Origin of the sequence: Ochrobactrum sp. Marseille-Q0166 (assembly GCF_014397025.1) — a bacterium.
GTDB lineage: Bacteria > Pseudomonadota > Alphaproteobacteria > Rhizobiales > Rhizobiaceae > Brucella.
The window spans coordinates 2,226,046-2,283,716 of record NZ_JACJUO010000001.1; the positions used below are offsets into that span (position 1 = coordinate 2,226,046).

Below are 57,671 nucleotides of genomic sequence, written 5' to 3' on the forward strand. Positions count from 1 at the left end.
GCCTGTCAAAACGGAAGTTATCGACGCTGTCGACAGCCGCACACTGTCGGATGAAACGGTCAAAGGCGTTTACCGCCGCAAACTTCATGCCCCACGCTATCCATTTGCATTGAGCAAAAATGAGATCGCTTGTTTTTTATCGCATCGCAAGGCCTGGCAAGCGATTGTTGACCAAGGTCTTGATGCCGGTTTTGTCATTGAAGACGATATCGCGTTGACGGATGTTTTCCATGCTGCGTTTCATGCCGTCACCAGTCATTTTGAACCGGGCAGCTTTGTGCGTTTCACGTTCCGCGACCGGGAACAAGGCCGCGAGGTTTTCCGCAATGATCAGCTGCGCATCATCATACCCAACCCGATCGGACTGGGCATGGTGGCCCAGCTTGTAAGTTTTGACGCCGCAAAGAAACTGCTCGCAGCGACGGAACAATTCGACCGGCCTGTCGATACGACTATACAAATGCGCTGGGTGACTGGATTACAACCGCTCGCTGTTATCCCGGGTGGTGTCAAAGAAATTTCTTCAGCGCTTGGTGGCACAACAATTCAGCACAAAAAATACTTCAAAGACAAACTCGCACGCGAGATCCTGCGTCCAATTTACCGGATGCGTGTGCGTAGCTTCTCTGCAAAATCGAAGTGAGTCTCATGGCTGTCCCTGTTCTTCTTTATCATCAGATTGCCCCGCTGCCGCACAAGAAGATCCCGTTTCGTGGACTTTGGGTGCATCCTGACAAATTCCGCAGCCAGATGGCCTGGTTAAAAAGGCTCGGTTATCGAGGACTGTCGCTTCGTGATGCCATGCCTTACATCAAGGGTGAGAAGACCGGAAAGGTTGCGGTCATCACCTTCGATGACGGGTTTCTTAATAATTACGAGAATGCTCTTCCTGTGCTTTCTGAATTTGGCTTCACTGCCACCAATTATTTTGTCGCCAACCAAATTGGCGGCAGCAATGTATGGGACAATGCAGTCGGCGTACCACTCTCGCCCTGCATGTCGGTAGCTCAGATGCGTGAATGGGCAGCATTGGGTCACGAGGTCGGTGCACATACACTTGATCATGTTAATCTCGAAAAGACATCCGATGACGAAGCCCGCCGTCAAATCGTGGAATGCAAGCTCAAGCTTGAAGATATGCTCGGATCAGAAGTGCGCAATCTCGCCTATCCCTATGGGGCCAACTTTCCCATCCATCGCGAGATGTGCCGTGAAGCGGGTTATGAAACAGCGACCACAACCGTCCACGCGCGCGCAAGGGCAAGCGATGATCCATTCGGGATGCCACGGGTCTATGTCCGTCGCCGGGATTCCGCACCAAAATTCATTTACCGCCTTATGACCCGCTAAAAAATCCAACGATTTGTTTGATTTTGATCAATGCAGTTTCACGAAAGCGTGGCAAATTGCCCGTCATTGCGGCATGGACGCAACCGCGCAAAAGCGGTACTAGAGCGATAACAAGGAGCGTTTAATGGACTATCGCCGGTTTTTTGAAGAAGCGATCGACCAGTTGCACGCCGAGAAGCGTTACCGCGTTTTTGCCGATCTTGAGCGCATCGTTGGACGTTTCCCCCGCGCTACCTGGCGTAACAATGGAACAGCGCGTGAGATCACCGTATGGTGCTCGAACGATTATCTGGGTATGGGGCACCACCCTGACATCATTCAGGCGATGTGTGACACCGCAAGCAGCGCCGGTTCCGGTGCCGGTGGCACCCGCAATATTTCGGGCAACAACCACCCACTCGTTGAGCTTGAAGCCGAACTGGCCGATCTGCATGGCAAGGAAGCTGGTCTCGTCTTCACATCCGGTTTCGTTTCCAACGAAGCGTCGATCTCCACCATTGGGCGCCTGCTTCCAAACTGCCTGATCCTTTCTGACGAACTCAACCATGCTTCGATGATCGAAGGCGTGCGTCGTTCGGGTGCAGAAAAGAAGATTTTCCGTCATAACGACGTTGAGCATCTCGAACAGCTTCTGAAAGCTGCGGATCGTTCCCGCGCCAAGCTGATCGTGTTTGAATCCGTCTATTCGATGGATGGCGACATTGCGCCAATCGAAAAGATTGCCGATCTGGCCGAAAAATATAACGCGATGACCTATATTGATGAGGTCCATGCGGTCGGCATGTATGGTGCGCATGGCGGTGGCATCACCGAGCGTGAAGGCCTCGCACATCGTATGGACATCATCGAAGGTACGCTTGCAAAGGCATTTGGTGCGCTGGGTGGTTATATCACCGGCTCCCGCGCCATTATAGACGCAGTGCGCTCCTATGCGCCGGGCTTCATCTTCACAACTTCCCTTCCGCCAGCGGTTGCAGCTTCCGCAACTGCCGCGATCCGTCACCTGAAGACTTCGCAGGTTGAGCGCGATGGCCAGCAGCGTCAGTCGCAGCGCGCCAAGGATGTTCTGTCGGCTGCCGGTTTACCAGTCATGCCTTCGGAAACGCATATCGTGCCCATTCTGGTCGGCGATCCCGAGCTTTGCAAGAAAGCAAGTGACCGTCTTCTTGATGTGCATGGAATTTATATTCAGCCCATCAACTATCCAACCGTTCCACGCGGAACAGAGCGCCTGCGCATCACACCGTCGCCATTGCATGACGACGTGCTGATCGATGGCCTCAAGGATGCTCTGCTGGAGGTCTGGAACACACTCGGCATTCCGTTTGCGGAGCCTGAGGCACCGAAGGCTGCAAATTCAGACCGCATCATTCCGCTGATGGTTTCCAAAGCAGGCGGCTGATCAATTCAGCGTCACAGCATTGAAAAAGGCCGGTTTTCACCGGCCTTTCTTTTTAGAGATCATTGATCCAGCGAACCAGCCTTGCCGCCGCTTCGTCGATCTGCTTTGGATCACGACCGAAGCAGAGGCGGAAATAACCTTCTCCGCCAACACCAAAAGCGCTGCCCGGTGCCAAACCAACATTGGCGTTATCAACGACATCAATTGCAGCTTTGACTGAATCCGTGACCCCGTCCACGCCGAAGAAAAGATAAAACGCACCCTGCGGTGGTGTCAGACGCACTTTCCCTGTTTCCTGCAATGTGGCGCAAAGACGATCCCGTGTTGAGCGCGCCCGTTCGACCTGCATCGCAATGAAGTCATCGCCATGATCAAGGGCTGCAACAGCGCCCCGCTGCATGAATTGCGCGACACCGGAATTTGAATACTGAATCATATTCTCGATGACAGGGCCAATAGATGGATGCACATTCATCCAGCCCACTCGCCAGCCGGTCATCGCCCAGTTCTTCGAGAAGGAATTGACGAAGATGATGCGATCATCAGGCTGCATAATATCCATGAAGGAAGGGGCGCGACCACCACCATAATAGAAGTGGGTGTAAATCTCGTCCGCAATGATCCAGATGCCCTTTTCACGCGCGAGATTTAAAATATAGCGCAGCGTTTCAGTGTCAGCGGTCCAGCCGGTCGGATTGGATGGCGTGTTGAGGAACAATGCGCGCGTGCGTGGCGTAATGGCACTGGCGATCTTCTCAGGGTCGAGAACCCAACCGTTGGCGCCAAATTCGAGTTCGACGGGGACGGGCACCGCACCGGCAAGACCTGCTGCACCAACAAAATTCGGCCAGGCTGGCGAAAGATAAATCGCCTCCTCGCCAGCACCTGTGGTTGCGGTCAGCGCCATCTCGATGGCGTGCATCCCCGAGCCTGTGACATAGAAGTTTTCAGCCTTGAACGGCTGCGGAAAATGTCGGGCATGATAGCGAACCAGCGCTTCACGCAACTCGGGAATACCCGCCTGCCACGTGTAAAACGTCTCGCCATCGGCGATAGCCTTTTGCGCAGCCTCACGGATGAAATCAGGGGTTGGCAGATCGCCTTCCCCCACCCATAGCGGGGTAATTCCCGGTTTGCCGCGCCCATGATTGGCGACAGCAACAATACCACTATCCGGTGCTCTAGCAGCTTCACGACGGAGATCAGCAAAAAGCGTCATTTCTTCCTACATAATTCAGTTTTGATTGCACCTGATTAGCAAGCTACCATAATGAAATCATGTTGTATTTTGTGATGATCCAATCAGCAAGATTGATAGATCAAATAAAAACGGAGCCACAACGACCCCGTTTAAATCCGGCTATTTGCAAGCGTTCAGGCTTTGCTCTGCTTTGCGAGAAGATCGCGAATTTCAGCCAGCAGAACTTCCTCGCGTGGCAGCTCGGCAACTGCTTCCGGCTTTGCTTCTTCCTTCTTCTTGAGCTTGTTCATGCCTTTGACGACGAGGAACAGAACCCAGGCAATGATCAGGAAGTTGATAAGCAAGGTAACAAAGTTACCATAAGCAATGGTCGCGCCAGCTTCACGAGCAGCAGCAAGCGTTGATTTCGGGTCGCCAGCAAGCTGAATAAACATATTGGAGAAGTCGATGCCGCCCGTGATCAGACCAATGACGGGCATGATGATGTCATTAACGATAGAATTAACAAGGCCACCGAACGCACCGCCAATGATAACACCGATCGCCAGATCGACCATGTTGCCCTTAAGTGCAAATTCTCTGAATTCTTTCAACATTCGCCTATATCCCTCTCAACACGAACTCAAACGGGCCGTCCTTGCAACGTATGAGGTTCGCCAGATAAATTATGTCCCATGAACTTTTGCTATTCAGAAGAAATTCAAATGTTCAATAGCTAATCTGTAAAGGAAATAAAGAAAGAAAAGGTGAACAGTGCAAATTGCTCCATTCACCAATATATTTTCACTTTTCCTAATACGTAGGCAGCTTAAAGCTTCCAGGCCTAGAACCCATTACATTGCCCAACTGATGCCAGCCGATAGAAACGCGCTCCATAGGGTCGTGAGCCTAAATCGGCGCTCATTCTATCACCTAAATGGCGAAACGCCTGGTTGCTTCGATCAACTCATGTGTGATGCCCGGTTCTGTCACCGCGTGGCCGCTATCTTCGACAATTCGAAGATCGGCTTCGGGCCACATCTTCTTGAGCTGCCAGGCATTGATAAACGGTGTGCACATATCATAGCGCCCATGAACAATGACGCCCGGAATTTGGCGGATTCGGTCAACGTTGCGCAACAGCTGATCGTCGGCTTCAAGGAAGCCTCGGTTCTGAAAATAATGGCATTCGATCCGTGCGAAAGCTATCGCATGATGATCTTCCCCAAATGCATCGACGCGGGCCGGATCAGGCTGAACTGACAGCACTGAACCTTCCCACCGCGCCCATAGACGCGCCGCAGCCAGCTGTACCTGAGGGTCACGGTCAGTAAGACGTTTGTAATAGGCGGCAATCATATCGCCGCGCTCTTCTTCCGGGATATGCTCCTGATAAGCCTCAAAATGATCCGGGAAAATGATGCTGGCACCATTGGAATACATCCAGTCGACTTCAAAGCGACGGACCATGAAAATGCCGCGCAGGATGAGTTCCGAAACTTGCTGCGGATGGGTTTGTGCATAGGCGAGACCGAGTGTCGAGCCCCACGAACCACCAAAGACCTGCCATTTCTCAATGCCAAGATGGGTACGAATACGCTCCATATCGGCCACCAGATCCCAAGTGGTGTTCTCGCGCAATTCCGCATGGGGCGTTGAACGACCACAGCCGCGCTGATCAAAAAGGATGATACGGTACTTTTCAGGATCGTGCAGGCGGCGCATTACTGGCCTGATACCACCACCCGGCCCGCCATGGATCATAATCACTGGCTTACCATCAGGATTGCCGCATTGCTCAACATAGATGCGATGCAACGCCGATACTTGAAGCATCTCTTCCTTGAAGGGCACAATCTCCGGATAAAGCGTATTACGTGTCATAAGAAGCCTTTTTCGTTCCCACTAAAGCAAAAAGATGGAGCTTGGCTTCTGTTTCAAACAAAAGCATAAATACTTTAGCACCGCTGTTTCAGACCCAAAATTAGCATATAATGCGGCCATAAGGCGGCAATGCGACATAACTTCTTGCTAATTTGTGCTGTTTTTAGTTGCTCAAAATCAAAATCGGCATAAAACGAGACATCTGCATGTAACCATGCACCGCTCGGGGAGGACTTTCAGAATGGCGTGCGAGGCTTATGCAATTTATCATCGCTGACGACCATCCGCTTTTCAGAGGCGCGTTGCGGCAAGTTCTGTCGAGCTTGCCAGAAGAAGCAACAATCATTGAAGTCGGGGATTTCGATGCTGCAAAAAAACTGGTTGCTGAGCATGACGAGGTCGATCTCCTGTTGCTTGATCTGACCATGCCCGGCGGCACCGGCCTTTCCGGTTTGGTGACACTGAAAGCGCTGGAACCGGCACTGCCCATCATTATCGTCTCTGCAACGGATGATGCTTCCACAATCCGCCACGCCATCGAGCTTGGCGCATCGGGCTTTATTTCTAAATCTGCCAGCATGGAAACAATCGGCGAAGCTGTGCATGCCGTCCTTGCAGGCGATATCTGGACACCATCCGATATTGATATTGAAGAAGCGCGCGACCCTGAAATCGAAGCCCTGATCGGCAAAATCAGAACATTGACGCCACAACAGACCCGCGTTCTGACCATGCTGGCCGAAGGGCTGCTCAACAAGCAGATTGCTTTTGAGCTGAATGTTTCGGAAGCCACAGTTAAAGCGCATGTCTCAGCTGTTTTGCAGAAGCTCGGCGTCGACAGCCGCACACAGGCGGTCATTCTGCTCTCACGCATTGGCAACGATGCGCTGACCAGCGAACCAAGCTGACTTATTCGGCAGCAGTGGAACGCTGATGCAGCGCGCTCGATAAAAGAGCGCGCAAAGCGGCCGGTCGCAAGGGCTTGTTCAGCACTGTTACGTTCTCTTCCTCAGCCCGCTTGCGGACTTCTTTAGACCGATCGGCTGTCAGAAGTGTTGCAGAGACTTCGCAGCCAAAACTCTCACGCGCAAAGCCGATCATATCCAGCCCGTTTTCATGGTCGAGATGATAGTCAGCAATGATGATGTCTGGCGGAACCTCCCGCTCAACACAATAGACCTTCAGGCCAGAACCGCCGCGCAGCGTTGTCACATTACAGCCCCAGCCAGTCAGCAAGGTATCCATACCGGCCAGAATATTGGCGTCGTTATCAATGCAGAGCACATCAAGCCCGGCGAGACTTGATGCACGCTTCAAGCCTTTTCGGCTGGCAATTTCCTCAACCGGCACCGCTTCGTGGCTCACGGGGATACGAATAGAAAAAATACTGCCCTTTCCGGGCGTAGACGTGAAGGTCAGCGGCAATTCGAGTATGCGCGTAATGCGATCAACGATGGACAAGCCAAGTCCCAAACCTTCCGCTTCACGCATGCCTTCATCCAGACGCGTGAACTCGCGGAACACCAGTTTCAGTTTCTGCTCCGGAATGCCAATCCCGGTATCAAGCACCTGCAGTTCAACAAAATCACCTCGGCGGCGAACACCAAACAGAATTCCGCCTTTTCGACTATATTTAATCGCATTGGAAACCAGATTCTGGATAACGCGACGCAGCATATTGCGATCCGTCTTGACCACGATACTTGATGGAACCACGCGCAGCTTCAGTCCCTTCTTGCGTGCCATTGGCGTGAAATCAGTCGCAATCTGGCTCAAAAGCCGGTCGAGACGGAACACCGTTTCCTCCGGCTTCAACGCGCCTGTATCCAGACGCGAAATATCGAGCACCATGCCCAGAATAGCTTCGACCGATTCAAGTGAAGAATCGATGTTGCGTGCCAACTGGCTGGTTTCAGCGCGGCCAAGTTTTTCGGCCAGAGCTGTACTGTAGAGACGCGCCGCATTGAGCGGTTGAAGAATGTCATGGCCCGCCGCCGCCAGAAAGCGTGTTTTGCCAAGGTTGGCTTCTTCGGCGACACTCTGCGCTTTGGCCAGTTTCTGGTTCACCAGCGTCAGTTCCGCAGTCCGGTCCACAACGCGCTGTTCGAGCACCTCCGCTTCATGCTGACGCATTCTATCGGCTTCAACCTCGGCAGTAATGTCGGTATATGTCGCAACAAGCCCACCATCCGGCATCGGATTGGAGTTGATTTCGAGCACCTTTCCCGTGGACTTCAGCGTAAGCCGCCAGGGTTGACGAAGGGTCGCCAGTGAGCGGATCGCTGCATTCTGCGCATTCGCATTCAAATCTCCGCTGCGTACCAGATGCTCAACTATTTCGGATACCGGAATGCTGACCTGCATCACCTCATCAGGCAAATCCAACAGTTTTCTGAACTGACGGTTCCAGCATGTCAGCCGCAAATCCTTATCGAGCACTGTGATGCCCTGATCCATCTGATCAAGAGCAATCTGCAACAGATCGCGATTCTGTTGCAAAGCGACAGAAGCATCGTCGAGCAATTGCCGCGCATCACGCGCCGATGCATCATTGCGCTTAAACAGCAAAGACAAGACCAGACGCGCTGATGAAGAGCCGACTGCCGTTCCGAGCAACTGTTCCGCATAACGGATCAGCGGCGTGTCAACCATCATGCCGGGATCAAGCTTGCGTTGCTCACGCCCTTCAAAGCGAATGAAAGCGCGTTCAACACGTTCAGCGCCAAGATAACGCGACATGGTGGCTTTCAGTTCTTCGACCGTTACAGTCGTGCGAAAGCGCTTGAGCGTTGGTGTTGCAATCGAATAACGTGGCAGGAAAATACTGGCCTGAATGCGCTCCAATGGTGTGGAGGAGCGCGAAAGCGAGCCAAGAATATAAAACAGCGTATTGACGGCAAGGCTCCAGATCACTCCATGGGTAAGTGGCAGGGCTTCCGTGCCAAAAAGGGCCTCGGGCCGCAGCATGGTAAAGCCAAGCAAACCATGACGCAGAATGGCTGCATCTTGAGGCGCAACCGTTGGCAGTAACAGCGTATAGGCCCAGATCAGGAAACCGGCTGAAAGACCCAGCATCGCGCCGCGCCCGTTTGCATTGCGCCAGAACAATCCGCCAATGAACGACGGGACAAACTGCGCAATCGCTGCAAACGAGATAAGACCGATCGAAGCGAGATGTATATTGTTCGACGACATGCGGTAATAGGCGAAGGCCAATGCCAGAATAGCGACAATCGTCAGCCGCCGCGTGTTGAGAATGATCATTGTCAGATCACGCTGTTCAGTCGGGTAACGCAAAGCCAGCCAACGAATAATCAACGGCAAAACAAGGTGGTTGGAGATCATGATCGACAGCGCCACACAAGCAACAATCACCATCGCAGTTGCGGCGGAAAGACCTCCAAGGAATGCGATCAGCGCCAGCGAATGCGCGCCGGCGGAGAGCGGCAAGGCCAACACATAGAGATCACCGCTCACCGTATTTCCAAGCGTCATCACACCGATCAGCGCAATCGGAAACACGAAGATGTTGATCAGGATCAGATAGAGCGGGAACAACCAGGACGCCGTGCGTAATTCTTTTTCACTGCGGCTTTCAACGACCGTCACATGAAACTGGCGCGGCAGCATGATGATCGCGGCTGCACTCAACATGGTATGCACGATCCACGTGCCGATCGAAGTTTCATAGTGAAAAGCATCGAGTGCGGCTGAGGATTGTGAAATCTTTTCAATCAACTCGCCCGGCGAACCGAACAGAAAAAACGTGCAGGCCAAACCGACTGTCAGAAACGCACAGAGCTTGATGACTGATTCAAGCGCGACAGCCAGAATAAGCCCGTTCTGGTGTTCGGTCGCATCGGTATGACGCGTGCCGAAAAGAATGGCGAAAACAGCCAAAACCGCCGCAACGGGCAATGAAATATCGCCGAACACAAAGGATGATGGATCAAAAGCGGAGCCGTAATGCTCCATAATCAGACCAACGCTACCGGAAACGGCTTTGAGTTGCAGCGCGATATAAGGAATGGAGCCGACAGCGGCAATACAGGTGGCAAGGGACGCAACGCCGAAGCTCTTGCCATAACGGGCTGCCAGAAAATCGGCGATGGAGGTGATATGTTCGGCTTTGGCAAGTCGCACAATGTGGCGCAGCAGCCGATTGCCAAGCGTGAAAACCAGAATAGGCCCGATATAGATGCCCAAAAATTCCAGTCCGCGCTGCGCAGACAGACCGACCGAGCCGAAGAAAGTCCATGACGTACAGTAGACGGCGAGGCTGAGCGCATAGATATAAGGGCGCGGAGCACTGCTCCAGCGCGCAGTACGGCGATCACCGATGCTTGCCACAGCAAACAACATCAGCAGATACAGAAATGCGACGCCTAAAATTCCCCAGCCCTGCATTGCCGGACTTTCCTCCCCACCTGTTAAGCCCCTATTGAGCAAACAGATGTGGGAAGGCAAGCATTTTCAGCGAAGGTACGCAAGAGCTACCATAGGGGCATAAGGTTATTGCTGCGCGCCAGCGGCCGGTTTTTCAGGCTCGCTGTCAAAGCTCTTTGCCACATCCATGAATCGGCGCATGAAGCGTTCCATATAGCCCAGTGACTGTTCGAACTCTGCTTCCGAAGGCAACTTGGAAGGCGTGGCTGATGCCGTACCTGACTGGATTGCCGCAAGCCTGTCCTCAAGTTTTTTCACCCGGTCCTGCAAATCGGAAATGTCGTTCTCATAAGCTTCACGGTCTTCGGTTGCCATCTTGCAAATGAGCTGTCCCTGCTGCTCATTACAGACCGAAAGCGCGCCTGTTCGTGTATCAAGCCGTACATAACCGGTCTCGGTACCCTCCAGACGATAACGCCCGTTTTCCTGTGCCAAAGCACTGCTCGCAACAAAGCTTAACCCAAGCATTGAAGTGACAGCCAGTGTGCGAGTGAGTAGCATATTTTTCCCAGTCATGGTTCTGTCTCCTTAGCAGGCTGTTTCGGCCCGGAACTTATCATATGGGAGCTATGCAAGAAAAACGAACAAGTCATGCTTTGATTTTATCATTATTTCGGGCTAGAGAGCAGCCATGACCAAAACGACCATCTACAAGATCGCCACGCGCGATCTCTGGGCGCAGGCAGAAAAGGCTGGTAATTTTACCGGAGCACCGGTTGATATTACCGATGGCTATATCCATTTCTCCACCAGTGAACAGGTGCGCGAAACAGCCGCCAAGCATTTTGCCGGGCAAACGGATCTGCTGCTGGTAAGCGTGGATGCAGAGGCATTAGGCGATGCGCTGAAATATGAAACGTCGCGCGGCGGGGCTTTGTTTCCGCATCTTTATGCAGTGCTGCCGCTATCGGCAGTGACAAAGGTCGAGCCCTTGCCGCTCGACGACAATGGTCTCCACAGATTCCCGGAGCTTAAAGACAAATGAGCGGACTTTTTGAACTTTTTGGGCGACGTGCATTGTTTACGCTCGACGCCGAGCAAGCGCATGGTCTGTCCATTGCGGGTCTGAAAACAGGCATTGTCACCTGCAATCGTGCGAACGATCCAGCTCTTAGCGTCAAGATCGCTGGGCTACAGTTTCCAAACCCGGTCGGCATGGCCGCAGGTTTCGACAAAAATGCCGAAGTGCCAGACGCGCTTTTGAAGATCGGCTTTGGCTTCACCGAAGTGGGCACCATCACGCCGCGTCCGCAGAGCGGCAATCCGCGTCCGCGTATTTTCCGCCTGGTGGATGATCGCGCTGTCATCAACCGTCTTGGCTTCAACAATGAAGGCCATGACGCAGCGTTCAAGCGCTTGTCACAGCGCGCTGGCAAAAGCGGCATTGTCGGCGTCAATATCGGTGCCAACAAGGATGCCGACGACCGCATCGGCGACTATGTTGCGGGTATCCGCAAATTCTATCAATTGGCACGATATTTCACAGTCAACATCTCCTCGCCCAACACGCCAGGTCTGCGCAATCTGCAATCGCGCGATGCGCTTCGTGAATTGCTCTCGCGCGTGCTTGCCGCACGCGATGAAGAAGGCAAGATGTGCACGCTGAAACGTCCGGTTTTTCTGAAAATCGCGCCGGATCTTGCAGACGAAGAGCTTGATGATATTGCAGCAGAAGCGTTACAGCAGAAGCTCGACGGAATTATCGTTTCCAACACGACGCTTTCGCGCAATGGCCTCAACAGCAGCGAAAATCGTGAAGAAACGGGCGGCCTTTCGGGTGCCCCGCTTTTCGAGCGTTCGACTGTCATTCTGGCACGTATGCGCGAACGCGTGGGTGCCGACATGCCGCTGATCGGCGTGGGCGGTATCGACAGTGCCGAAACGGCTCTGACCAAGATCAAAGCGGGTGCTGATCTCGTCCAGCTTTATACCGGCATGATCTATCGCGGCCCCGGTCTTGCATCAGAGATCGTGCGCGGACTATCGAAGGCTGTAAAAGCCGAAGGTGTGGCCAGTATTTCTGATCTGCGTGACCGCGACACCGAAGAATGGGCCGCGCGCCGCCTCCCAGATTAAACGTCTCCTGAGCATGTTCTTATCCCGAAAACCGGCTCCGCCTTTTCGGGATTATGCTTTGAAAAACTCTGCCTTATAGCGGCGCGGCAGCAGCGCCAGAAGCGTGATGCCGCGGATCGACAAGAACAGATTGATTGCCAGCCAAAGCCCGTGGTTTCCCATCACGGGCTTTACTGCATAAAGCACAGCTAAAAAGAATATCAGCGAGAAGAACATCATGTTGCGCATATCGCGCGACCACGTTGCACCGATATAAACACCGTCCATATGGAATGCGAGCAGGCCGGTAAGCCCCGTTAATGCCGCCCATGGCAGGTATCTGATCGCCTCATCGCGCACGTCTTCGGCCTTGGACAGAAGGCCGATAATCACATCGCCAAAGATCAGCAAAATCAGCGCAATGATGGCTGACATGACCAGTCCCCAGACGAAGGTGAGCTTTGCCCCACGCACAAAAGCGGGGCTATAATGCGCACCGACCGAACGACCGACAATCTGCTCGACAGCGGCTGCCATTCCATCCAGAAAAAAGCCACAGATGAGAAAGAAATTCATCAAAACCGCGTTCGCTGCGAGCGTGACCGGACCAAGCTCGGAACCGGCACGTGTAAAATAGGCAAATGCGGTGAGCAGCAGGATTGAGCGGATCATAATATCGCGGTTGAGCGCAACCATCCGCACAAGACCCTGCTTGTCGAAGATGCGCGTCCAGTCGGGTTTACGTCCCGTCGAGCGATTAAAGTGTCGCGCAACAAGCGTCAGGCCGACGATGGCAGCAACTGTTTCCCCCGTCACCGTTGCCCAGGCCACACCGGCCACACCCCATTCAAGCTCCAGACCCAGCACAATGCAGAGTACAATATTGATGCCGTTAATCAGCACCTGAAGACTTAGGCCGAGAATACCCTGCCCGCGCCCAAGCAACAGGCCCAATACGGAATAATTAATCAGCGCCACTGGCGCAGAAAGCATTCGGATCGACACATATGTCACCATTGCTTCCCGTGTGGCGGGTGTGGGATGGATAAAATCAGACGCAATGGTCAGCACGAGCGGCAGGCTCAGGATCATCAGCAAACCCGCCACAATTGCTACAATAATAGCCCGCCAGAAGATCGCCTGTTCTTCAGCCCTATCGCCTGCGCCCATTGCCTGCGCGACAAGGCCAGTCGTGCCTGAACGCAAAAAGCTGAACATGGTCAGAAGAAAGTCAAAGACCAGCGCACCAATTGCCAGTCCGCCAATCAGTTCGGCCTGCCCCATCTGACCGACCACGCCCATATCCACCAGCCCAAGCAAAGGTGTGGTGACAGCAGCCAATGTCATCGGCACGGCGATCATCATCACCATGCGATGGGTCACTTCAAAAGGTCTGGAAACAATGCTCTTATCGTGCAGCATCTGATCCCCGGCTTTCCCGATCTTCCAACAAGATAAGGAAAATCTCTATGCTGGAATCATTCAAAACAACAGCGAATTCGGCCACCGCATTGTCGCAGCCCTGACAGCCTTATGTCAGGAGAGTTTTCAATTCAGGATGCGTTCGGAATGCGCGCAATAACCTTGATCTCGAAGTCAAACCCAGCAAGCCAGTTTACCCCCACAGCTGTCCAGTTCGGATAAGGCTTTTGAGCAAATATACGCGCCTTGACATCCATGATTTCGGCAAACTGGTTCTGCGGATCGGTATGGAATGTCGTCACGTCCACAATGTCGTCGAAGGTACAGCCTGCAGCCGTCAACACACTGCGCAAATTGTCGAAGGCGCGTTCGAGCTGTGCCTTGAATTCGGGTTCAGGCGAACCATCTTCGCGGCTGCCCACTTGTCCGGATACGAAAAGCAGATCGCCGGAACGAATGGCGGCCGAGTAGCCATTTTGTTCGTAAAGGTCCTGGCGACCTTCGGGAAATATAGCGGTGCGGCTCATCGAATATCCTTTCGGTCTGGGCTCAGGTCCATAGTTTTGATATACGTCACGTATGTGTATTTCACATACGCACCGTATGTCAATGCCGGAGACTTGCATGCCCCCGAAGTCACGTGTCCAAACCATGATGGAAAACCGCCAATTGCTGCTCAATGCAGCGCGGAAAGCCTTTGCCGATAAAGGGTTTGCAGGCGCATCCATGGATGATCTCACCGCCGAAGCGGGACTTACACGCGGTGCGCTGTATCATAATTTTGGCGACAAAAAGGGGCTGCTGGCCGCTGTCGTTGCACAGATCGACGGGGAAATGGCGGCACACGCCAAACGGGCGGCTTCGGTGAATGCTGACCCTTGGGAAGCGCTGATGACCGAAGCTGTTACCTATATAGAGATGGCGCTACAGCCGGAAGTGCAGCGGATCGTCCTTCTCGACGGTCCGGCTTTTCTCGGCGATCCCTCGCAATGGCCCAGTCAGAATGCCTGCCTCGACGTGACGCGCAAAACGGTTGCCGTTCTGGTTGCAGATGGCGTTCTCAAACCCGTCGATGTGGATGCTGCGGCGCGCCTGTTAAGTGGCGCAGCCATGAATGCGGCACTTTGGGTTGCCGCCAGCGAAAGCCCGGCCTCTGATTTGAAAAAAGCTATCGATGTTTTTCAACATCTGGCGTCCGGGCTATTGGCTGAACAGAGAAATTAAAGCCCCAGCATCATCGCCCAATAGAGGCGACGCGGATTATTCTCAGGCGTCGCCCATGCCAGCCCATAATGCCCGAAGGTCGGATCGAGCATGTTTTTGCGATGCCCCGGCGATTTCATCCACGCGTCAAAAACCGCCTGCGTGTTGGGTTGACCAGCCGCCACATTTTCAGCCGCAGGCCCACGAATGCCAGCCTGCTTGAGCCGTGAGACAAATCCATTGCCCCAGCCAACCGAGTGTCCGATCTTGCCAAAGCTTGCCATACGGCGCGCCTGATAAAGTGCCGCCTTTTCAAGCTTGCTGTCAGTGGCCATGGATGACAGGCCATTGGCCTTGCGTATCTGATTGAACAATGCCGTCGGATCAACGTCGCCCGCGGCAGCTTCAGCAAAGCCCTTCGGTAGGGCTGCGTAGGCCAGCGCACCACCGGCAAGAATCAGAAATCCACGGCGCGAAAGAGTGAAACTATTGTTCTGCTGCATTTTCATTTTCCCGAACTATCGCTTATTTGCGATAGCTCAGGATTCGGAGCAAAATAAAGACAGGAATAACCACAGCCGCGCCAAGAATAAGATAATCGGCAAAACCTGCAATGGCAGAGAAGCCCATATTCCAAAGACGCAGAACAAAATCGCGGATACCATAGAGAATATCGTAAGGCGTCCAGTGGAACGCGCTCATCACCACGCCAACAACCAGCGAGATCAGCACAAGCTTGATCAACACGCGCGCAGGCGTATCGCCAAGAAATCGGTTCACACCATCAGACATGCAAATCTCCAGTATTCTGTCACCTGCCAAAGTGGCAGTTTCGCCGCGGAAAATAGGTGCTCCCAGCAGGATTCGCAAGTAAGCTTGGAAAATCATCGCTGTTTGCGATAATCGCGTGGCGGCTTCTGCTTCTGGCGAACAAACGAACGGTTCATGCTGCGCGTGTCGGTAAATCCGCTGGCGACGGCCACTTCCAGTAACGATAGCCCGGTTTCGGACAAAAGCTCCCGCGCCTTCTTGACCCGCAATTCTTCACGCACCTCAAACGCCGTGCGCCCCACCGCCATGCGGAAACCACGCTCCATCTGACGCACCGAAATGCCAAGCTTTCGCGCCACATCGATCATTGGAACCGGTTCTTCCAGCGTTTCTTCGAAAATACGGATGGCCTTGCGGATCATCGGCGAACGTACGCCATTGAAGCTCAATGCCGGCTGCTCAGAACGCACCAGTTCATACGGGATCATAAGGATCGACGCGCTTTTGCGCGCCAGCTCCTCGGAGATTTCATTCTGGATGATCGAAAGTGAAAGCGATGCCGCGCCCAGGCCACCCGCACAGGTATAATGCCGGCCGCTGCGATGAAAAAGGCTCGTTGTATCGGCGGTATAGCCATCGAAAAGATCTAGAAAATCATCGCGGTGGAACCAGCTGACACAACAGTTTCGATCATCAAGCAAGCCGCCCTCGGCCAGCAGGAAAGCCGCCGTGCAAAGCCCTACAACCGTCTTGCCGCGCTTGTCGGCACGCTTGATGAGATCAATCAAAGCCTGCTGGCGCGGACGATATTGCGCAAGCAAACCGCCCACAACTGCTACATAATCGCACTCATCCAGCTCACCGATGGCTGCTGTAGGTTCGATCACCATGCCGGAGCTGGATGTGACCGGATCGCCCGACAATGTGCAGATTTTCCAGGCACATCTGATCTGGCGGCTTTTATCACGGTCATCTGCCGCCAGACGAAAGGGATCGAGGAAGAGGCTCAGCGCAGTGAGCGTAAAACCGGGCAACGCAACGATGCCGACAGACAGACGGCGCGGTGGCACATCGGTCGTGATTTCCCGAGCCTCATCCTTCCCATTTCTCACTTACGCAGTCCTCCACCACATCCCACTTTATACGAACGGGATCAGGAAGAACGCAATCACCTGAAATGCTTGGAGAGCTTAAGTTGCTGCGCCTGATAGTTCGATCCCAGATCGATGCCATAGAGCGCCTTCGGGCGATTCAACATATGCTCATAAACAAGACGGCCGACAATCTGGCCATGTTCGAGAATGAACGGGACTTCATGACTGCGCACTTCCAGAACCGCACGACTTCCTGTTCCACCAGCAGCGGTGTGACCGAAGCCCGGATCAAAGAAGCCTGCATAATGCACACGGAATTCACCGACCAGCGGGTCGAAAGGCGTCATTTCCGCTGCAAAAAGCGGCGGCACATGCACCGCCTCGCGCGAAACGAGAATATAGAACTCATCCGGGTCCAGCACCAGTTCGCGCGAACCGCGATCATAGATTGGTTCCCAAAAGTCGAGAACATCGTGCGCCGCACGCTGATCGACGTCCACAACCGCCGTATGGTGCTTGCCGCGATAACCGATCAGCTTGTCCTTATCGCCCGAAAGATCGACCGAAAGCGCGATACCGCCGCCGGAGATATTGGGCTGTTCTGCCGCCACAAGCGTCTCACTCTGATGCAGTGTGGAAAGTTCCGCTTCGGTCAATTGTGCGCGGCCCTGACGGAAACGGATTTGCGACAGCCGCGAACCGGTACGAGCGACAATCGGGAAAGTGCGCGGGCTGACTTCGAGATAAAGGGGGCCTTTATAGCCAGCTGGCACCTTGTCGAATTCCTGCGCACCATCGGCGATGACGCGTGTGAAGATATCAAGGCGTCCGGTCGAACTTTTCGGATTGGCGGAAGCCGACAATTCCGGTGAAAGTGCCAGGCTTTCAAGCAAAGGCACGATATAGACGCAGCCGGTTTCGAGCACTGCCCCGGCGGTCAGATCAATCTCATGAAGTTTGAGACGTTCAAGCTTGTCGATAACCGGCGTACCCGGGCCCGGCATGAAGGATGCGCGCACACGATAGGCTTTCGCACCCAGCCGCAAATCAAGGCTTGCGGGCTGAATCTGATCGGCATCCAATGGACGCGGAGATTGGAGCAAACCGCTTTCAAAGAGTGCTGCAATATCCGCATCTGCCAGAATTCCTGCTTCCCTCTGCGTCATGCCACTCAACTCCGTGAATTACTTAAAATCGGTCTATGACCATTGACCGTTCAAAGCCCTGCTGCCAACCCCTCAAACCCCATAGTTTGCGGGTTTTCCGCAGGAAAGAGAGAGCCCACCCCCTTAGCAGCCCAGAGTTTTCGTCAAAACTGTCCTTCCAAGCATTGACGGCCCCGCTCAAGAGGCATAAGGAAAAAGTGTTCCGTGGTGATTTGGCCGGCCGGCTTGCAGCCACGTTAAAGAATTCGCTAAAATAAGGCCGCGGTTCGTTACCGGCCTTTTGCGTGTTCGCGAGGCCGGTTTTTTATTGGCCGCCGAGGCATTTCCAGGCCCCGGCCGACCAGCTTTCGACAGGTTGGAAAAAATGACGAATAAGACTACGCGTAAGTTACGCCCGGCAACGCAGCTCGTTCATGCAGGATCGCTGCGTTCAGGCTTTGCAGAGTTGTCCGAAGCCCTCTATCTGACGCAGGGCTTTCTCTACCCGACGGCAGAAGCCGCAGAAGCGCGCTTCAAAGGTGAAGACCCAGGGTTCATCTATTCGCGTTATGCCAACCCAACCACCGACATGTTTGAAAAGCGGATGTGCGCACTGGAAGGTGCAGAGGATGCGCGCGCCTTCACCTCCGGCATGTCGGCAGTCGCCGCATCCATTCTCTGTCAGGTACAGGCTGGCGACCACGTCATCTGCGCACGTGCCGTTTTCGGCTCATCGCGTTACATCATTGAGACGCTGCTGCCACGCTATGGCGTCGAGTATTCGATCATCGACGGCTCGAAGATTGCAAACTGGAAAGCTGCCGTTCGTCCAAACACCAAAGTCATGCTGCTCGAAAGCCCGTCCAATCCGACGCTTGAGGTTATCGACATTGCAGCTGTGGCCAACATTGCCAATGAAATCGGTGCAAAGCTGATCGTTGATAACGTGTTTGCAACACCGCTTTACCAGAAGCCTCTGGAACTCGGCGCGCATATCGTTGTCTATTCGACCACCAAGCATATTGACGGTCAGGGCCGGTGTCTCGGCGGGATCATTCTTTCCGATCAGGAATGGACCGAAGAAGTTCTGCAGCCATACTTCCGTCATACCGGCCCCGGCATGAGCCCGTTCAATGCATGGATCATGCTGAAGGGCCTTGAGACGCTTGGCGTTCGCGTGCGCCAGCAGACACAATCGGCTGCAGCTGTTGCCGATGCGCTGGCCGGGCAGGCAGGTGTGAAGCAGGTCATCTATCCGGGCCGCGCCGACCACCCGCAGGCTGACATCATCGCTCGCCAGATGAGCGGCGGCTCGACACTCATCGCACTGGAACTCGAAGGCGGCAAGGAAGCTGCGTTCAAGTTCGAAAATGCCCTTCAGGTGTTCAGTATTTCCAACAATCTGGGTGACGCAAAGAGCATCATCACCCATCCAGCAACAACGACGCATCAGAGCCTCTCGGACGAAGCACGCGCAGAACTCGGCATTTCTGACGGCATGTTGCGCATCTCTGTCGGCCTTGAAGATCAGGACGATCTGGTCGAGGACGTTCTGGAAGCGCTTGCTGCCGCTCGCTAACAAAGATCATCGCATTTTGCTTCTTTAGAACGCCGTGCGTCCTTTCGGACGCACGGCGTTCTCATTCTTTATTTCTACGCATCGTGGCTTACAAAAATCGAAATCGATTTTTGCGCCAATGCGCCAGGCCGCTAAATGATGCATAAACGACGCATTTGCCGGAACATTTCGGCAAATGCGATGCATTTGTCACCATCAAATCGTTGACCTCCCGTGTAACTTTGGCGATACGTGAGCAGATAATATGATTTGAAGGCAGATGTGTATGTACAGAGCGATAACAAGGGACATTGAGGTAACGGCTGAGCCGTTTTATCTCGAAGACCAGTCCGAGCCGGACGAAAATCGCTATGTCTGGGGCTACCGGATCACCATTGCCAATAATTCATCGCAAACCGTTCAACTGCGCTCACGCTACTGGCAAATCACCGACGGCAATGGCCGTATTGAAGAGGTGAAGGGTGCAGGCGTCATCGGCGAACAGCCGACGCTGAACCCGGGGGATTCTTACCAATATTCATCGGGCTGCCCACTCAGCACGACATCCGGCGTTATGGTCGGGCGCTATCAAATGCAATTACCGGACGGGAGTGCCTTTGAAGTCGATATTCCAGCCTTTTCGCTGGATATTCCTGAAACAAGGCGAACACTGAATTAAAAAAGGCGCTTTTTTCAAAGCGCCTTTCTCAAAATGTTACTTCGCAAACTGTGCAGGATCGAACTCATAAGTCGTTGAGCAGAATTCGCACGTGACCGAAATCTTGCCGTCCGTGACGCTGTCCTGAATTTCTTCCGCTGAGAAATTATTGAACACGCCTTCGATCTTTTCACGAGAGCATGAGCAATTATCCTCGACACGGATTCCCTCATAGATGCGAACACCACGCTCGTGGAACAAACGATAAAGCAGACGTTCCGAGCCGACCTGCGGGTCAGTCAGTTCCGAGCTTTCGATTGTTCCAACCAATGAACGCGCTTCATCCCAGCCGTCGTCTTCAGGACCGAGAATAGCCGTATTCTCATCGCCATCGCCGCCAGGGAGATCCGGCATGCGCGCACGCATTTCAGATTCCGGCAGGAACTGGATCATGAGACCACCAGCACGCCAACGTTCCACGAGTTTACCGTCACTGCCACGCTCGACAAGCTTTGCAACACTCAGCTTCATGTCGGTTGCGATCTGCTCGGACTGACGGAAATAGGTGCGTGCGATCTCTTCCAGTGTCGATCCATCAAGCGCAACAATGCCCTGATAGCGCTGTGTATGGGCACCCTGATCGACCGTAAAGGCGAGTGTCCCACGGCCAAGCAGTTCTTCCGGGCGCGTCTTTCCAGCGCTCACCGCCTCCGCGACACGCTCGGCATCAAAGCGCGCATAGGCACGCACGGACTTCGGCGTGCGGAAATCCACGACCAGCATATCGACAGGTCCGTCGGACTGGGTCTGAAAGATGAACTTCCCTTCAAACTTCAACGACGTACCAAGAAGGGTCGTCAGAACCGTTGCTTCCGCCAGAAGGCGGGCAACATGTTCGGGATAGTCATGACGCTTGAGGATTGCGTCAATGCTTGCGCCCAGTTGCACGGCGCGACCACGCACGTCGAGCCCTTCCACCTGGAAGGGCACAACGGCATCATCACCTGCAAACTCGAAGTTGTTCAGATCAATATGAACGACTTCAGCTTCATTTTGCTCTGCGCTGATCTTGTCAGACAAATTATGCTCCCAATCAGCTGCCTTGCAGGCACCACGCCAGAATAGCTTTCTGCGCGTGAAGCCTGTTTTCAGCTTCATCGAAGACGACCGATTGTGGGCCGTCGATCACTTCGTCGGTCACTTCCTCGCCGCGATGCGCGGGCAGGCAGTGCATGAAAAGCGCCTTCGGGTCAGCTTTAGCCATCAGATGAGCATTTACCTGATAGGGCATGAAAACATTATGGCCGCGAGCGTGATCTTCCTGCCCCATGGAAACCCAGGTGTCTGTGACGACGCAATCTGCACCATTCACCGCCTTGTCCGGGTCCACTGTGGACAGGATGTTCGCGCCATTTGCCTTTGCCCAATCGATATATTGCTGCTTTGGCTCGCTGCCTTCCGGCGTTGCGATATTGACGTTGAAATCAAAACGCGCCGCAGCTTCCACAAGCGAATGAAGAACGTTGTTGCCGTCCCCCATCCAGGCAAAGGTCTTGCCTTTGATCGAGCCGCGATGTTCCTCATATGTAAGAACGTCAGCCATGATCTGACAAGGGTGTGTGTCATCGGTCAGTGCATTAATCACCGGAACGGTCGCATGTTCGGCAAGCTCCAGCATCCGATCATGCGATGTCGTGCGGATCATGATCGCATCAACATAGCGCGACAGCACCTTGGCGGTGTCTGCGATCGTCTCGCTGCGACCGAGCTGCATTTCCGAACCCGTAAGCATGATCGTCTCGCCGCCGAGCTGACGCATGCCAACGTCGAATGAAACACGGGTACGCGTAGACGGCTTTTCGAAAATCATCGCCAGAACCTTGCCAGCGAACGGCTTTTCGATCTCGCCGGCCTTTAAGCGCGCCTTGCGCGCTTTGGCATCTTCCATGATTGCACGCAGTTCAGATGACGGAACCGTCGAGAGGTCAATGAAGTGCTTGATACCGTTATTCGCCATAGTTTTACGCCGTCTTGCTGATCGGATTTGCAACGGAAAGCCGTTCAACGGCTGCTTCAATGCGTGCCAGTGCTTCACGCGCTTCTTCCGGTGTTGTCACCAGTGGAGGCAGGATGCGCACGACATTGTCACCTGCACCAACACTGAGCAGATGCTCATCACGCAGAGCCTGTATCAGCGTGACGTTCGGAACCACGCATTTGATGCCCATCAGCAGGCCGCGACCGCGCACTTCCGAAATGATATTTGGATAGCGGTCGATAATCGACGCAAGCCCCTGCTTCATCGTAAGTGCTGTTTCCTGCACATTTTCAAGGAAGCCTTCCGCCAGCACGACATCGAGCACGGCATTCCCAACAGCCATAGCAAGTGGATTTCCGCCATAGGTCGTGCCATGCACACCCGCAGTCATACCCTTGGCAGCTTCTGCTGTTGCAAGGCAGGCGCCCATCGGGAAGCCGCCGCCGATCCCCTTCGCAACTGCCATGATGTCTGGCGTGATGCCCGACCATTCATGGGCGAAAAGTTTGCCGGTACGGCCAACGCCGGTCTGCACTTCGTCGAGGATCAGAAGAAGGCCCTTTTCGTCGCAGATCTTGCGCAGAAGACGCATGAATTCTTCAGGGAAGCCGCGCAGACCGCCCTCGCCCTGCACAGGTTCGAGCAGGATTGCTGCGGTTTCTTCGGTGATTGCTGCGCGCAGAGCCGCTTCATCACCGAAGGGAACCTGATCAAAACCATCAACCTTCGGGCCAAAGCCTTCGAGATACTTGGCCTGACCGCCTGCGGCGATCGTTGCCAGCGTGCGACCGTGGAACGCACCTTCAAAAGTGATGATGCGGAAGCGTTCAGGATTGCCGTTTACATAGTGATAGCGACGCGCAGTCTTGATCGCGCATTCAATCGCTTCGGCACCGGAATTGGTAAAGAACACTTTGTCCGCAAAGGTTGCGTCGACCAGACGCTGGCCCAGCTTTTCCTGCCCCGGAACTTCATAGAGGTTTGACAGGTGCCAGAGCTTGTCAGCCTGATCTTTAAGTGTATTGACCAGATGCGGATGGGAATGCCCCAGCGAGTTCACGGCAATGCCTGCCGCAAAATCGAGATAACGCTCGCCGTTTTCGGTAATAAGCCAAATGCCCTCACCTCGCTCGAAGCGCAGAGCCGCACGATTGTATGTGTCGTAGAGCGGTTGCACAGTCGTAACGTCGGTCATTGCAGTCAGGCCTCCATTAGCCTTTTAAATGCAGCGCCTCCGGCAAAGGCCGGTCGGGCAGCGTTTCCCATTGTGTTGATGTCCCACACATGAACGCAATCGTTCGCTGGCGGGTTCGGGGATCTCGTGTCTTTGCACCATCCTCCCGGCGGAAATAAAAAACCGCCCTCAGGGCGGCAATATTTAATCCCGCACGTATATTGGCGCTCACAAAAAAAATGTCAATCAAAGCGCAACGGGATAATCATGCATCTTTATGCATGAACCCATGCCGGAAACAGCGCTCATATATTTTGCTGCATATAAGATGGCACCTATGCAGTTGCAGGGGTGGCATTTTTCAGATCGGGTCGATATATAGGCCCCAGTTGTTCTCCCCGACGGGGACCCTATCTGAAAAACTGCTGCAAAATACGCGCAGATGACTCAGAAAAACCGTCTTTAACACCCAAGTTGGGGAAAACCGTAAAAATGGAATCTGCCTGACAAGGCTATCCCTTGTCATGGCGTCGTTCAATAATGTAGTTTATTTTTTAAAGTAAAAAACTACATTTTGTACGGCGGACCTAGTCACCCGGATAGATATAGTGTTTGCACCTGGAGCAATTCGGGGGCGCTGGTGGATTCCGGATAACGAAGATTGATTGGAGCCCAGGGCGATGAACTGGACAGATGAGCGCGTCGAACTGCTTAAGAAGCTATGGAATGATGGCTTGAGTGCAAGCCAGATCGCTGCGCAGCTTGGTGGCGTCAGCCGCAACGCAGTGATCGGTAAAGTGCACCGTCTGAAATTGTCAGGTCGTGGCAAAACCACGACTGCTGCACCTCGCAGCAAAAAAGTGAATACCGTTGCAGCAACACCACGTCCAGCCGCAACAAGCAGCAGCAACGCGGGAGCAAGCCGTCCGCAGGCGACCACAACAATTCGTACAGCGACTGTTACGCAGACCGTTGGCGCAACAGCTCTTCAGATGGAATATGTTGCGGATGCCGTAACCGAGCGTGTGGTGCGCCCAGCATCAGATGTCGTTGTGCCAATTTCCCGCAAACTGACACTTCTGCAGCTGAGCGAACGCACTTGCAAATGGCCTATCGGCGATCCGCTCAATGAGGATTTCCACTTCTGCGGCAGTGAATCGGGCGAATCCAGCCCTTATTGCAGCTATCATTCCAAGCTGGCTTTTCAGCCAACGGCGGAACGTCGCCGCGCACGCTGATTGAATGCGAAAGCATTGCTGAATATCAAACCCCGGCAGCACCTTGCTCCGGGGTTTTTCTTTATCAGTAATCCTGATGAAAACCGTTTTATTATGCGCGCTTTGGCAGACGGACAACAAATGTTGATCCTTCACCAAGTTGCGAGCGCACAACGAGGCGTCCACGATGGCGGGCGAGAATGTGTTTGACAATGGCAAGCCCTAGTCCTGTGCCTTTTTGGGCGCGGCTTGTCTCAACATCTATCCTATAGAAGCGCTCCGTCAGTCGTGGCAAATGTTCAGCCGCAATACCGGGACCAAAATCCTGAACCGAGACCACGACTTCTGATGTGTTCTGAGAAACTTCCTCATTCAGGCTTACAATGATACGCTTGCCGCCTTGCCCATATTTACAGGCATTTTCGACCAGATTCTGGAACACCTGAATAAGTTCGTCGCGAGTGCCGGTCACATTAACCGGCTTTTCGGGCAGATGCCGTTCGATAACCACATCCAGACCTTCCGCCAGCGGGCTCAGAGTATCAGCCACATGATTGAGCACCGCTGTCATATCAACGCATTCGGTCACAGCCAGATGCGCCCGCATTTCAAGCCGCGATAATGACAGAAGATCATCAATCAGGCGCGACATGCGCTCGGCCTGCTTTTGCATAATACCCAGGAAACGCTCACGCGCGCCCGCATCATTGCGCGCTGGACCTTGCAACGTTTCAATAAATCCAAGCAGCGAAGCCAAGGGCGTGCGCAGCTCATGGCTGGCATTGGCGATGAAGTCCGAACGCATGCGATCAATACGACGCGTTTCACTCTGATCGCGAAATAAAAGAACGAACAGTTCCGGCTTACCATCAATACCACGAAGCGCCTTAACCATGGCTTTATACCAGCGATCAATCGGAACGCGTTCGAAATAGTCGATGCTGCGTGGCTCGCCATCGGTGATCACACCCTGAATGAGCGCATGCATCTCCGGTGCGCGAAATCTGAGATAAAGCCCGGTGTCCGTTTCAAGCGACTGAAACGCATCGCGCGCAGCAACATTGGCAAAGAGAACCGTTGCGCGATGGTCAAAGACAATCATCGGATCAGTCAGCAGGTCTGCGAGACGCTCGCCGGTAACATTGTCCATGTCACTTATCGCGCGAACGCTCTGCGGCTTTTGAACGATGACATCATCCGTCGTGGCACTTGCCACCCAAATGGCACCAATAACAATCAGCGCCAGCAGCGCAATGCGGAACCATATTGGTAGATCAAGCACCATGACACAGATGATCACGATGAGGCTTACAATCAGCACACCTTTGACTCTGAGAAGTGGTGCGAAAAAAGATTCTTCTACGGCAGAAATGGGGGCATCTTGATTATTACTTTCGCTCATTCTGACGTCTCTCAGCTATCCAGCACGCGTTTTAACACGCAAGCGATTTTCCATCCAACGCAGATGCACCAAAATCCGATGCCGCGTCCTTTACGTCCATCACAAACAGCCCATATCATGTAAGCACCATCTATAGGCATGTTTTGGAACATGTCTGCGTCTATAGACCAAAGGAGCTTGCAGTGGGTGACAGTTCAAAGACAGCTAACAAAAAGAATGCCGACAAAAGCAGCACGAAACCCATCAAGCTGGAAATTAACGGCAAGACGCAGAAATTCGATATTAATGATCCGAAGCTGCCAGATTGGATCGAAAACAATGCATTGCAATCGGGTGGATATCCTTATCCCGACAAGATGAAGGTGAAGGATTATGAAGAAACGCTGGAACGCCTGCAGATTGAACTGGTGAAGCTGCAATATTGGCTTCAAGATACCGGCGGGCGTGTGATCTGCGTTTTCGAAGGGCGTGACGCTGCGGGCAAAGGCGGAACGATCTTTACACTGCGCGAGTTCATGAACCCACGAACAGCGCGCAACGTCGCCTTGCCCAAACCAACAGAAACCGAGCGCGGCCAGTGGTATTTCCAGCGCTATGCACAACACTTCCCCACCTCGGGCGAGTTCGTCACCTTTGACCGCTCCTGGTATAATCGCGCAGGTGTCGAGCGCGTCATGCAATTCTGCACGCCGGAACAACTTGAAACATTTCTGACAGAAACGCCCGATTTTGAGCGCATGGTGGTGACAGAGGGCATTAATCTGTTCAAATTCTGGCTGGATATTGGTCAGGAAATGCAGCTCAAACGCTTCCATGAGCGTCGTCACAGCCCGCTTAAAAGCTGGAAGTTTTCTCCGATGGACGTTGCCGGGATTTCACGCTGGAATGATTATTCGGCAGCGCTGCATACGATGCTTGAGCGCACCGACACCGGCTATGCGCCTTGGACGATTATCCGCTCCAATGATAAAAGGCGCGCCAGACTGGCTGCAATCCGGCGCGTGCTTTTGACATTGCCCTATGACGGGCGCGATCTTGAAGCCATTGGCCCGGAAGATCAGTCCATTATTGGTCGTGGCGCGGAGTTTTTGGCATCCAAAACACCCGCAACACTCGCCTCAGGCAAATAAAACGTACTCGGCTGGTGCGGTGTCTTTTCCCAGAGATGAGGCTTGTGCACCAGCTGCCACAATGCACGCCATGCCGAAATTGAAATCAGTATCCAATAGACAGGTATTGCGACAATATAAGCATAACCACCCAGCTCAGTCGGTTCCATCGTCTTCGAACCAAGCACATAGAAGCTAAAATAGGCCAGCAAAATATTGATCAGGTCGATACGCAGAAGCCATATGTTATCCACGCTCAATGGCGCGAAAACCATTGCCACCAGAAGCACCCCGACTGTCATAAGCATGAACGGATGCAGAAGTGCCGAGCCGATAATGCCAAGCGTATAGATCTGGCTGATCGCAAAACGCCACCAACCAAGCTCTCGCCATGTTGTATAAGGATTGCGGCCATGCACGAGCCATGTCTGCATCCAGCCCTTGATCCAGCGCGTCCGCTGCTTGTGCCAGACTGAGTAATCTACTGGAGCGTCTTCGACCGTGCCCCGCGTAATGACATCAATACTATAGCCAAAACGCGCAAGCCGCATACCAAGATCTGCATCTTCCGTCACATTATAGGCATCCCACCCACCGACCTGATCGAGGCAAGACCGGCGGAAATGATTGGACGTACCCCCAAGCGGAATGACCAGACCTTGCGATGCAAGCCACGGCAAAAGCCCCCGAAACAAGGTAGCATATTCAAAGGCGAACATACGTGTGAGCAGATTTTGCCGGAAATTACCGATGATCAGCGGTGCCTGAACACAAGCGAGTTGTTCACCACCGCGCCGGAAAGCCTGCCAGGCTTCAAGCAACTGATCCGGGTGCGGACGATCTTCCGCATCAAAAATCGCTACAATTTTTCCACGCGCGAACTGCAAGGCATAATTGAGCGCCTTAGGCTTTGTTCGTGGTCCGCCAGAAGGCACCAGAACAAGCTCATAATTTGATGGCAGCCCTCTGTTCCGAATGGCATCAATGGTATCGAAGTCATCTTTCTCACAAACAAGTTTGATATCCAGCTTGCTGCGCGGCCAATTCAGCTTCTCAAGAGAAGCAATCAGTTGCCCGATGATCGCCTGTTCGCGATAGAGTGGCACTAAAACCGAATAGACAGGCAAGTCTTTTCGGTCGAACGGAACAATTTCTGGAAAACGCAATCGCCGACCTGAGGCTGCTGCAAACAAACGAATAAGAACACAGCCGAGAAAAAATAGTGTCAGACAAACGTGCAATACCAGCATGGTCTGCGTAGGCCAGTTTACGATACCTGCGATGAATGCATAGACACCGAGAGCTATGATAAAGGCCTGCGGTGTTTCCAGAACGCGCGCGGCAGAAAACACTTGAGGCGTCATAGCATGTGCACGCGCTACAAGATCTTTCTGATGGCGCTGGCGCAAAACTGCTTTAATACGCGACGGTGTACAAATTCGGATACGCTGCTTCAATTCAGGTGATTGCCGAATATGTTCTCGTAATCTGGAAATCTGCGCCTCTTTCGGCGCAAGATAAAGATAGGAAGTACCATCATGGCCCAGTGCCATTAACTGAGCCGCTTCGATCAGGACTGAACGAGCTTCTTCTCCTGTTACAAAAACTCTTGAGGCAGCAATTTCATCAGTGAACGGCAATTCCAGATAATCAGCAACAGCACCGAACAACAATTCTTCTGAAACGCCGGATTGATGAGTAATTTCCTCAAAGAACCCAGTTCCATTCTTAAGCGCCCCCCCGTAAGCCAACCGTAGAAAAACACGCGGCACACCTCGCCGCTCCAATCTGGCAGATATGGCAGTGCATATCTCCAGATCGAAAATGATCGATCCGTAACTCATAGTACCCCCGCACTACTAGTGACTACTTTATTTTACTAATTCTTTTATACCATATGGATATATTTTTCTTATCTAATTTAAGTTTATTTTATATAATTATTTAACCTTATTTTTATTTCATTTTCTTGAAAATTGAAACAGAATTATTTGAAAATTCACTTTTTTCTTTAAAAGTATAAGCCATTAAAAATCATTGCTTATTTTACACACAGGCTCTGTTAACGCGAAATTATCAGTAGTGAGTACATAAGGCTTTAATGAAACGACCTCTTCTGAGCATAGGGGCCGCGATATGCTGGCTCGCCGGCAGCATATCGGCTGGCGCACAGTCCGCACCCGAAGCACCTTCCTTCTTTAACGAGAAGGAGAGATTGGCTTTGCCATCTCTGAAGGGCCTCAATCGACTGCGTTTTGTCACAACTCTCGACTTTCCTCCTTTCAATGCTTTGAATGATGCCGGGCAGCTATCTGGCTACAATATCGACCTTGCCAAGGCACTTTGTGCGCAACTTGGGTTAACCGACATTTGCCAGATTGAAGCCGTGCCGTGGAACGAGCTTGATGCCAAGTTGGAAAACGGTGAGGCCGAAGCCGTTATCGCCGGCTTAAGCATCAATCAGGCAAGTCGGGAGAAATTCCTGTTCACACGCCCCTATATGCGCCTGCCCGCACGCTTTGTGACTGCGAAGACAAGCGCTTTCTCCGAACAGGCAGCTGTTGCGACCAAAGGAAAAAATGTTGGTGTGATTGCCAGCACCGCGCATGAGCAATTGCTTAAAGCCTATTTTCCAGACGCAATCGCCAAAGCCTATCCCGACAGAGCCAGTATGCTAGCGGGACTACAAAACCAGGAAGTTGCAGCAGTGTTTGATGACGGCATGACTTTGTCATTCTGGCTTGAAAGTGCTGAAAGCAATGATTGCTGTACTTTTTCAGATGGCGCTTACCTCGCACCGCAATATCTTGGATCAGGAATGAGCATCGCGGTCGCGCAGAAAAATGCTGCGTTGGCGGGCGCCCTTAATAATGCGCTTCAGTCCCTGCAACGACAGGGCAAACTTACAGAGCTCTATCTTCGTTATTTTCCAAACAGCTTTTATTAAAAGCACGGCAATCGTTCCGCATCAAAGACAGTCGGCAACAAGCTGAATTGACGGCAACCAAACAGAAATCATTACATTTGGCAGAGGGTGATTTTGTGCCATTTTGTCGCACCAATATGCGTAAAGCAATCTGAATTTTCAGTGATTATTGAAAATACCGATTATTCGATACTTACAGTACACAAGTAAAATTATTTAGAAACAAAATATTGGGTAAATTATTTGAGCGGAAATCACTCTAAAATTCGAATACCAACTCTATTATTCGGGCTGCTTTTATCATATTTTGCAAGTAAATCCATATATTTATTTTCACTTGTACATTTTTCCTTTTGATCGATAATAAAACTCGAGGAGAAGGAGGAATTTATTATGTACCAAGGCATCAGTACTCATTGGCACAAGACTCCTGCACAGACACAGCGCTCGCCGCATGAAGCAACCTATGTGTTCTTCGGAATTTTTCTGGCGTGCCTTACAGTACCTGCGGCAATCATTCTTTGGGCAATTGCCCAAAGCATTATGACTCACTTCTAAAAACGCCCTCCGAGAACCATGGCGTGATTTTCGGGACGCGCACGTGCTTTAAGTGTTTGAATAAACGTTGATATTGATGAAAAAAGCCCCGCTTATGCAGCGGGGCTTTTTGCTATTTAAGCAATTTTCCCGCAAACGTCAGCAACGCAGCGGGAAAATATGTTTAATGGGCTGGACCACTTCCATCATTCGATGAAACTTGTGCAGGCGCCACAACGGTATCATCAGGACGCTTTTTAGGCGGCTTGCGGGCGATAAGACTGTAGAACATCGGGATGAAGAAGGTTGCGATAAAGGTCGCAGCCAACATACCACCGATAACGCCCGTACCAATCGAGTGACGGCTCGCAGAACCTGCGCCGGAGCTGATTGCCAGTGGAACCACGCCGAGAATGAACGCAAGCGACGTCATCACAATCGGGCGGAAGCGCAGGCGGGCAGCTTCAGCAGCAGCTTCGATTGCTGATTTACCCTCTTCTCGCTGTAGCACGGCAAATTCCACGATCAAAATCGCGTTCTTCGCCGCAAGACCTATCAGTGTCACCAGACCAATCTGGAAATACACGTCATTGGTCAGTCCACGCAGATCGGTTGCAAGAAGCGCACCGAAGATAGCGAACGGCACCGCTGTGATAACCGCAAGCGGCAAGCTCCAGCGCTCATATTGTGCAGCAAGGATCAGGAACACCATGATCAGACCAAAGATCATAGCCTGACTGCCACTGCCACTTGTCGACACTTCCTGATAGGCCGAACCTGTCCAGGCGATCTGGAAACCCTGCGGCAAGGTTTCAGCAGCAACTTCCTGCATAGCCTTGATCGCATCACCCGACGTATAGCCCGGTGCGGGATTACCTGTGACCTTGGCAGCATTGAATGCGTTGAAGCGCTCAAGCTGATCAGGTCCGACAATACGCTTCACCGTCACCAGTGCGCTCAGCGGTATCATGCTGCCAGAGTCGGCGCGCACGAACACATGCTTGAGATCACTTGGATCACGGCGGAACTCAGCTTCCGACTGCAGATTGACCTGATAGTTACGGCCATACAGCGTGAAGTCATTGACATAGACACTGCCGAAGGTTGCCTGCATGGCGGTGAAGACCGAATTGATCGGAACGCCCATCGCCTTGGCTTTTTGACGGTCAAGCTGAATGTCATATTGCGGCACGTTCGGATCGAATGTCGTACGAACACCGGCCAGTTCGGGACGCTTGTTCGCGGCCTCAACCAGCAGATTGGTCGCATTCGTCAAAGATTGTACGCCACCGCCGGTACGGTCCTGCACATAAAGCTCAAAACCGCCGGTCGTGCTGAGACCAAGAATCGGTGGAGGATTAAAGGCCAGAACCAGACCGTCCTGAATGCCGGCATTCATGCCCATGATCGCACCGGGCAGATTGCGCGCATCGACATCAGGCGTTGTGCGTTCTTTCCAGTCTTTGAGCATGATAAACATCGTGCCCGCGCTGGTTTTCAGACCACCCGAGAGCAGGTCGAAGCCAGCGACTTCAAACACGCTTTCGATTGCGGGATGCTTGCGGATATTTTCACTGGCCTCATGCAGAACCGCACTTGTGCGCTCAAGCGATGCAGCCGGCGGCAGGATAGCCACACTGAACAGGAAGCCCTGGTCTTCATCCGGCAGAAGCGAACCCGGAACTTTCTCAAAGAGATAATATGTGCCCCCCAGAATACCCGCGAAAATCAACAGGCCGATAGACGCGCGTTTCAGGAAGAAGCGGACACCTGCGGTATATCCCTTCGTCAACCGATCAAAGAAGCGGTTGAAAATACGGAACGGCAACATCGGTTCATGATGGCCGGGCTTGAGGATCAGCGCACAGAGCGCCGGCGTCAATGTCAAAGCCACGACACCGGAGATTGTCACCGAAATCGCAATCGTAACAGCAAACTGCTTGTACATTTCGCCAACCAGACCGCCCATGAAGGCGACTGGAATGAACACGGCGCAGAGCACGAGAACAATCGCGATAACCGGGCCTGTCACTTCGCTCATTGCCTTGATGGCAGCTTCGCGTGGCGGCAGCTTCTCGGTCGTCATGATACGTTCGACGTTTTCCAGCACCACGATGGCGTCATCCACCACGATACCGATCGCCAGTACCAGACCGAACAAAGTCAGCAGGTTAATGGAGAAGCCAAGCACATACATGCCTGCAAACGTGCCAATGATCGAGATCGGAACCGCGATAACCGGGATAAGTGTTGCACGCCAGTTCTGAAGGAAGATGAAGACCACCAGAACAACGAGGATGATCGCCTCGATGAAGGTATGGATCACTTCTTCCACCGAGACCTTGATGAACTTGGTGGTGTCGAATGGAATCGAATAATTGATGCCTTCCGGGAAGCTGGTCTTCAGCTCCGCCATACGGCTCTGGATAAGTTCCATCGTGTTGAGCGCGTTGGCGCCCGGCTGAAGATAGATCGCAATCGGAACAGCCGGTGTGCCATTCAGGGCGCTATCCACCAGATAGCTTTCCGTACCGAGCTCTACACGGGCAACGTCTTTCAGAAGAAGCGTTGCTGCGTTCTTGTCCGAACGAAGGATAATATTTTCAAAGGCGCTTGCATCCGGCAGACGGCCCTGCGTGGTCGCCGTATAGGTAAACGGCCCGGCCTGAGGATCAGGCTGATCGCCAAAACGGCCCGCGGCAAACTGCGCATTCTGTTCCTGAATAGCCGTCTGAACATCTGATGGCGTCAGATTATATTGCGCCAGCTTGTCCGGGCGCAGCCAGATGCGCATCGAATATTCGATATTGCCAAGAAGCTGAACATCACCAACGCCAGGCAGACGCTTGAGATCGTCGATGACGTTCAAAAGCGCATAGTTACCAACATAGGTGCGATCATAACGGTCGGAGGTCGAAAACATCGCCACCATGCCGAGAATGGTGCTGGAGCGTTTGTCGACGGTGACGCCGAGACGCTGCACTTCCTGTGGAAGCGACGAGGTTGCACGCTGAACGCGGTTGTTGACGTTGATCGTGGCCTGATCCGGGTCGGTGCCAAGAGCAAAAGTCACGGTCAGCTGCATGGTACCGCTGCCAAGGCTCGAAGACTGCATATAAAGCATGTTCTCGACGCCGTTGATCTGCTGCTCAAGAGGCGCCGCAACGGTTTGCGTCACAGTTTCAGCACTGGCACCCGGATAGGTGGCGCTGACGACAACCTGCGGCGGCGTCAGCTCGGGATACTGCGCGACAGGCAGAATCCGCATGGCAATCAAGCCTGCCAGCACGATGATGATGGAAATGACCGCCGCGAAAACCGGCCGGTCGACGAAGAACTTGTTCATTGCTTGTCTGCCGCCTGTTCTTTATCGGTCTTTGCGCCAGCTTCGGTTGCAGCTTTCGCTTCAACGGGCTGGACCGTCTTGCCCGGTGCAGCCTTGATCACGCCTTCGGTGATGATGCGATCGCCTGCCTGCAAGCCTTCACTGACCAGCCAATCATCCGCAAGCTCACGCGCGATCTTGATCGGACGAACTTCCGCAACATTGTCCTTGTTGACCACATAAACGAACTGACCCTGCGGGCTCTGCATAAGGGCCGCTTTTGGGACGAGAATTGCGTTGTCAATCGTAACACCCAGAATAGCTGCGCGTACGAACTGGCCCGGGATCAGGCGCTGATCCGGGTTGTCAACGACCGCACGTGCGCCGAGTGTTCCGGTTTCGGTATCAAGCGAGGAAGACGTGAAGTCGATGACACCTTCCTTGTCGTAAGCCTGACCATCGCCGAACAGGATCTTGATACGCAGACGATCAGCATCCTGCCCGGTGGCACCGCGCGCCTCACGCAGCTTGCGGATTTCCGCAGCTTCGGAGTCGGTGAAGGAAAAATTCACGTAAACCGGATTGATCTGGGTGATTGACGTCAGCAAGCTCGATGAAGCATCCGTTCCGATAAGGCTGCCTTCGGAAACCTGTTCGAGGCTGGTGATACCACTGATCGGCGCCGTTACTTTGGTATAGCTGAGGTTAAGCTCTGCGGTGCGTAATTGTGCTTTGGCAGCCGCAACCGCCGCCTTGTTCAAATCACGTGTCGCCAGAGCCGTGTCACGAACCGCTGTGCTTTGCACCTTTTGTTGGACAAGCTGTTCAGCACGTTCTGCATCGCGGATCGATTGTTGATAGGTCGCTTCAGCCTGCGCAACCTGCGCCTGGGCGCGGGCGACTTCCGCCTCATAAGGTGCAGGATCAATTTCGAACAGCAAGTCGCCGGCTTTGACTTCCGTGCCTTCTACGAAATTGCGATGCAGGAGAATGCCCCCAACACGCGCACGTACCTGAACATCGCGGTAGGCGCTGACTCGTGCCGCATATTCATACGGTACTTCCACATTCTCAACTTTAATCTCCGTAACGGTCACTGGCGGCGGTGGCGGCGTAGCACCTCCGGGGGCCTGCGCGAGGGCAGATTGCCCTGCAAGAATGAAAAATGCGGCACTCGCCGCAAAAATCCGGATGGAACTGGTCATGGTCATAGTGGGAGCTGCCCTTGATGTCGCACGGTGCGGCCGAATAAACATACACGAATGTTTGTAAATACGAATTACCGTGTTATAGTCAATTACCTAATGTTACGTATCACGAATGAGTTACCCAAATAGTGAACGAAAAATCCTTTTTTTGCTGACGTTTGGCTCACAATTTGAATGCTAGAGAACAAGAATGCGAAGGACGAAGGCCGAGGCCGCAGAAACGAGAGATGCTATTTTAACTGCTGCTGAACGGGTATTTCTTGACCGCGGACTGACCCAATCAACTTTGACACAAATCGCATCTCAGGCAGGCGTAACCCGCGGCGCCATTTATTTCCATTTTCAAGATAAACGCGACATATTTCAAGCAATTATCAACCGTACATGTTTTCCGCATGAAGAAATCATGCGCCATGCAGCCGAATGTGACCACCCTAACCCGCTTTATGTACTTGAGCAATCAATCATAACTGCGCTTGAGCATTTCATAGCCAATGAACGGCAGCAGAACGTCTTCACGATTATTCACCAGCGTTGTGAATATGTTGGTGAGATTGCCCCGGTCGTCGACCATATCCGGGAGGCGCGTGGAAATGTATTATCGCTCTTCACAGGCTTGCTTGAGGTTGCAGAGCGGCGCAACGAGCTGTCAAATGAATGGACATCCATTTCTGCTGCACAAATTTTGCTCGCCGTGCTGGGTGGCCTGCTCAATGAATGGCTCCGAAGCGAGCGGGACTTCGATCTTGTCGGTGATGGTGGTAAAGCAATCGGAACCTTGATCCGGTCCATGCGGCGCGACAGTTGACAGTTGACTGACCCAAGCTTCCCATACCCATCCCGTAAGCCGTTGAGACAACAGAACACCTTACCAGCACGTATTATCTGCCGAATTTTTAATTTACGCTTACGTTAATGTAACTCTTGCGATTACGACGAAAGTCGACCACATTCATGATTGAGGAGTGCCTGACCTGGATTTGGGGCGGGGCACGTTGGGAGAAGGGTGGCGGCTTGCTGCTCAAAGATGAGACGGAGCAATCCGGGGAGAAGGCATGGCAAAAAAAGCAACCGAAGCGAAACCCACGTCGAGCAAGGCAACGAAAACAATGCCTGCATCAGGCAAGGTCTGGCTGAAATCCTATCCGAAAAGCGTTCCACACGAAATCGATCTGAGTAAAACGACTTCTATTGGCGACATGATTTCGAATGCGTGCCGCCACTTTGCCGACAAACCGGCCTTCACCTGTATGGGTAAGGATCTGTCCTACAAAGAACTCGATGAAAACTCACGCGCACTCGCTGCATGGCTGCAATCGCGGGGACTGGTCAAAGGTGATCGCATTGCGATCATGATGCCGAATATTCTGCAATACCCTGTGGCAATTGCCGCAATCCTGCGCGCAGGCTTCGTGGTCGTCAACGTAAACCCGCTCTACACACCGCGCGAACTTCAGCATCAATTGAATGATTCAGGCGCGCAGGCGCTTATCGTGCTGGAAAACTTTGCATCGACTGTGCAAAAGTCTCTGGCATCCATTCATGTGCCCAACATCATCGTTGCAACGATGGGCGATATGCATGGCCTTAAAGGTCACATCATCAATCTGGTGGTGCGCAAGGTGAAAAAACTTGTACCGGAATGGAATATTCCCGGGCATGTGCGTTTTAAAGATGCGTTGGCGCAAGGCCGCGGAAAGTCATTTAATCCCGTACCAGTTGACAGTTCCGATCTCGCTTTTCTGCAATATACCGGCGGCACGACAGGTGTTTCCAAAGGCGCCATGCTGAGCCATAGAAATATTCTGGCCAATGTCGAGCAAATGCAGCTTTGGATGGATGTCGCCTTCCAGAACAAAGGCAAGCCGAAGGAACTCAACTTCGTCTGCGCTTTGCCGCTCTATCATATTTTTGCGCTGACCGTAAATGCAATGATCGGCATAAAGCTTGGCGCACGCAATATACTCATACCGAATCCGCGTGACATTCCGGCCTTTACAAAAGAGCTGCAAAAATATCCGTTCCATATTTTTCCGGGTCTCAACACATTGTTCAACGCCCTGATGAACAACGAAGATTTCAAGGCACTGAACTTCAAGCCGCTGGTGCTGACGCTTGGAGGCGGCATGGCAGTGCAGCGTCCGATTGCCGAACGCTGGCAGGAAATGACGGGCTGCCACATCACCGAAGGCTATGGTCTCTCCGAAACGTCACCCGTCGCCTCCGCCAATCCTCTCGATGCGACGGAGTTCAGCGGTACGATTGGGCTCCCCATGCCCTCAACGGATTTTACCATCCGTGATGACGACGGCAAAGACCTGCCATTGGGCGAAGTCGGTGAAATCTGTGTGCGAGGTCCGCAGGTCATGATGGGCTACTGGAACCGCCCCGATGAAACCGAACGCGCCATTATGGCCGATGGCTTCTTTCGCACCGGCGACATGGGCTTTATGGATGAAAGCGGCTTCACCAAGATTGTTGACCGCAAGAAGGACATGATCCTCGTTTCCGGTTTCAACGTCTACCCGAATGAAATTGAGGAAGTGGCAGCAGAGCATCCGGGCATTGTGGAATCGGCGGCGGTCGGCGTTCCCAATGAACATTCTGGCGAAGTGGTGAAGCTTTACGTCGTGCGCCGCGATCCGAACCTGACGGAAGAAGACGTCAAATCCTTCTGTGCACAGCGCCTGACCAATTATAAGCGCCCACGTGAAGTGGAGTTCCGCCATGCTTTGCCGAAAACCAATGTCGGCAAGATTCTTCGCCGCGAGTTACGTGACTAAAACAGAAAAGGCCCTCCTAACCGGAGGGCCTTTTCATTTTATTTAAACAAAGCTGGCAAGTCTGCAATGGATTCAAGCACCACATCGGCATGCGGCTCCAGCGCTTCGCGTGGGCTGTTGCCGGATAAGACGCCAACACCAAGACCCGCTTTTGCCGCCTGTGCCGTTTCAAGATCGTGGAGATTATCGCCGACCATGGCAATTGCGCCAGGTTCAAGGCCGATCTTTTCAGCAAAGTAAAGCAGCGGGTCAGCATATGGTTTGGGCCGTGCCGCCGTATCATAGCCGATTACGACATCAAAGAAATGGTCAATACCCAGTGCCTTTGCAGTCGCATGGGCGCCGGCTTCTGAATCATTGGTGGCAATGCCAAGGATGAAGCCCATCTCGCGAAGGGTCTCCAAGGTCTCCCGCAGGCCTTCAATCGCCACCGCAGAACGCGCACCTTCGGCAACCGTATAGCTGTCAAATTCGGCTATCTTGGCTTGGAAACCAGCTTCGTCAATGTCGGGATACCAGAGCTGCACAATGTCTTCGACCGTACCGGCTGCAATCACTGAATTGGCGCGAAAACGCGACGCTTCCCAGTCATAGCCACCGGCGTCGAGCAGCGATCTTGCACGATGTTCGTCGCCATTGGCGCTTCGCTGTGCAAGGCTCCATGACACGGTAAACCATGTGCGATCGAAATCGATTAACGTGCCATCCTTGTCAAACAGGATGGCACGGATTGATTTCAACTTTTCTGAGGAAGGTAATGCACTCATGCCTCTAACGCACCGGCGCGCTTCTTGACTGCAGATGGTTTTGGGCCAAGCAGCTTCAGCAGATCATCACCCCGCCGGACATAGCGCAACGAACGACGTGTGAGGATACGGCCAGCCTGCGGCGCAGTGAGCGTTATGTCACCTTCCGGCTCACCCGGTCTTGTCACCACAGTGACGAGCTTCGCGCCCGCTTCCACCACATCGCCCGGAGCAACATGATAAAGCACCATGCCACCTTCCGGCGCGCGCAGCATTTCGACATTTTCAAGTGGTGTCACCAGACCATTGTATTCGAGAGCAAGCTTTACGCTTTCGTCGACGATCACACCGCGATGAACGAGGAACCTGTAAAGGCCTTCGGCGTCACCCTTGCCCATATCGGCATAGACATCGCTCAAACCACGGAACTCGACCGTGGTCACAGCGCGGCGCTTCATATTGCGCTGGTCAGCAGGCAATTGCAGAACAGGATGTGCGCAGGCTTCCTCGAAAGCTGCATCCGCGGTCGTATCCCAAGCAAGGATCGCGGTTGAGCCGAGTGCCACGGCCAGATCCTTCATGTCTTCCACGAATTCCTTGGCGATATAGACATAGCTTTCGCTCTCATCATCGCAATGAAGATCAAGCACGATATCATTTTCGAGAGCAAGCTTCAAAAGCGTGCTCTTTAAACGCTGCGCAAGGGCCACAGGCGCATCCGGGCCGGGGAGTTCACTTGTGTCGAAGTCCGGCAGAAGCGGGAAAGCACGGTTGAAATTGACCGCCGAGAAAAACTCGAAACGGCCCAGATGCTGATGCGCCTGCCACTGGTTGGAGCCAATCGGATTTGCCTGCGGTACCACCGTGATATTGCCGAGTATGCGGCCTTCTTCCGATGCTTTTTTCAGCATCGGAACGAGAAAATGCAAAGCAGCCTGTCCCGGCAATTCGCCACCATGCAGCGAAGATTGCAGATAGGCGGTCGGCGCATCGCTGTCTTTGCCTGCAAAACGCAGCACACGCAGTTCAATGGCGTTACCCGGTACGTCGCCGGCAAACTCGATAATCTCGGATTTCATTTCAGTTCCCATTTGATGCACAAAAAAAGCCGGGCATAGCGCCCGGCTTGCCTTCTTGATTTGCCTTAATATCAGGCTTTGCGGCGCGCATGCAAATGGGCAACGAGACCCACCGTCGAAGCGTCTTTGCCTTCTGCGGATTCTGCACCGGAAACAACCGGAAGAAGCTCGGTTGCGAGTTCCTTGCCAAGCTCCACGCCCCACTGGTCAAACGCATTGATGCCGAAAATCTGAGCTTCCACGAACACGCGATGTTCGTAAAGAGCGATCAAGCGGCCAAATGCAAACGGATCCAGCTTGTCGTGAACCAGTGTCAGCGACGGACGGTTGCCGGAGAACACGCGATGCGGTGCAATGCGCTCAACTTCTGCGTCCGGCAGATTCTTGGCCTTCAACTGTGCACGCGCTTCATCGAGCGTGCGCCCCTTCATCAAGGCTTCCGACTGCGCAAGGCAATTAGCGAGCAGCATTTCATGCTGATGATCGAGATGCTTTTCATGGCCCTTTGCCGCAACGATGAATTCGAGCGGAATGGTGTCCGTGCCCTGATGCAAAAGCTGGAAGAAGGCGTGCTGACCATTGGTGCCGGGTTCGCCCCAGACAACAGGACCCGTTGGACCGGAAACCGGCTTGCCGTCAACCGTAACACTCTTGCCATTCGATTCCATATCGAGTTGCTGGAGATAGGCCGGAACACGCGCCAGACGCTGATCGTATGGAATAACAGCACGGCTCGAATAATCGCAGATTGCGCGATGCCAATAGCCGATGAGGCCAAGCCAGATTGGCAGGTTCTTTTCCAGCGGCGCGTCGCGGAAATGCACATCCATCGAATGCGCGCCCGCAAGGAATTTGCGGAAATTATCAGCGCCGATTGCGATCATCACTGGCAAGCCAATCGCTGACCAGACTGAATAACGGCCACCAACCCAATCCCAGAAGCCAAAAACGCGTTCTTCGCCAATGCCAAAGGCTGCGACCTTATCAAGAGCGGTTGAAACGGCAGCAAAATGTGCGCCTACCGCGTCTTCGCCCAGTGCATCAGCAACCCATTTGCGTGCGGTCTGCGCATTGGTCATGGTTTCGATGGTGGTGAAGGTCTTCGACGCTACGATGATGAGCGTCGTTGCCGGATCAAGCACGTTGAGCGTATCGGCAATGTGCGCTCCATCGATGTTCGAAACATAATGGGCGCGCGGGCCGTCATGATAGGGTGAAAGCGCAATCGTTGCCATGACCGGACCAAGATCGGAACCGCCGATTCCGATATTGACGATATCGGTGATCTTCTTTCCGGTCGCGCCCTTGATGGAACCGGAACGGATGCCATCAGAGAAGGCAGCCATGCGGTCGAGAACTTCCTTCACGTCGGGCAGCACGTTGTGGCCATCAACCAGCACTTCCTTCGACGTGGTGTCGCGAAGGGCAACATGCAGCACAGCGCGATCTTCGGTGTTGTTGATGTGTTCGCCTGCAAACATGGCGGCACGACGGCCTTCAACATCAGCCGCCTGCGCAAGTTCGGTCAGAAGTGCAACCGTCTCGTCATTGACCCGGGCTTTCGACCAGTCAAACAGCAGATCGTCAAGCGACAGCGAATAGCGCTCAAAACGGCCAGGATCGGCTTTGAATGCCGCACGCATGTCTTTTGGTGCTGCTTCCGCCCAGTGCTTCTTCAGCTTTGCGACCGTTGCTTCCAGCTTCGCCGCGTCTCTTGCCATGATGGTACTCCCAGTCAATCAAATCGATTTAATTGCGGATAATTAAGCACTTTATTCAAGAATTGCATCCGTTAAATTACATAAATTTTCCTTTTGATGTGGTTCCATATATGCATATGCATCAATTTAGGTTGATCAGGAGTTTAGTCAAAGCATGGACCTCGTCGGAGAAGAAAGAATCAGCGCACCCCGGCAGGCCGTCTGGGACGCACTCAATGACATCGAAACGTTGAAAAGCTGTATTCCCGGCTGCGAAGATCTCGAACGTGTCTCTGAAACAGAAATTCGAGCGGCGCTGAAAGTCAGCCTCGGCGTTATCAAAGTCCGTTTCCACGGAATGCTCGAACTCTCCAACATGAACCCACCGGCTTCCTACACGATTTCCGGGCGCGGCGAAGGGTCGATTGCAGGATTTGCGCATGGCGATACCGACGTTACTCTGACGGAAGACAATAACGATACGATCCTCAGCTATGTGATCCGTGGCGATGCCGGGGGCAAGATCGCCCAGCTTGGGTCGAAGCTTCTCGGTTCTGTCGCCCGCAAGATTGCAGACCGCTTCTTTGCCAACATTGGTACTGCGGCAGCACAAAAAGCGGCACAAAATGCCGCTGCAAAAACGGCATAATTTCATTCCAAGATGGTATGAGAACAGATGGGAAAGCGTTTTTGCTTTTTGCTGTTATGAGATAGTCGATAACGCATAAACTGTAACAAGGCCTATCGGCATGAAGCCCAGAGACACCGCGACCTATATTTTTCTTGCTATCGCATGGGGACTATCGTTCCTCGTGGTGCTGCGTGTGGTCGAAGCCTTTGGCTGGGTTGGTGCGGTCGCCTTCCGCTCTTTCATTGCCGCAGGAACTCTTTTTGCGATTGCAAAACTATCCGGGCGCAAGCTTGATTTTCAAGCTGGCTGGAAACCTTTTGCCATTGTTGGTGCCACAACTGTCGCGGGCCAGCTGATCGGCCTTTCCTATGGCACACCACTGATCGGAACGGCGATGGCCGCAATCTGCGTTGCATCGATTCCGCTTTTCTCAATGGTTATCAGCCAGCTCTGGGGGCTTGAACGCATCACGACGCGCGGACTGATCGGCCTGTTGCTTGGCGTCACCGGTATTGTGTTGCTTGTTGGCTTCCCGGCTGTTGCCGTTACGCCTGAATTCATCATGGGTTGCATTGCGGTGCTTTTTTCCTGTTTCTCGGCAGCTTTCGGCAGCAATTACGCCAGCCGCCGCCTGTCCGGCACCGGCTCGTGGGAAACCACCATTGGCGCATTCGTGTTTGGCGGCATCCTGACTTTGCCGCTGATCGTTGCCATTCCTGTGCCGACCATGCCGGGACTGGTTGATGTTGTTTATCTGCTGATCTCTGCCTGCGTGATGAGCGCCCTCACCTATGTGCTTTATTTCAGACTGGTCGGAAATGTCGGACCTACAAAAGCGATCAGCGTCGAATTTGCGGTCACAGTGATTGCGGTTCTGGTTGGTGCGGTGTTCCTCAAAGAGCAGCTCTCCCTCATCCAGTTTGTCGGTGCTGCCGTCATCATCGCTGGCTGTGCGCTGGTGTTAAGCTCGCGCCCGTCGCTACCAAAAGAAGCTGAGGCTTTCCCGGACGCGGAAGCGACAACAGAACCAGCACCAAGTGGTCTCAAGTCCGATCGCCTCTGATTTCCATTTGAGTTCAATGTCAAAGGCCCGTGCTTCCTGAGCCGGGCCTTTGGTATTTCTGGTAAGTAATTCTCATAAATTGACCAGATGATAAAAAATTTGACCTTACGTGAAAATCTGTCATCCTGTCAGTAACGGGCACCACGCGACGGCAAAGATCGCAGCCCGGAAATCAGTTTATGGTGCGCAAAGGGAACCCGCGCCTGAACAAGCAAAAATGGGAGATGCGATCTATGAGATCAGCAGAGAATTCGCCTATTGATGCAATTGATAATCCGGGACACGCGAACGGGCCTGATATTCACGGCTCGCGGTTGGATAAGGCCGACTATGCGCATGTTTTCGATGATCTGCATCCGCCGCTGAACAAGCATGAAGCCCTCGTTGAATCTGACCGCTGCTATTATTGCTATGATGCGCCTTGCATGAATGCGTGTCCGACCAGCATCGATATTCCGCGTTTCATTCGCCAGATTAACACTGGCAATGCCATTGGTGCGGCGAAGACCATTCTTTCAGAGAACATTCTGGGTGGCATGTGCGCCCGCGTCTGTCCGACCGAAACGCTCTGCGAAGAAGTCTGTGTTCGCGAGACTTCGGAAGGCAAGCCGGTCAAAATTGGCCAATTGCAGCGCTATGCCACTGATGTTCTGATGGAAACCGGCAATCATCCATTCAAGCGCGCGCCCGACACAGGCAAGCATATCGCGATTGTTGGCGCAGGTCCGGCAGGTCTTTCCGCGGCGCACCGCCTTGCGATGCTTGGGTCTAGGGTGACGATATTTGAAGCGCGACCCAAGGGCGGCGGTCTGAATGAATATGGTATTGCCGCCTATAAGACAGTCAATAATTTCGCCCAGCGCGAATTGGAATTCGTGCTGAAAATCGGTGCCATCAATATCGAATATAACCAGACGCTCGGTCAGGACATCACGATTGAAGCGCTGAAGGCGGGCTTTGATGCCGTTTTCCTCGGCATGGGGATGCCGGGCGTCAATGATCTCGGACTTGTGGGCGAAGATGCGCCCAATGTGATTGATGCGGTGGATTACATTGCAAATCTGCGTCAGGCAAAAGATCTTTCCTCTCTGCCCGTTGGCCGCAATGTGGTGGTTATCGGTGGCGGCATGACCGCAGTGGACGTTGCCATTCAGACCAAGAAGCTCGGCGCTGAAAACGTGACAATCGTTTATCGTCGCGGTCAGGAAAGCATGAACGCCAGCGCCTATGAGCAGGAACTGGCACAGATTCACGGTGTGGTTATCCGCCACTGGTTGCAGCCACACGCCTTAGAGCGCAGCGAAGACGGCACCGTCAATGCCGTTGTGTTTGAATATACCAATGCCGATAGCGGCAAGCTTTCCGGCACTGGCGAATATCTCATTCTCGAAGCCGATCAGGTATTCAAGGCTATTGGTCAGAAGTTTGAACCAGAGCCAATTGCAGGCTCAGGCATTGGACTCTCCAAAGGGCGCATCAGCGTCGATGATGAGCGTCGCACATCCGTTGAAGGGATTTGGGCGGGGGGCGACTGCGTTGCAGGTGGTCAGGATCTGACCGTTGCATCGGTGGAAGACGGCAAAGTTGCTGCCGAATCTATCCACGCGACGCTGACAAAACGTCCCGAAGCAATTGAAGGTTTTGCCGATGCGGTGCTCTCCGGCGGCGCGCTTCATGCGCCCAACCCGTCGGCTCACCGTGACCGCAGTGTGCCTTTGGGCCAGGAACAGGGCTGAGGAGAGTAAACATGGCTGATCTTTCAACGAACTTCCTCGGTATCAAGTCGCCAAACCCGTTCTGGCTGGCATCGGCTCCGCCGACCGACAAAGCATATAATGTCGAGCGTGCTTTCAAAGCCGGCTGGGGTGGCGTTGTCTGGAAAACACTTGGCGCTGAAGGCCCGCCGGTGGTCAACGTCAATGGTCCGCGCTATGGCGCTATCCATGGTGCTGACCGGCGTCTGCTGGGTCTTAACAATATCGAGCTGATCACAGATCGTCCGCTTGAAGTGAACCTTCGCGAAATGAAAGAAGTGAAGATGCGCTGGCCCGACCGCGCATTGATCGCTTCGATCATGGTGCCATGCGAAGAAGAGGCGTGGAAGGCCATTCTGCCTTTGGTCGAAGAAACGGGTGCAGATGGCATTGAACTGAACTTCGGCTGTCCGCACGGCATGAGCGAACGCGGCATGGGTGCGGCTGTCGGTCAGGTGCCGGAATATGTCGGCATGGTTGTGAAATGGTGCAAGCAATATAGCCGGATGCCGGTGATCACCAAGCTGACGCCAAACATCACCGATATTCGCAAGCCTGCGCGTGGCGCTAAGGCCAATGGCACCGATGCCGTGTCACTGATCAACACGATCAATTCGATTGTGTCGGTTGATTTGGACAGCATGTCGCCGGTGCCCTCCATTGACGGACGCGGTAGCCATGGCGGTTATTGCGGGCCAGCCGTCAAGCCAATTGCGCTTAATATGGTGGCGGAAATTGCACGCGATCCCGAAACCTATGGCCTGCCGATTTCAGGCATTGGCGGCATTACCACCTGGCGCGATGCGGCAGAGTTTATTGCGCTCGGCTGCGGCACCGTTCAGGTCTGTACGGCTGCAATGACCTATGGATTCAAGGTCGTTGAAGAAATGATCGATGGCCTTTCCGACTGGATGGACAGCAAGGGTTATCAGACGATTGATGATTTCCGGGGCATGGCGGTGGGACATGTCAGTGACTGGCAGTATCTCAACCTCAATTATGTCACCAAGGCGCGGATTGATCAGGATTCGTGCATCAAGTGCGGTCGTTGCCATATTGCCTGCGAAGATACCTCGCATCAGGCAATCACCAATCTGGTGAATGGTGCACGACACTTTGAAGTGATCGATGAGGAATGCGTTGGCTGCAATCTTTGTGTCAATGTCTGCCCGGTCGAGGATTGTATCACCATGGAGCAGATCGGTGATTTCGATCCGCGCACCAAGGCACCGATCCCGGCAGAATATGCCAACTGGACGACACATCCGAACAATCCGATGGCCGTCAAGGAAGCGGCCGAATAAAACAAAGACGCCGGGGTTTCCCCCGGCGTTTTTGATGTTTAACGGCTCACGCGCATGCCTTTTTCCGGCTCAAACACATGGCTTGTTGCCGGATCAATCGCGATGGTCAGCACATCGCCTGGACGCACTGTCAGGCGTTCGCGGAACAGGCAGGTAATCGGCTGTTCGCCAAGCTTGCCCATGACCATAATTTCCGAACCGGTCGGCTCAACGATTTCGACTGTCACCGGCACGCCCTGCTCGGCAATCTTCATATGCTCAGGGCGCACACCATAAACGGCCTTGCCCGAGAGATTTGCATAATCGCCTTGAGGCAAGGGCATACGGAAGCCGCCATCGGCCACGAACGAACCTTCTTCGAACTTGCCGTTGACGAAGTTCATTGATGGCGAACCGATGAAGCCAGCCACAAACATATTGGCCGGACGGTCATACAAATCGAGCGGAGCGCCGATCTGCTCCACCAGGCCATCGCGCATGACGACGATCTTGTCAGCCATGGTCATGGCTTCGATCTGATCGTGGGTCACATAAATCGTGGTGGTCTTGAGACGCTGATGCAGGCCCTTGATCTCACCGCGCATCTGCACGCGCAATTTGGCATCGAGGTTGGAAAGCGGTTCGTCAAACAAGAACACTTGCGGATCGCGAACAATCGCACGGCCCATAGCCACACGCTGACGCTGACCGCCGGAAAGCTGGCGTGGAAAGCGGTCGAGCAGCTTGTTGAGACCAAGGATTTCGGATGCACGATTAACGCGGCTTTCACGTTCTTCCTTTGGCGCGTTTTTCAGCATGAGCGCGAAGCCCATATTGTCGGCCACCGTCATATGCGGATAGAGCGCATAATTCTGGAACACCATGGCGATGTCGCGTTCCTTGGCGCGCAGGTCATTGACCACGCGCGGACCAATGGAGATTTCGCCGTCGCTTATTTCCTCAAGCCCTGCAATCATGCGTAGAAGCGTGGATTTTCCGCAGCCCGACGGGCCGACCAGCACGACAAATTCGCCGTCCTCAATATCCACTGACACGCCATGCAGAACGCCGACATTGCCATATTTCTTGACTGCATTTCGGATGGATACAGATGCCATCTTGAACCCCAACTCTTATTTGACGGCGCCTGCGGTCAGACCTGCAACGATCTGGCGCTGTGCGAAAACGGTTAGCAACAGAACCGGCAATGTGACCACGAGGGCAGCGGCTGCAAGCGGACCCCAGCTGACCTGTTCAAAGGACAGCATATTGTAGACAGCCACCGGAAGAGTGCGTGTCTCGCGGCTTGCGAGTACGATGCCGAAGACGAAGTTGTTCCACGAAAAGATCACCGCGAGGATGAGCGACACCACAACGCCGGGCTTGGCAATCGGGAGTGCCACTTTCATGAACACCTGCCACGAAGACGCGCCATCGATAATGGCTGCTTCTTCAAGCTCCAACGGTGTTGTCTCGAAATAGCCGATCATGATCCAGATCACGATTGGAACGGTGACGACCAGATGGATGATGATCTGCGGCCAGAGGGTTCCGAGAAGACCAAGCGTCTGGAACAAAAGAAACAGCGGGATCAGGTAAGACAGGCCCGGGGTCATACGCGCAATCATGATCACGATTGCCGACTTGTTGGCGCGCAACCGCGCAATGCCATAGCCCGCCGGAACACCGACCAGCAATGCCAGCAAGGTCGCGGTTCCTGTGACCAGAATACTGTTCCAGAAATAACGCAGAAAATCGTTGGTTTCGAAAATCCCGGTATAGTTTGACCATGCGATACGGTCCGGGATCAGGATTGGCGGATAAGCGCCGTTGTCGATTTCATATTTCAATGAAAGCGACAACATCCAGACGAAGAAGAAGATTGCGGGCGACACGATGACAAAAACCATGAGTGCCGTGCCAAGCTTTGAAAGAATTGACTTGCGTGCCATGGTCGGTCCTCAAGAGTTCCACTTGGTCCGCTGGCGCAGGGCCAGAAGGATCATCGACATGGCGATAATGACAATGAAGAACACCACGGCAATCGCAGAGCCATAGCCAATGTCATAGTAGGAAAACGCCACATTATAGAGATAGATATTGATCGTTTCCGATGCTGTTCCGGGCCCGCCCTGCGTCATCGCATAGATGATGTCGAAGCTTTTGAGCGCATCGATCGAGCGGATGATGACGGCCACCATGATAAAGGGCAGGATCATCGGCAGAGTGATGTAACGGAACTTCTGCCAGCCATTGGCGCCATCGATTTCCGCACTTTCAAACGGATCGCGCGGCATGGAGGCAAGGCCGCCAAGGACGATCAGCATCACCAGCGGCGTCCATTGCCAGGTTTCAACCAGCACCAGCGACGGGATGACCGTGCTCTGATTAAAAATCCATTCCTGCGGCGGAATACCAATCAGCGACAGAAGATAGTTGAGCACGCCAAGCTGCGGGTGGTACATCATCGTCCAGACAAGGGCGACGGCAACCGGCGTTGCCATCATCGGCATCACGAAAATACCGCGCAACAGCCCACGCATCGGCAATTTGCTATCAAAGACCAGTGCTGCAATCGTGCCTAGAATCATCGGGGCAACGACCGACAGAACGGTATAGACAGCCGTATGCCACATGGATTCCCAGAAGCGCATGTCGGCTGCGAGACGCAGATAATTGTCCAAGCCGACAAAGCTCTGCTCACCACCAAGCTGCCACTGGTTTCCACTCATCCAGAGGGTGAATACCCATGGGAAAACGATCACCGCCCCGACAGTGATCAAGGCTGGAAGAACGAACGGCCAATAGCTCGGTCTGAGACGATTTTTGGCGTGCCGGGTGGCAGGACCAGCCGTTGTGGCTGCTCCTGTTTTTGCACCTATCGGGGCGGCAGATGTCATTTCCCTTCGCTCCGTGCGAGGACCGGACGGAATTCTTCCGTCGCGCGTTTCATTTCAGTTTCTGCATCTGCACCATTCAACAGATTGGTGAGGCCAACACCGATGATGTCGCGGAATTCCGTAACAGGCACGATGACCGGCAGGCAAAGCTGGCTGATCGGCGCGGACTGCGAGAGCGCTTCCACCCAACCTTCCGGCATGGTGACGCCCTTGCGCACCGCTTCGTCGTCAATGATCGACTTGCGGAACGGGACACCCGAACCCGACTGCAAAAGCCGCGCACCCATTTCCTTGGAAATGGCCCATTGGCAATAAAGATATGCGGCTTCCTTGTTCTTGGAAGCTTCGGTCACACCGATGCCGTCGCCTGTCGTCGGTGCCGCCTGTGCATTCGGGCCTGCGGGCATGACGCCATAACCAACCTTGCCGACAACGCGCGACTTGTTCGGATCTTCAAGCGGCGGTGCAAAGCCGATACCGTCGAGCCACATGCCGACGCGCCCTTGCAGGAAATTTGACTGGCATTCTGCCCAGTTAAAACCAGCAACGCCAGGAGGTGCTGATTTGGTCATCAGACGCTGATAAAGCTTGGCCGCTTCGATACCTTCCGGTGAATCCGTCTGGACATTGCCATCACCATCGACCGACTGCTTGCCATAGCCAAGCATGAGGCTGGTGAATACCGGCGCATTGGCATTCTTCATGCCGCGTGCAACGAAACCATAGGTTCTTGTCGACGGATCGGTCAGGGCTTCAGCGGTTGTAACCAGTTCTTCAAAGGTCTTCGGGAATTCAAGGCCCTTCTCCGCAAAGAGGTCCTTATTATAATAGATGATCCAGTAATCGACCGAGAATGGCAGCGCACCAAAGCGGCCATTGGCATCCTTCGCGAAAGTCAGACCAGCGCTTGCAAAATCATCTTCTGTAAGCGACGCATCGGTCAGCGTCGGGTCTTTCAAAAATGGGTTGAGATCGGCGAGCCAGCCGCCTTTTTCAAACTGCCGCTTCTGAACGTGATAGCTGATGTGGATGACGTCGAAACTCGGACGCCCCGAAGTCAACTCGATAACGGCCTTCTGGCGTTGCTGCTGTTCCGGCATCTGCTCGGAATTGACCTTGATACCGGTGAGGTCTTCGAATTCCTTCTGGTGTTTCTGAAGGAGTTCGCCACGCGGACTTTTGATCAGGTTCACTTCAAGCGTTGTGCCTGCATATTTTTTCCAGTCAACACCTGACTGGGCAAAAGACGGCGTGAAACCCGTGATACCGGAAGCAGCGATTGCTGCCGTTCCAGCCATGAACTGGCGGCGTGTCGGATGAAATAGTTTCATTGTTTACTCCTCCCCTAATGTGTTTTCAGCCAGGCGACTCCTCTCGCCCAACCATCATACTCATATATGCAAAGCCAGCTTCCGTGCGTTGTTGATGTGAACGGCGATGGCATCCATCGCAGTCTGCGGATCGCGTGTCTCAATGGCGCTCAACACGGTCAAATGCTCCTGCATGACCGGGATCACGCGTCCAGTGATACGAAAGCGTTCCTGATTGATCAGGCGCATCTTGATCGTGTTGGTCTGATAGGCACGCCAAATGATTTCATTGCCGAGCGAGCCAACAATCGTATCATGCAGGCTCCAGTCGATATTCTGCGCCTTTTTTTCAAGTTCCGGCGTTTCGCCTTCCTTCATTGCGCGATTGAGCGTGTCTTCATGTTCAGCACGCAGCGAACGCAGCAAATCATCAGACGCAGACTGGCAGAAAATTGCCACGGACTCTTTCTCTATGAAAAGGCGAAATTGAAAGGCTTCGCGGATCAAATTGAGATCAATATGGGCGATCTGCAGTCCGCGCTGCGGCACGGTCTTGATCAGACCTTCCGTTTCCAGACGCGGAATGAGTTCGCGGATCGCGCCGAGCGGCAAGCCCGTCATGGCGACAAGCTGCCGCTGCGAAACGAACTGGCCCGGATGAAAATCACGCGCCAGCAAATGCTCGGTGAAGCTCTGATAAGCTTTGTCGCGCAATTTTACCGGTTCGTTGTGATCGTCTGCCAAAGCCATTCCTTTTGTTTGTTATCAACGCTTATGAAGACATTAGAACGCTTTTCAATCTGATTTCATCAGATTCAGCTCTCGAATGATTTTTTCCACGCGCATCTTGTCTGAAAACCGCTCCACACTTAACAGGATGCGCTTTAAGCCGCTTTTGCCATATGCAAACGGTCGAATACACCGCCAATTGCATCGAAGTCCGCATCATTGAGCGAAACCAGAGGTGCACGGACACGACGCCACTCCCCGTCACCCGTATGACGGGCGACCATCGCCTTGACCGCTGGCGTTACCGGATAGTTCAACAATTGCTGAACGGCGCCAACCAGCTCATGATCATCCTGCCCTTCATTGATCATGCGTAGAAGGCGATCCGGGAACAGATTGGCCATACCGGAAATCGCACCCTTTCCGCCAAGCCGCACACCGGCTGCGAGATCACGCTCATCGCCGATCAGGATCGCAATGTCCTTGTGGGCTGCAAGCAGCTTCTCCGTATAGGACCAATTGCCGGAGGAATCTTTCACGCCGGTGATGACGCCACCAAAGGCATCTCGCAGACGGGTGATGAGATCGACCGATAATTCAACCGCCGTCACCGACGGGATATTGTAAAGAATGATGCTGCGCGCATTGTCGCCCAAACCTTTGAGAACCGCCGAGAACCAGTTGAACAGGCCCTCATCTGACAGGTTTTTGAAATAGGAAGGAGGCGCCAGAAGAATGGCCTTGCAACCGCGACGCAGCGCATCAGCGGATTGAAGCACGGCATCCGCAACCGAATTTTCCATGACGCCGACAACAATATTTGCAGCCGGAAAACCATCCGCGATGAAAGCATCAAGCAGCGCCGTGCGTTCTGCGTCGGCAATCGACGAACCTTCGCCAGTGGTGCCAAACAAAGTGATGCTGGAGCAGCCATTATCAAGGCGCGTGCGTGCGTGCTTCAGCGCACGGCTGACATCGATTTTGCCATCGGCATCGAATGGCGTGGTAAGTGCCGCAGAGAGGCCAAAGCGCTCCTGCCCTGAATGATGATGTGCCAAAACTGGCTCCTCCCAAGTTTGAACTGTAAGTTGGCACATGCTAACATGTTAGTAAATAGTCAATTCGGGTTCAGGACGTGGTCGCACGATTTTGGGAGGAGTTTTACAGCTTATCGGCCGGAACAACGCCAGTTTCGATGAAAGAAAGAACTTGCTGATAGTCTGGCGAACCGGCGCGACCGCCAAAGCGTGCGCATTTGATGGCAGCAGCAGCATTGGCAAAACGGATGACCTCTGTCATCTCTCTGCCTTCCACAAGACCATGCGCAAAGGCGCCATGGAAGACATCGCCCGCGGCCAGCGTATCCACTGCATCGACTTTGAAGCCCGCTACATGGAAGACCGGCTTGCCCGCGCCTTCCGTCCAATAGCAGCCATCTGCGCCAGCCGTGACAGACGTGAACACATTATAACGATTGCTTAAAATGCGGACACATTCAGGCAAATCCCGCGTTCCCGCAACACTGATTGCAGCCGGTTCTGAGGCAACAATATGCGTTGCCAGCGGCAGCAAGGTTTCCAGCAGTTCGACAGGTGCGGTATCGGCATCCAATATTGCCGGAATACCGGAATCGCGGGCTGCACGCAGTGCAGTTTCAGCCGCCCATGGCCAGCGCACATCCGTCATCACAGCCGCATAGACTCCGGCTTCGATCGGCGGAATCTGGTCCGACGGGCTTGCAAGCGCACGATCATAAAACGGTACGATGATACGTTCACCATTCGCATCAACAAGAATTGAGGAAAATGCTGTTCGCGCACCTTCCAGCCGACGGATATAGGCACAATCTATGCCTTCGGCTTCAAGCTCTGCAACAGCGCGATCCCCCACCGGATCAATCCCCGCAGAAGCCCACAGCGCCACATCGCCGCCAAGCCTGGCAATGGCGGCGGCAGCACTCGAAGCCATACCAGCGGCGATTTCGACAGCTTCACGCGGCAGATACTTGCCTGCCGTTTGAGGCAGCACATCAAGGCGAAAAATGGTGTCCATGGTGAGGGCACCAACGCAGAGAATTTTGGATGTCATGATTAGGAAATGAGACCTTCCGAGCGAAGTGTCGTCCAGAATTCGTCCGGTATCGACTGCTCGAACCAGACAACATTCTGCCTGACCTGTTCCGGCGAACGGACCCCAATCAGGATGGAGCTGACGGCCTCATGCATCATCGGGAACTGCATGGCGGCAGCGGCAAGCGGCACATGATACACATCGCAAATATCATGCAGACGGTCAGTACGTGCAATGATTTCAGCAGGCGCATCCGCATAATCGAATTTCTGCTCGCCACCGCGCGGTGCCGCCAGAATGCCGGAGTTGAACACTCCCGCAATCACCAGCGCCATGCCACGCTTCTGCGCCAGCGGCAGAAACTCTTTTTCCGAAACCTGATCGAGAAGCGAATAGCGGCCAGCCAGAAGCGAACAATCGAGGTCGGCTTCTTCAAGGGCATCGCGAATGACCTGCCATTCATTCACGCCAAGACCAAAACCTTTGATATTGCCAGCGTCGCGCAACTCAGTCAGTGCGCGGAAACCGCCGCCTTTGGTCAGGGCGTTCCAGTAAAACTCATGACGGTCAGCATGGGTGACGCGGCCAATGTCATGGACATAGAGCAGATCGATTTCGGGGAAGCCAAGACGCTGCTGGCTGTCATCGAAGCTGCGCATGACAGCATCATAGCTGTAATCAAAGACCTCACGGAAATTGAGCCCATTGTGCCAGCCAGAATCGAGCGGATTTTTTGGCGGCGATGGCGGCAGCGTGCGACCAGCGCGCTCATTGGTCATCAGGCGACCGACCTTGGTGGAGACAATTGCACGCTCGTTCTTTTCACGCAGCAAATCGCCGAGCAGATGCTCGCTGCGACCAAGACCATACATGGGGGCACTGTCGAAATAGCGGATACCACTGTCCCAACCGGCTTCCAGCAAAGCGTCAGCATCAGCGCGGGAAACAGGCGCATAAAGCCCGCCTAAAGGTGCAGTTCCCAGACCAAGCGCTGTTACGGACAGACCGGTTCGGCCAAGTGTGCGCCTATCAGTTACCTTAAGCTGCATAACCATCTCCTCCAGAGCCCATACGTGGCGCCTTAAGGGCGCGCACCGACTGATAAGAGGAAGCGAATAAATGCGCAAACGAAAAACCTATTCATCTGCGAATAAGCGCTTGCAGTCCGGTTAAGAGAACCGTGCTTGAATGCTTTGCGAAAGCAGCGCAACAGGGCGTGACTGATCACCCGCCGCAACCCAAATCAGTTCTTCAATTTCACTCGACGCCGCGGGTATCTGCCCTTCCCTCAAAGTGAGATGGAACAGCTCCGCTTCGACGATCGAATCGACTTCATTGGCGGCAGGCGCCGACATGCGTGCGGCATAGCGCAACTGGCTTTCATCGACCAGAATGCCAAGCTCTTCCTCTATTTCGCGGATAAGGGCTTTTGCGGGCTGCTCGCCTGCATCGATCTTGCCACCGGGCTGAAAAAAAATCTCGCTGCCGCGCTTGCGCACAAGGAGGAAACGGCCCGCTTCATCGCGGACAATGGCTGCTGCAATAAGAATCGTATTCATGATGTCGGAACATCGTCGCGAATACGGATGCCGTCAAGCAAAAGAGCGCTTATCGACTTTACCGTTTGCGCATAGAAATCTGGTGCTTCAGCGCGCGCGCCAAGAAGTGCGGATACCTGCACCGCGAAATCGGCATAGTGTTGCGTCACAGCCCAGATGGTGAAAATCAAGTGATAGGGGTCAATAGGCGCCAGCCGCTTCTGATCAATCCAATGCTGAATAACTGCCGCCTTCTCATCAACCAGCTCCCGCAGATGACCATTCAGGAATTCCGACATGGCCGGAGCGCCATGCAGAATTTCATTGGCAAACAATCGCGATGCTTCCGGCTTCCTGACCGAAACCTCAAGCTTAACCGCAATATAGCGGCGCAGCTCTTCAAGAGGATCCCCATCCGGATCAATATTCTCGAATGGCTCCATCCAAGCCACCATCGTGTCCTGAAGCACGGTCACGTAGATATTTTGCTTTCGCGGGAAATAATAGAGAATGTTAGGCTTCGACATACCCGCCTTCTCGGCAATCTGGTCAATCGTTGCGCCACGAAACCCGTAAGCTGAAAAAACTTCCAGTGCAGCGTCAAGAATAAGCTTACGATTGATGCTCTGGATTCGCGTTGAGCCCTCTGTCTTTTCAAGAGGCTCGCTTTCCGTAATAGGTTCCGCATCTGTGACCATTTAGCACCTTCTTGTAAGGCAAAATTTCTTAAAACCGCTTGACCAGTGCCGAACGCTCTTCTAGCCTGCATTTTGACCAACTAGTCAAGTTTTTGCAAATACGGCAAGAAGATTGAGGCCAGAGAGCCGGGTCGCGGGAACAACATAACATGCGAAGCGCTGGCAGCAATGCCGCTGTTATTGCATGCTTGCAAATGTGGAGGCAGAGCATATGGTGCTCTCCAGTAATCTCAAGGTCAATGGCGACAGGCTGTGGGACAGCCTTATGGATATGGCCAAGATTGGCCCCGGTCTGCGTGGTGGCAATAATCGTCAGACGCTGACCGATGAAGATGCCGAAGGCCGCCAGCTTTTTCAGAAATGGTGCGAACAGGCCGGACTGTCGATGACCGTCGACACGATGGGCAACATGTTCTTTCTGCGCGCCGGCGAAGATGCGGATGCCGATCCGGTCTATATGGGCAGTCATCTCGACACGCAGCCGACAGGCGGCAAATATGACGGCGTTCTTGGTGTGCTGGGCGGACTTGAAGTCATGCGCACATTGAACGACACAAACATCAAGACAAAGCGCCCGATTGTCGTGGTCAACTGGACCAATGAAGAAGGCACGCGGTTTGCACCTGCAATGCTCGCTTCCGGCGTCTTCGCGGGAGAGCTTGAGCAGGACTGGGCCTATGAGCGCACGGACGCCAAAGGCAAGAAATTCATCGACGAGCTGGAGCGTATTGGCTGGAAGGGTGACGAGCCGGTTGGCAAGCGCAAAATCCATTCGATGTTCGAACTCCACATCGAACAGGGCCCGATCCTGGAGATTGAAAACAAGGATATTGGCGTTGTCACCCATGGTCAGGGACTATGGTGGTTGCAGGTTACGCTGACCGGCAAAGAAGCGCATACCGGCTCGACGCCGATGAAGATGCGCAGGAATGCCAGCCTTGGCTTGGGCAAGCTGTTGCAGCTCGTCAACGAAATTGCGATGGACTATCAGCCTGATGCTGTAGGTGGCGTAGGCCATATCGAAGTCTCGCCAAACTCCCGTAATGTGCTGCCGGGCCAAATCGTTTTCACCGTCGATTTCCGTTCGCCGGATCAGAAAACACTCGATACCATGAAAGCCCGCTTTGAAACGGAAGCGCCAAAAATCGCCGAAGACCTCGGTATCGGTATAGAAATTGAAGTGGCCGGACATTTCGATCCCGTCACTTTCGATGAAGGCTGCGTCACGGCAATCCGCAACGCAGCCGAACGACTTGGCTACAGCCACCGCAACATCGTTTCAGGCGCAGGTCACGACGCCTGCTGGATCAATCGTGTTGCACCGACCGCCATGGTCATGTGTCCATGCGTGGATGGCTTGAGCCACAACGAAGACGAAGAAATCTCAAAGGAATGGGCATCGGCTGGCGCTGATGTGCTTCTTCATGCCGTATTGGAGAGCGCTGAAATTGTAAGTTAATTTCCAGCCCCCCAATATTGCTGAGGGCCTGATGTTCGAAACAAAACCAAAAAGGGGAACGCGAACATGGTTAGTTCTGGGGCAAGCAAGGTTATCAAAGGCGGCACCGTCATTACGGCAGACCGCACCTTCAAGGCCGACGTTCTTATCGTAAGCGAGAAGATTGTTGCCGTGGGCGATAATCTGTCCGGCGACGAAATCATCGATGCTTCGGGCTGTTACATCATGCCCGGCGGCATCGACCCGCATACGCATTTGCAAATGCCCTTTATGGGCACCTATTCGTCCGACGATTTCGACACTGGCACCGCCGCAGCGCTTGCAGGCGGTACGACGATGGTTGTCGATTTCGTTCTACCCGGACCGGAAGGCAATCTGCTCGACGCGCTACAGGAATGGTTCCAGAAGGCAGGCAAGGCCCGCACCGATTATTCGTTCCACATGGCGATCACCGGCTGGAGCGAGCGTGCCTTCAATGAAATGCCGGAAGTGGTGAAGCGCGGCATCAACACCTTCAAGCACTTCATGGCCTATAAGGGCGCATTGATGGTCAATGATGACGAAATGTTCGCATCATTCCAGCGCTGCGCCGAACTTGGCGCCATGCCGCTGGTTCACGCGGAAAACGGTGATATTGTTGCGCAATTGCAGGCCAAGCTCTTGGCTGCGGGCAATGACGGACCGGAGGCACACGCCTATTCACGTCCGCCGGAAGTGGAAGGCGAAGCGACCAACCGCGCCATCATGATTGCCGATCAGGCCGGAGTACCACTTTATGTGGTGCACACGTCCTGCGAGCAGGCGCATGAAGCAATTCGCCGCGC

At 53.5% G+C, this 57,671-nt stretch carries 52 protein-coding genes and 1 riboswitch (2 of these 53 only partly in view); of the genes, 21 read left to right on the top strand and 31 right to left on the bottom strand.

Annotation, left to right across the window (positions count from 1 at the left end; genetic code table 11):
- From H5024_RS10710 to hemA, 3 genes are all read left to right on the top strand, one after another.
- Positions 1–643: the 3' portion of a glycosyltransferase family 25 protein gene (locus H5024_RS10710; RefSeq protein ID WP_187546286.1), read on the top strand. It extends 80 nt beyond the left edge of the window; the window shows 643 of its 723 coding nt (coding positions 81–723); the start codon falls outside the window, past its left edge; the stop codon is at positions 641–643.
- 5 nt (positions 644–648) lie between these two features.
- Entirely contained in the window at positions 649–1,350 is a 702-nt protein-coding gene (locus H5024_RS10715) for a polysaccharide deacetylase family protein (protein ID WP_187546288.1), read from the top strand.
- A gap of 124 nt (positions 1,351–1,474) precedes the next feature.
- Positions 1,475–2,752 carry a 5-aminolevulinate synthase gene (hemA, locus tag H5024_RS10720; protein ID WP_187546290.1) on the top strand — a complete coding sequence of 426 codons (1,278 nt, stop codon included), beginning with the start codon at positions 1,475–1,477 and terminating at the stop codon, positions 2,750–2,752.
- Positions 2,753–2,804: 52 nt separating this feature from the next.
- Here the strand turns inward: hemA and H5024_RS10725 are convergent, their stop codons facing one another.
- The 3 genes from H5024_RS10725 to pip all read right to left on the bottom strand — a co-directional run bounded on the left by H5024_RS10725 (position 2,805) and on the right by pip (position 5,816).
- Positions 2,805–3,971 carry a pyridoxal phosphate-dependent aminotransferase gene (locus H5024_RS10725; RefSeq protein WP_187546292.1) on the bottom strand — a complete coding sequence of 389 codons (1,167 nt, stop codon included), beginning with the start codon at positions 3,969–3,971 and terminating at the stop codon, positions 2,805–2,807.
- A gap of 155 nt (positions 3,972–4,126) precedes the next feature.
- Positions 4,127–4,549, bottom strand: a complete 423-nt coding sequence (gene mscL, locus H5024_RS10730; RefSeq protein WP_187546294.1) for a large conductance mechanosensitive channel protein MscL — start codon at positions 4,547–4,549, stop codon at positions 4,127–4,129.
- A gap of 316 nt (positions 4,550–4,865) precedes the next feature.
- Complete coding sequence (gene pip, locus H5024_RS10735; RefSeq protein ID WP_187546297.1) at positions 4,866–5,816, bottom strand: prolyl aminopeptidase; 951 nt, start codon at positions 5,814–5,816, stop codon at positions 4,866–4,868.
- Positions 5,817–6,073: 257 nt separating this feature from the next.
- On the opposite strand from pip, the gene H5024_RS10740 reads away from it, so the two are divergent.
- Positions 6,074–6,724, top strand: a complete 651-nt coding sequence (locus tag H5024_RS10740; protein WP_187546300.1) for a response regulator transcription factor — start codon at positions 6,074–6,076, stop codon at positions 6,722–6,724.
- Between the two features lies 1 nt (position 6,725).
- Here the strand turns inward: H5024_RS10740 and H5024_RS10745 are convergent, their stop codons facing one another.
- Entirely contained in the window at positions 6,726–10,223 is a 3,498-nt protein-coding gene (locus tag H5024_RS10745) for a hybrid sensor histidine kinase/response regulator (protein WP_187546302.1), read from the bottom strand.
- A gap of 105 nt (positions 10,224–10,328) precedes the next feature.
- Positions 10,329–10,778, bottom strand: coding sequence for a hypothetical protein (locus H5024_RS10750; RefSeq protein WP_187546305.1), 450 nt, complete (start codon positions 10,776–10,778; stop codon positions 10,329–10,331).
- Positions 10,779–10,893: 115 nt separating this feature from the next.
- Between H5024_RS10750 and H5024_RS10755 the strand changes: the two genes are divergently transcribed.
- Positions 10,894–11,247, top strand: coding sequence for a DUF952 domain-containing protein (locus H5024_RS10755; RefSeq protein WP_187546308.1), 354 nt, complete (start codon positions 10,894–10,896; stop codon positions 11,245–11,247).
- Positions 11,244–12,338, top strand: coding sequence for a quinone-dependent dihydroorotate dehydrogenase (locus H5024_RS10760; RefSeq protein WP_187546309.1), 1,095 nt, complete (start codon positions 11,244–11,246; stop codon positions 12,336–12,338). The genes H5024_RS10755 and H5024_RS10760 overlap by 4 nt, the downstream gene beginning before the upstream one ends.
- Positions 12,339–12,389: 51 nt before the next feature.
- Here H5024_RS10760 and H5024_RS10765 read toward each other — a convergent pair whose 3' ends face one another.
- Positions 12,390–13,739, bottom strand: coding sequence for an MATE family efflux transporter (locus H5024_RS10765; RefSeq protein WP_187546310.1), 1,350 nt, complete (start codon positions 13,737–13,739; stop codon positions 12,390–12,392).
- Between the two features lie 131 nt (positions 13,740–13,870).
- Entirely contained in the window at positions 13,871–14,266 is a 396-nt protein-coding gene (locus H5024_RS10770) for a RidA family protein (RefSeq protein ID WP_187546311.1), read from the bottom strand.
- Between the two features lie 97 nt (positions 14,267–14,363).
- Between H5024_RS10770 and H5024_RS10775 the strand changes: the two genes are divergently transcribed.
- Positions 14,364–14,963, top strand: a complete 600-nt coding sequence (locus tag H5024_RS10775; protein ID WP_187546312.1) for a TetR/AcrR family transcriptional regulator — start codon at positions 14,364–14,366, stop codon at positions 14,961–14,963.
- Here the strand turns inward: H5024_RS10775 and H5024_RS10780 are convergent.
- The 4 genes from H5024_RS10780 to H5024_RS10795 all read right to left on the bottom strand — a co-directional run bounded on the left by H5024_RS10780 (position 14,960) and on the right by H5024_RS10795 (position 17,973).
- Entirely contained in the window at positions 14,960–15,445 is a 486-nt protein-coding gene (locus H5024_RS10780) for a CAP domain-containing protein (protein ID WP_187546314.1), read from the bottom strand. The two genes, H5024_RS10775 and H5024_RS10780, sit on opposite strands and share 4 nt — an antisense overlap.
- Before the next feature lie 22 nt (positions 15,446–15,467).
- Positions 15,468–15,734, bottom strand: a complete 267-nt coding sequence (locus H5024_RS10785; protein ID WP_187546315.1) for a DUF6460 domain-containing protein — start codon at positions 15,732–15,734, stop codon at positions 15,468–15,470.
- Between the two features lie 92 nt (positions 15,735–15,826).
- Entirely contained in the window at positions 15,827–16,825 is a 999-nt protein-coding gene (locus tag H5024_RS10790) for a GlxA family transcriptional regulator (RefSeq protein WP_187546316.1), read from the bottom strand.
- 56 nt (positions 16,826–16,881) lie between these two features.
- Positions 16,882–17,973 (bottom strand): 2'-deoxycytidine 5'-triphosphate deaminase, encoded by a 1,092-nt coding sequence (locus tag H5024_RS10795; RefSeq protein WP_187546317.1) that lies wholly within the window; start codon positions 17,971–17,973, stop codon positions 16,882–16,884.
- A gap of 194 nt (positions 17,974–18,167) precedes the next feature.
- Positions 18,168–18,248: riboswitch (SAM riboswitch) on the top strand.
- Positions 18,249–18,337: 89 nt separating this feature from the next.
- Here H5024_RS10795 and H5024_RS10800 point away from each other — a divergent pair.
- Entirely contained in the window at positions 18,338–19,531 is a 1,194-nt protein-coding gene (locus H5024_RS10800; RefSeq protein ID WP_187546318.1) for an O-succinylhomoserine sulfhydrylase, read from the top strand.
- Between the two features lie 265 nt (positions 19,532–19,796).
- Entirely contained in the window at positions 19,797–20,189 is a 393-nt protein-coding gene (apaG, locus tag H5024_RS10805; RefSeq protein ID WP_187546319.1) for a Co2+/Mg2+ efflux protein ApaG, read from the top strand.
- Positions 20,190–20,225: 36 nt separating this feature from the next.
- On the opposite strand, the gene H5024_RS10810 is transcribed toward apaG, so the two are convergent.
- From H5024_RS10810 to H5024_RS10820, 3 genes are read right to left on the bottom strand one after another with little or no spacing between them, the layout of a single operon-like run.
- The gene (locus tag H5024_RS10810) at positions 20,226–21,248 is read right to left on the bottom strand and encodes an Hsp33 family molecular chaperone (protein WP_187546780.1); all 1,023 of its coding nucleotides are present in this window, start codon (positions 21,246–21,248) and stop codon (positions 20,226–20,228) included.
- 13 nt (positions 21,249–21,261) lie between these two features.
- Positions 21,262–22,185, bottom strand: a complete 924-nt coding sequence (argF, locus tag H5024_RS10815) for an ornithine carbamoyltransferase (protein WP_187546321.1) — start codon at positions 22,183–22,185, stop codon at positions 21,262–21,264.
- A 4-nt stretch (positions 22,186–22,189) separates the two neighbouring features.
- On the bottom strand, positions 22,190–23,401 hold the full coding sequence (locus H5024_RS10820) for an aspartate aminotransferase family protein (protein WP_187546323.1): 1,212 nt from the start codon (positions 23,399–23,401) through the stop codon (positions 22,190–22,192).
- Between the two features lie 659 nt (positions 23,402–24,060).
- Between H5024_RS10820 and H5024_RS10825 the strand changes: the two genes are divergently transcribed.
- Positions 24,061–24,618, top strand: coding sequence for a GcrA family cell cycle regulator (locus H5024_RS10825; protein WP_187546326.1), 558 nt, complete (start codon positions 24,061–24,063; stop codon positions 24,616–24,618).
- Positions 24,619–24,709: 91 nt separating this feature from the next.
- Here the strand turns inward: H5024_RS10825 and H5024_RS10830 are convergent, their stop codons facing one another.
- The gene (locus H5024_RS10830) at positions 24,710–25,999 is read right to left on the bottom strand and encodes an ATP-binding protein (RefSeq protein ID WP_187546328.1); all 1,290 of its coding nucleotides are present in this window, start codon (positions 25,997–25,999) and stop codon (positions 24,710–24,712) included.
- 182 nt (positions 26,000–26,181) lie between these two features.
- Between H5024_RS10830 and ppk2 the strand changes: the two genes are divergently transcribed.
- Positions 26,182–27,129: a polyphosphate kinase 2 gene (ppk2, locus tag H5024_RS10835; protein WP_187546331.1), complete on the top strand. Its 948-nt coding sequence runs from the start codon at positions 26,182–26,184 to the stop codon at positions 27,127–27,129.
- Here ppk2 and H5024_RS10840 read toward each other — a convergent pair.
- Positions 27,057–28,952 (bottom strand): glycosyltransferase, encoded by a 1,896-nt coding sequence (locus H5024_RS10840; RefSeq protein ID WP_187546333.1) that lies wholly within the window; start codon positions 28,950–28,952, stop codon positions 27,057–27,059. The two genes, ppk2 and H5024_RS10840, sit on opposite strands and share 73 nt — an antisense overlap.
- Positions 28,953–29,209: 257 nt before the next feature.
- Here H5024_RS10840 and H5024_RS10845 point away from each other — a divergent pair, with 257 nt between their 5' ends.
- Together H5024_RS10845 and H5024_RS10850 are read left to right on the top strand one after the other, a co-directional pair.
- Positions 29,210–30,055: a transporter substrate-binding domain-containing protein gene (locus H5024_RS10845; RefSeq protein ID WP_187546335.1), complete on the top strand. Its 846-nt coding sequence runs from the start codon at positions 29,210–29,212 to the stop codon at positions 30,053–30,055.
- A gap of 372 nt (positions 30,056–30,427) precedes the next feature.
- Complete coding sequence (locus tag H5024_RS10850; protein ID WP_187546337.1) at positions 30,428–30,592, top strand: hypothetical protein; 165 nt, start codon at positions 30,428–30,430, stop codon at positions 30,590–30,592.
- 163 nt (positions 30,593–30,755) lie between these two features.
- On the opposite strand, the gene H5024_RS10855 is transcribed toward H5024_RS10850, so the two are convergent.
- The gene (locus H5024_RS10855) at positions 30,756–33,917 is read right to left on the bottom strand and encodes an efflux RND transporter permease subunit (protein ID WP_187546339.1); all 3,162 of its coding nucleotides are present in this window, start codon (positions 33,915–33,917) and stop codon (positions 30,756–30,758) included.
- The gene (locus tag H5024_RS10860; RefSeq protein ID WP_187546341.1) at positions 33,914–35,107 is read right to left on the bottom strand and encodes an efflux RND transporter periplasmic adaptor subunit; all 1,194 of its coding nucleotides are present in this window, start codon (positions 35,105–35,107) and stop codon (positions 33,914–33,916) included. The genes H5024_RS10855 and H5024_RS10860 overlap by 4 nt, the downstream gene beginning before the upstream one ends.
- A gap of 187 nt (positions 35,108–35,294) precedes the next feature.
- Here H5024_RS10860 and H5024_RS10865 point away from each other — a divergent pair, with 187 nt between their 5' ends.
- Both H5024_RS10865 and H5024_RS10870 read left to right on the top strand, forming a co-directional pair.
- The gene (locus H5024_RS10865; protein WP_187546343.1) at positions 35,295–35,912 is read left to right on the top strand and encodes a TetR family transcriptional regulator; all 618 of its coding nucleotides are present in this window, start codon (positions 35,295–35,297) and stop codon (positions 35,910–35,912) included.
- Between the two features lie 247 nt (positions 35,913–36,159).
- Positions 36,160–37,887: a long-chain fatty acid--CoA ligase gene (locus tag H5024_RS10870; protein ID WP_282186037.1), complete on the top strand. Its 1,728-nt coding sequence runs from the start codon at positions 36,160–36,162 to the stop codon at positions 37,885–37,887.
- Positions 37,888–37,925: 38 nt separating this feature from the next.
- On the opposite strand, the gene H5024_RS10875 is transcribed toward H5024_RS10870, so the two are convergent.
- From H5024_RS10875 to pgi, 3 genes are all read right to left on the bottom strand, one after another.
- Positions 37,926–38,654 carry an HAD family hydrolase gene (locus H5024_RS10875; RefSeq protein WP_187546346.1) on the bottom strand — a complete coding sequence of 243 codons (729 nt, stop codon included), beginning with the start codon at positions 38,652–38,654 and terminating at the stop codon, positions 37,926–37,928.
- On the bottom strand, positions 38,651–39,712 hold the full coding sequence (locus tag H5024_RS10880; protein ID WP_187546348.1) for a succinylglutamate desuccinylase/aspartoacylase family protein: 1,062 nt from the start codon (positions 39,710–39,712) through the stop codon (positions 38,651–38,653). Before H5024_RS10880 ends, H5024_RS10875 begins: the two co-directional genes overlap by 4 nt.
- A gap of 71 nt (positions 39,713–39,783) precedes the next feature.
- Positions 39,784–41,433, bottom strand: a complete 1,650-nt coding sequence (pgi, locus tag H5024_RS10885) for a glucose-6-phosphate isomerase (protein ID WP_187546351.1) — start codon at positions 41,431–41,433, stop codon at positions 39,784–39,786.
- Positions 41,434–41,587: 154 nt separating this feature from the next.
- Here pgi and H5024_RS10890 point away from each other — a divergent pair, with 154 nt between their 5' ends.
- The 4 genes from H5024_RS10890 (at position 41,588) to preA (ending at position 46,164) form a co-directional block, all read left to right on the top strand.
- Positions 41,588–42,061, top strand: coding sequence for a carbon monoxide dehydrogenase subunit G (locus tag H5024_RS10890; protein WP_187546353.1), 474 nt, complete (start codon positions 41,588–41,590; stop codon positions 42,059–42,061).
- A gap of 100 nt (positions 42,062–42,161) precedes the next feature.
- Positions 42,162–43,106, top strand: a complete 945-nt coding sequence (locus tag H5024_RS10895; protein ID WP_187546355.1) for an EamA family transporter — start codon at positions 42,162–42,164, stop codon at positions 43,104–43,106.
- Between the two features lie 224 nt (positions 43,107–43,330).
- Positions 43,331–44,842 carry an NAD(P)-dependent oxidoreductase gene (locus tag H5024_RS10900; RefSeq protein ID WP_187546358.1) on the top strand — a complete coding sequence of 504 codons (1,512 nt, stop codon included), beginning with the start codon at positions 43,331–43,333 and terminating at the stop codon, positions 44,840–44,842.
- Between the two features lie 11 nt (positions 44,843–44,853).
- Positions 44,854–46,164, top strand: a complete 1,311-nt coding sequence (preA, locus tag H5024_RS10905) for an NAD-dependent dihydropyrimidine dehydrogenase subunit PreA (RefSeq protein ID WP_187546360.1) — start codon at positions 44,854–44,856, stop codon at positions 46,162–46,164.
- Between the two features lie 38 nt (positions 46,165–46,202).
- On the opposite strand, the gene ugpC is transcribed toward preA, so the two are convergent.
- From ugpC to rutR, 10 genes are all read right to left on the bottom strand, one after another.
- Positions 46,203–47,261, bottom strand: a complete 1,059-nt coding sequence (gene ugpC / locus H5024_RS10910) for a sn-glycerol-3-phosphate ABC transporter ATP-binding protein UgpC (RefSeq protein ID WP_187546362.1) — start codon at positions 47,259–47,261, stop codon at positions 46,203–46,205.
- 15 nt (positions 47,262–47,276) lie between these two features.
- Positions 47,277–48,095 carry a carbohydrate ABC transporter permease gene (locus H5024_RS10915; protein ID WP_187546364.1) on the bottom strand — a complete coding sequence of 273 codons (819 nt, stop codon included), beginning with the start codon at positions 48,093–48,095 and terminating at the stop codon, positions 47,277–47,279.
- Positions 48,096–48,104: 9 nt separating this feature from the next.
- Positions 48,105–49,043, bottom strand: a complete 939-nt coding sequence (locus H5024_RS10920; RefSeq protein WP_187546366.1) for a sugar ABC transporter permease — start codon at positions 49,041–49,043, stop codon at positions 48,105–48,107.
- Positions 49,040–50,374, bottom strand: a complete 1,335-nt coding sequence (locus tag H5024_RS10925; RefSeq protein ID WP_187546367.1) for a sugar ABC transporter substrate-binding protein — start codon at positions 50,372–50,374, stop codon at positions 49,040–49,042. The genes H5024_RS10920 and H5024_RS10925 overlap by 4 nt, the downstream gene beginning before the upstream one ends.
- Positions 50,375–50,434: 60 nt before the next feature.
- On the bottom strand, positions 50,435–51,097 hold the full coding sequence (locus tag H5024_RS10930; RefSeq protein WP_187546368.1) for a GntR family transcriptional regulator: 663 nt from the start codon (positions 51,095–51,097) through the stop codon (positions 50,435–50,437).
- 140 nt (positions 51,098–51,237) lie between these two features.
- Positions 51,238–52,140, bottom strand: coding sequence for a dihydrodipicolinate synthase family protein (locus H5024_RS10935; RefSeq protein WP_187546369.1), 903 nt, complete (start codon positions 52,138–52,140; stop codon positions 51,238–51,240).
- Between the two features lie 103 nt (positions 52,141–52,243).
- Positions 52,244–53,170, bottom strand: a complete 927-nt coding sequence (locus H5024_RS10940; RefSeq protein WP_187546370.1) for a PfkB family carbohydrate kinase — start codon at positions 53,168–53,170, stop codon at positions 52,244–52,246.
- A gap of 2 nt (positions 53,171–53,172) precedes the next feature.
- Positions 53,173–54,201, bottom strand: coding sequence for an aldo/keto reductase (locus tag H5024_RS10945; RefSeq protein ID WP_187546372.1), 1,029 nt, complete (start codon positions 54,199–54,201; stop codon positions 53,173–53,175).
- 120 nt (positions 54,202–54,321) lie between these two features.
- The gene (locus H5024_RS10950) at positions 54,322–54,711 is read right to left on the bottom strand and encodes an NUDIX domain-containing protein (protein WP_187546374.1); all 390 of its coding nucleotides are present in this window, start codon (positions 54,709–54,711) and stop codon (positions 54,322–54,324) included.
- On the bottom strand, positions 54,708–55,388 hold the full coding sequence (rutR, locus tag H5024_RS10955; RefSeq protein WP_187546376.1) for an HTH-type transcriptional regulator RutR: 681 nt from the start codon (positions 55,386–55,388) through the stop codon (positions 54,708–54,710). Before rutR ends, H5024_RS10950 begins: the two co-directional genes overlap by 4 nt.
- 211 nt (positions 55,389–55,599) lie before the next feature.
- Between rutR and H5024_RS10960 the strand changes: the two genes are divergently transcribed.
- Together H5024_RS10960 and hydA are read left to right on the top strand one after the other, a co-directional pair.
- Entirely contained in the window at positions 55,600–56,847 is a 1,248-nt protein-coding gene (locus H5024_RS10960; protein ID WP_187546379.1) for a Zn-dependent hydrolase, read from the top strand.
- Between the two features lie 66 nt (positions 56,848–56,913).
- Positions 56,914–57,671: the 5' portion of a dihydropyrimidinase gene (gene hydA / locus H5024_RS10965; protein WP_187546381.1), read on the top strand. It continues 712 nt past the right edge of the window; only the first 758 of its 1,470 coding nucleotides appear in the window; its start codon is at positions 56,914–56,916; its stop codon lies off the right edge, out of view.

What these genes read in the sequence shown, in the direction of transcription:
- H5024_RS10715 (WP_187546288.1), top strand. Translation starts at nt 649, where the DNA reads ATGGCTGTCCCTGTTCTTCTTTATCATCAGATTGCCCCGCTGCCGCAC.
- hemA (WP_187546290.1), top strand. Translation starts at nt 1,475, where the DNA reads ATGGACTATCGCCGGTTTTTTGAAGAAGCGATCGACCAGTTGCACGCC.
- H5024_RS10725 (WP_187546292.1), bottom strand. Translation starts at nt 3,971, where the DNA reads ATGACGCTTTTTGCTGATCTCCGTCGTGAAGCTGCTAGAGCACCGGAT.
- mscL (WP_187546294.1), bottom strand. Translation starts at nt 4,549, where the DNA reads ATGTTGAAAGAATTCAGAGAATTTGCACTTAAGGGCAACATGGTCGAT.
- pip (WP_187546297.1), bottom strand. Translation starts at nt 5,816, where the DNA reads ATGACACGTAATACGCTTTATCCGGAGATTGTGCCCTTCAAGGAAGAG.
- H5024_RS10740 (WP_187546300.1), top strand. Translation starts at nt 6,074, where the DNA reads ATGCAATTTATCATCGCTGACGACCATCCGCTTTTCAGAGGCGCGTTG.
- H5024_RS10745 (WP_187546302.1), bottom strand. Translation starts at nt 10,223, where the DNA reads ATGCAGGGCTGGGGAATTTTAGGCGTCGCATTTCTGTATCTGCTGATG.
- H5024_RS10750 (WP_187546305.1), bottom strand. Translation starts at nt 10,778, where the DNA reads ATGACTGGGAAAAATATGCTACTCACTCGCACACTGGCTGTCACTTCA.
- H5024_RS10755 (WP_187546308.1), top strand. Translation starts at nt 10,894, where the DNA reads ATGACCAAAACGACCATCTACAAGATCGCCACGCGCGATCTCTGGGCG.
- H5024_RS10760 (WP_187546309.1), top strand. Translation starts at nt 11,244, where the DNA reads ATGAGCGGACTTTTTGAACTTTTTGGGCGACGTGCATTGTTTACGCTC.
- H5024_RS10765 (WP_187546310.1), bottom strand. Translation starts at nt 13,739, where the DNA reads ATGCTGCACGATAAGAGCATTGTTTCCAGACCTTTTGAAGTGACCCAT.
- H5024_RS10770 (WP_187546311.1), bottom strand. Translation starts at nt 14,266, where the DNA reads ATGAGCCGCACCGCTATATTTCCCGAAGGTCGCCAGGACCTTTACGAA.
- H5024_RS10775 (WP_187546312.1), top strand. Translation starts at nt 14,364, where the DNA reads ATGCCCCCGAAGTCACGTGTCCAAACCATGATGGAAAACCGCCAATTG.
- H5024_RS10780 (WP_187546314.1), bottom strand. Translation starts at nt 15,445, where the DNA reads ATGCAGCAGAACAATAGTTTCACTCTTTCGCGCCGTGGATTTCTGATT.
- H5024_RS10785 (WP_187546315.1), bottom strand. Translation starts at nt 15,734, where the DNA reads ATGTCTGATGGTGTGAACCGATTTCTTGGCGATACGCCTGCGCGCGTG.
- H5024_RS10795 (WP_187546317.1), bottom strand. Translation starts at nt 17,973, where the DNA reads ATGACGCAGAGGGAAGCAGGAATTCTGGCAGATGCGGATATTGCAGCA.
- H5024_RS10800 (WP_187546318.1), top strand. Translation starts at nt 18,338, where the DNA reads ATGACGAATAAGACTACGCGTAAGTTACGCCCGGCAACGCAGCTCGTT.
- apaG (WP_187546319.1), top strand. Translation starts at nt 19,797, where the DNA reads ATGTACAGAGCGATAACAAGGGACATTGAGGTAACGGCTGAGCCGTTT.
- argF (WP_187546321.1), bottom strand. Translation starts at nt 22,185, where the DNA reads ATGGCGAATAACGGTATCAAGCACTTCATTGACCTCTCGACGGTTCCG.
- H5024_RS10820 (WP_187546323.1), bottom strand. Translation starts at nt 23,401, where the DNA reads ATGACCGACGTTACGACTGTGCAACCGCTCTACGACACATACAATCGT.
- H5024_RS10825 (WP_187546326.1), top strand. Translation starts at nt 24,061, where the DNA reads ATGAACTGGACAGATGAGCGCGTCGAACTGCTTAAGAAGCTATGGAAT.
- H5024_RS10830 (WP_187546328.1), bottom strand. Translation starts at nt 25,999, where the DNA reads ATGAGCGAAAGTAATAATCAAGATGCCCCCATTTCTGCCGTAGAAGAA.
- H5024_RS10840 (WP_187546333.1), bottom strand. Translation starts at nt 28,952, where the DNA reads ATGAGTTACGGATCGATCATTTTCGATCTGGAGATATGCACTGCCATA.
- H5024_RS10845 (WP_187546335.1), top strand. Translation starts at nt 29,210, where the DNA reads ATGAAACGACCTCTTCTGAGCATAGGGGCCGCGATATGCTGGCTCGCC.
- H5024_RS10850 (WP_187546337.1), top strand. Translation starts at nt 30,428, where the DNA reads ATGTACCAAGGCATCAGTACTCATTGGCACAAGACTCCTGCACAGACA.
- H5024_RS10855 (WP_187546339.1), bottom strand. Translation starts at nt 33,917, where the DNA reads ATGAACAAGTTCTTCGTCGACCGGCCGGTTTTCGCGGCGGTCATTTCC.
- H5024_RS10860 (WP_187546341.1), bottom strand. Translation starts at nt 35,107, where the DNA reads ATGACCATGACCAGTTCCATCCGGATTTTTGCGGCGAGTGCCGCATTT.
- H5024_RS10865 (WP_187546343.1), top strand. Translation starts at nt 35,295, where the DNA reads ATGCGAAGGACGAAGGCCGAGGCCGCAGAAACGAGAGATGCTATTTTA.
- H5024_RS10870 (WP_282186037.1), top strand. Translation starts at nt 36,160, where the DNA reads ATGGCAAAAAAAGCAACCGAAGCGAAACCCACGTCGAGCAAGGCAACG.
- H5024_RS10875 (WP_187546346.1), bottom strand. Translation starts at nt 38,654, where the DNA reads ATGAGTGCATTACCTTCCTCAGAAAAGTTGAAATCAATCCGTGCCATC.
- H5024_RS10880 (WP_187546348.1), bottom strand. Translation starts at nt 39,712, where the DNA reads ATGAAATCCGAGATTATCGAGTTTGCCGGCGACGTACCGGGTAACGCC.
- pgi (WP_187546351.1), bottom strand. Translation starts at nt 41,433, where the DNA reads ATGGCAAGAGACGCGGCGAAGCTGGAAGCAACGGTCGCAAAGCTGAAG.
- H5024_RS10890 (WP_187546353.1), top strand. Translation starts at nt 41,588, where the DNA reads ATGGACCTCGTCGGAGAAGAAAGAATCAGCGCACCCCGGCAGGCCGTC.
- H5024_RS10895 (WP_187546355.1), top strand. Translation starts at nt 42,162, where the DNA reads ATGAAGCCCAGAGACACCGCGACCTATATTTTTCTTGCTATCGCATGG.
- H5024_RS10900 (WP_187546358.1), top strand. Translation starts at nt 43,331, where the DNA reads ATGCGATCTATGAGATCAGCAGAGAATTCGCCTATTGATGCAATTGAT.
- preA (WP_187546360.1), top strand. Translation starts at nt 44,854, where the DNA reads ATGGCTGATCTTTCAACGAACTTCCTCGGTATCAAGTCGCCAAACCCG.
- ugpC (WP_187546362.1), bottom strand. Translation starts at nt 47,261, where the DNA reads ATGGCATCTGTATCCATCCGAAATGCAGTCAAGAAATATGGCAATGTC.
- H5024_RS10915 (WP_187546364.1), bottom strand. Translation starts at nt 48,095, where the DNA reads ATGGCACGCAAGTCAATTCTTTCAAAGCTTGGCACGGCACTCATGGTT.
- H5024_RS10920 (WP_187546366.1), bottom strand. Translation starts at nt 49,043, where the DNA reads ATGACATCTGCCGCCCCGATAGGTGCAAAAACAGGAGCAGCCACAACG.
- H5024_RS10925 (WP_187546367.1), bottom strand. Translation starts at nt 50,374, where the DNA reads ATGAAACTATTTCATCCGACACGCCGCCAGTTCATGGCTGGAACGGCA.
- H5024_RS10940 (WP_187546370.1), bottom strand. Translation starts at nt 53,170, where the DNA reads ATGACATCCAAAATTCTCTGCGTTGGTGCCCTCACCATGGACACCATT.
- H5024_RS10945 (WP_187546372.1), bottom strand. Translation starts at nt 54,201, where the DNA reads ATGCAGCTTAAGGTAACTGATAGGCGCACACTTGGCCGAACCGGTCTG.
- H5024_RS10950 (WP_187546374.1), bottom strand. Translation starts at nt 54,711, where the DNA reads ATGAATACGATTCTTATTGCAGCAGCCATTGTCCGCGATGAAGCGGGC.
- rutR (WP_187546376.1), bottom strand. Translation starts at nt 55,388, where the DNA reads ATGGTCACAGATGCGGAACCTATTACGGAAAGCGAGCCTCTTGAAAAG.
- H5024_RS10960 (WP_187546379.1), top strand. Translation starts at nt 55,600, where the DNA reads ATGGTGCTCTCCAGTAATCTCAAGGTCAATGGCGACAGGCTGTGGGAC.